The sequence below is a fragment of the Halomonas sp. MMSF_3323 genome, assembly GCF_030733595.1.
Taxonomy (GTDB): Bacteria; Pseudomonadota; Gammaproteobacteria; order Pseudomonadales; family Halomonadaceae; genus Halomonas; species Halomonas litopenaei.
In genome coordinates this window covers 1-56,841 of the sequence record NZ_JASHIT010000026.1, presented here as the reverse complement: position 1 = coordinate 56,841, position 56,841 = coordinate 1, and the positions used below count along the sequence as shown (strand labels likewise).

The following is a 56,841-nucleotide window of genomic DNA, read 5'->3' as shown; positions in this document are numbered from 1 at the left end:
CCGGCGCTGTCGCTGACCCTGCTCTACGGCGCCCAGGGCGACGTCGCCGACTGGGTCGAACAGGGCACCGCCCATCTCGGCATCCTGTTGAGCCAGGCCCACGCCGCCGGCCCGCTGGAGGGTCGGCGTATCGCCCACCTGCGCCAGCGCTGGGTGGCGGGTAGCGACCACCCCCTGGCCAGCGTCCACTCGGTGACCCGTAGCGAACTGGCCCATCATCGTCAGCTGATGATCGCCTCGCGCCAGCCAGATCGTCAGGCCGAACAACCGTTGAGCCCCCAGCACTGGCGACTCAACAGCTTCTACTCCATGGCCGAGTTGACCGCCCGCGGGCTTGGCTGGTCGCTGGTACCGGAGCACATCGCGCACTATCCACCCTTCCGGCGCCAACTGGTCGAGCTGACCGGACCGGGCCTCGGCGAGCCCCCCACCATCGAGGTGGAGACGGTGGCCCGCCGCGACGCCGCCCGTGGCCCCATCGCCAGCTGGCTCGCCCGTACCCTTGGCGAAAGCTTCCGCGCGCTGGAGCACAATTCGTCCCGATGAGCCGTTTGCCGTGATCACCCCCTGGTAGAGTGGCGGCCTGGGAGTCGGCGAGTGGCCGCTTACATGCCGGGCATCAGCCCCGGGCGATGGTCAAGGTTGACGACCAGGTGCCACAGCGGCTGGTGGTGCTCATGGTACTTGCGCTCGAAGTGGGTGAGCGGATCATCGCCGGGGTCGAAGGGCCCCAGCGGTGTGGTGACGCCGGTGGCCCGTGACACGGCGATGGCGAACTCCTCGATGTACAGACGCCAGTTGGAGCGCACCTCGAGACGTCCGCCCAGGCCGACGATGGCGGGAAATACCGGGTGCCCATGCCAGCGCAGCTTGAGCTGCACCGACTTGGGATAGGGGTTGGGGTACAGCAGGTAGTGGCGCTCGGGTCGCCAGCCTTCGGCCAGCGCAAGCCGCCAGAAGTCGACCAGGTCGGCGCGCACCAGCAGGGCGTTGTCCGGCAGCCGGCCGTGGTCCCGCGACAGTCGATCGGCGCTGCGATCGACGCCGATCACGCAGTGCTCGGGAAACCGCTCGGCCAGCTTGCGGGTCGACAGCCCGACCCCACAGCAGGCGTCGAGAATAAGCCCTCGCTCACCCTGAGCCCTGCGCCAGGTCTCGGCCTCGGCGAAGGCTTCACGGGTGTGCTCGGCCAGCGGCTTGCGCCAGACATGGGACAGACCGCGACTGACCCGACGCGGCAGGTCCTCGTGGGGACCGGTCTGGTTCGAGGTGACGATGCGGGGGGCGTCGGACATGGGCGATCTCGGGCAGTGGAAACGGCGAGGCGAAGACCTGGTCTTGCCCTGGCGTGCAGTGTATCAAGTGCCTCACGCGTAAGCAGGGGCTTACACCGCAGGACTCGTCCCGCCTTCACCATCCACGTTGTCGAGCGAGACCAGGCGCGAGCCCCGGCGCCAAGCCTTTCTCCCCCTTGGCTTCACCGAAACGCGCATGACTGAGGCAAGACCAAGTGCTAACATCGCTGGCCTGAATCCCTCTCCCATGGCAATATCGAACGGCGTTTTGCTTGGGGCGCACGCGGCATCGCGCGAGGCACGACTCCTCGCCGCCAGAATGGTGAGGTTCAGGCTCCTCTCGACCGACGCTTGCAGGCGATCGTCACGCTATCGCTGCAAGGCAACACGAGAGTCGAGCCGTCTTTACCTCGTTCACGGACAGCCAGGCTGTCCGGGTCTGTCGCAGCGCCCTTCAATGTCGTTTCTCCGCTCCGAGAGCGAGCCTTTCACCCGCTTCAATACGAGGACTCCGGCTTGTCACACTTACCGGTGATCGTGGGCATGGGCGGCGTCAACCCGGCCGGCCGTACCTCGGGCCACCAGGCCTTCCGTCGCACCGTGCTCGACGCCCTTCCCGAGGCCGAGCAGACCTCCACCCTGCTCGGCCTGGCGGCGATGATGCGCCTGGCGCACTGCGACGCCGACCAGCGCTGGCACAACGCCCAGGGGCAGGTGCTCGATGCCGCCCAGCTGGCGCTGGAGACCCGCGACCAGGTGCTCAGTCACACCCTGATTCGTCGCATCGAGGATCCCCGCTTCAATGACGAGGGGCTGCCCGCCAATCGCCGCGCCAACCTGGCGCTGGAATCGCCGTTGACCTTTCGCCTGCGCCGCAGGCAGCTACCGGACAACCTGCCGCCCACCTGGCAGGTGCGTGAGGTCGATCGCCATCATCTGGAAGTCACGGTACCCGCCGGCCAGATGGACGTGATGCTGCCGGAGACCCGCCAGGCCCAGGTCCGTGCCGCAGGCCAGTTGCCCAGCGGCTTCGACCCGAGTCAGCTCTACCGTAGCGTGCACCACCCGCGCGGGCTGTCCATGGCGGTATTCGCCGCCAGCGACTGCCTCGGTGACAGTGGACTCGACTGGGACTCGCTGCGCGACCGCCTGGACCCGGACGCCATCGCCGTCTATGCCGGCAACTCCATCGGTCAGCTCGACGACGAGGGCTGGGGAGGCCTGCTCAAGAGCTTCGTCTCGGGCAAGCGCGCCACCTCCAAGCAGATGCCGCTGGGCTACGGCCAGATGCCCGCTGACTTCCTCAATGCCTATGTGCTGGGTAGCGTCGGTGCCACCGGCGCCGCTCTGGGCGCCTGCGCCAGCTTCCTCTACAACCTGCGCCTGGGCATCGACGACATCAGAAGCGGCCGCCGCCGCATCGTCATGGTCGGCACCTCGGACGCCCCGATCACCCCCGAGATCATCGAGGGCTTTCGCACCATGGGGGCGCTGGCCGACGACGACAGCCTCAAGGCGCTGGATGCCCTGGAGCTTCTGACCGACGCCGACTACCAGCGCGCCAGCCGCCCCTTCGCCCGCAACTGCGGCTTTACCATGGGGGAGTCCAGCCAGTTCGTGATGCTGATGGACGACAGCCTGGCGCTGGAGGTGGGTGCCGATATCCTGGCCGCCGCACCGGAGGTGTTCGTCAACGCCGACGGCTGGAAGCGTTCGATCTCGGCCCCCGGCATCGGCAACTACGTGACCCTGGGCAAGGCCTGCTCGCTGATTCGCGACATGCTCGGCGAGACCAGCCTGCGAGAACGCAGCTATATCCACGCCCACGGTACCTCGACGCCGAAGAACCGCACCACCGAGTCCCATGTGTTCGACGCCGTGGCCAAGGCCCACGGCATCACCGACTGGCCGGTGGTGGCGATCAAGGCCTACCTTGGCCACTCCCAGGGCAGCGCCGCCGGCGACCAGCTCACCAACGCCCTGGGCAGCTTCGCCTACGGCCTGCTGCCGGGCATCTGTACCCTCGACCGGGTCGCCGACGACGTCCACGCCGAGCGCCTGCGACTGTTCAAGGACACCCAGGCGTTCAAGGCCGACGCCAGCCTGATCAACGCCAAGGGCTTTGGCGGCAACAACGCCACCGGGGTGCTGATCTCCCCCGAGGCCACCGAACGGCTGCTGGCCAAGCGCCACGGCGCCGATGCCATGGCCGCCTGGCGCGAGCGTCGCGAGGCGACCCGGGCCCAGGCCGCCGTCTACCACCAACAGGCCGATGCGGGACACTTCGCCGTGCGCTATCGTTTCGGTGAAGGCGTGCTGGAAGGCCCTGAGCTTGAGGTCGGTGCCGACAGCATCCACATCCCCGGCTACCAGCAGCCGGTGTCGCTGAGCGTGGACAATCCCTTCGGCCGGCTCGACGAAGCCGGCGACGAGCTGGACACGCCGTTCGCTGACGAGAGACAGGAGAAGAGGTGATGACCACCGCCATCTATCCTGGCACCTTCGATCCCATCACCAATGGCCACTATGACCTGATCGAGCGCGCCTCGCGGCTGTTCGGCAAGGTGGTGGTGGCCATCGCCTCGAGCCCTGGCAAGGGCCCGACGCTGGACCTGGACACCCGCCTGGCGCTGACCCGCGAGGTGGTTGCCTCCCTTGGCAACGTCGAGGTGGTGGGCTTTTCCGGCCTGATGACGGAGTTCATGAAAGAGCAGAACGCCCGGGTGCTGCTGAGAGGCCTGCGCGCCGTCTCCGACTTCGAGTACGAGCTGCAATTGGCCAACATGAACCGCGCCCAGATGCCGGACCTGGAGACCGTGTTCCTGACCCCGGAGGTGGAGAACTCCTACATTTCCTCCACCCTGGTGCGGGAGATCTCTCGGCTGGGCGGCGACATATCGAAGCATGTGCACCCCAAGGTCGCACAAACCCTGCGTAGCCATTACAATACTTGACCATCACACTGGGAATTGACCTCGGCGCGCTGCGATCAGGCCGTGGTCTTCCCGTTGATCCCGAACTCCAGGGTGGCTATCGGCCATGCCGAGCCCCCGTGCAGCCTGCCCGGCCCCCTCGCGACGGCGAGATTCCGGCGGCACGCTGCCTTGGCCCTGTGGCCACGACTCTGCGCGAGGACCCCCAATGTCACTGATGATCACCGACGAGTGCATCAACTGCGACGTCTGCGAACCGGAATGCCCCAATGGCGCCATTTCTCCCGGCGAGGAGATCTACGTCATCGACCCCAACCTGTGCACCGAATGCGTGGGCCACTATGACGAGCCCCAGTGCCAGCAGGTGTGTCCGGTGGACTGCATTCCGCTGGACCCGGAGCGGGTCGAGAGCCATGATCAGCTGATGGAGAAGTACCACATCATCACCGCTGCCTGAGTCCGGCAACGAGCCAAGTCTGCAGGACGACGCAAGCCACGACCCGCACACCACCTCTCGCAAGCCACGACCCGAAAATCTCAACGAGCCGCCCAGGGGCGGCTCGTGTCGTTTCAAGGCCAGGGGCGGCACCCCGGCTAGAGCTTGATCACCGCCCGCCCACTCAAGGCGTCGGGCAGATCGGGGACGCTGATGCCCGCCACGCTCAAGGTCTTTATCGAAAGCGAGCGCTCAAGACACACCGTGAGGGTGTCGTCCTCGATCGCCACCCTGGCACCTTCGATGCAGCCAGGGGTATCGTCGGCGAGCCAGCCCATGGCCTCGATGCTGTCCAGCACTCGCTGGGTGGCCTCGGCCAGCATATCCTCGTCGGCGAGCCAGGGGGCACTCGCCACCACCGCGGCAGACCTGGCCGCCTCGCTGGTCACCTGGGTCAACTGGTGCTGCTGCACCATGGCCACCGAATAGCTGACCAGGGCGTACAGCAACAGCAGGAAGATCGGCAGCACGATGGCAAACTCGATGGCCACTGCTCCGCCCTGGCGGCACGCTCGCGTGCCCTTGCCTCTATGCATGGTCTAGGTTCCTCCTCGACAGCCGGCCTGGGTTGCCTCGCAGGCAGTCAACGACTCGACGCCTCCGGCGTCCACCGCCAGCACCCGCACCTCCAGGGTGTTGATACCGATGCCCAACCCCTCGAGCAGCGGCTCGAGCAGTATCGTATTGACGTCCGTAAGGGTCCCGGACAACAGCGCCGAGAGCCCCAGGTCTGATAGCAGGCCGCTGAGCACGCCGGTCAGTTGAGCCCCCCCCTGGTCATCGAACTCCGCCCCCTTCTGCGCTGGCCAGCGGATGAGCTGCGTGGCATCACCAGTCCCGCCGGAGCGCACGGTCTGCGACACCGAGCCGATGCCGAGCAATCCAGTACCCTCCACCGACTGGGTGACCTCGAGCAATTCGCGCCTGGCGGCGAGCGTCAGCGCGAGGCTATCGTCCGCTGGGGCCAGTGAACCGATCGCCGCCTTGCCACTGGCCCCGGTCACTCGCGTGCTCGCCTTCACACCGATCAGCCCAAGAACATTCAGCTCGACATCCAGCGCCACCCCGAGCTGGGCATTGCGTGCCACGCTGCGATAGCAACTGGAAGGTGCACAATCGCTCGCGAGGCTTGCTACTGCGGGCCCCGGAGGGCCCACGGCGATGCTCGGCGGCGAGATGACGTCGAGTTCAAGCGAGATATCGGCAAGGCCTAGCCCCAGGCCGACAACAAGCGGCGAGAGGTCGGCCAAGCCGAGACTGACGCCATCCTGCTGCTTGCTGGTCGTCAGCAGCAACGCCCCTTCGAGCAGATCCCGTACCGGAACGCGTGCCTCGAGCAAGGATGTCATCGACACTTCGCCGCTGGTATCGATCGCCAGCAGCTCGCCCAGGGTGAAGCTCTCGCCCGGCGCGTCGCCAAGCACCGGGTTGCCACCCGCCAGATCCAACACCGATGCCAGTCGACTGCCCAGCGTGTGCAGATCCAGTGGTTCGTTCAAGGTCTGGGCCAAGTTCTGAGCCAGGCCCTCATCGAGGTCGACGTCCAGCGCTTCCACGTCCAGCACCTCGCCCAGGCTGACGTCCAGGCCCACGCCGTCATCTGCACCCAGCACGGTGAGATCGAGACTCCCCCCGATCAGCTTGCCGAGCAGCGCATCGAGCAGCGTCGACTCGCTGGTATCGAGCGCAAGCAGGCGGGTGCCGGCGCTCAGGGTCACCACTGCGGTTCGCCGCGCCACACCGCTGGCCTGGAGCATGACCAGATCTTCCACCTCGTTCCCGAGCAGCTCTCCCAGGTTGGCCAGCAGGCTGCTGGGCACCTGGCGGTTCAGGACCACCCTGACGGCGTTGGCCAGTCCCGCCTCGTCATCAAAAACACCTTCATCGTCCAGCGCCCCCTGGGTCACCGCCAGAGTGGCCTCGCCCTGTTCGCTATCGGCGCCCACGACGACTCCGTTGGCCGCGACGGCGGCGATGGCGGCCTGGCGCAGCTCTCCCGAGCGGCACGCCTCGCCCTGAAACAGCGCGTCGCAGCTTGCCGCCGTCGAGACCGCCGCCAGGTCGGCAGCCTGCTGAAGTCGGCGCTGCTCGAGATACAGGCGACCGGCGTCCAGTGCCAGCGTCACCACCACCACCAGCCCCACCAGCAAGAAGGCGGTCATCACGCCGATGGCGCCACGCTGGGAGGCCGGGCCACACCTGCGCTCCTTCGCTCGCCCAATCGCCTGAGAACTATCGCCCACCGGCCAGCCGGTTCTGGCCTTTCCGGTTACGTGATTCGGCCAGGGCTCAACCCGCGGCGACGGCGCCATGACACGTCTAGTCCTCGCCAAAGCCCGTCTCGATATAGCGCTCAGGAATCGGGTGGCCGAAGCTGTCCACATAGCGCTGGTAGATCTGACCTTGCACCTTGCCCGAAAGCGCCTGGGGCGAGGGTGACGCCAGGCGCCCGTCGCGCTGGACGGCCAGCAGCGTGCGGGTACGCTCGCCGAAGGGATCCCGGGTGGCCGGCAGGCGCACGACCTGCGACGAGGCAACGGCCTGGGAGCTGGTCTGCGCGGTTGCTGTCTGCTGCGCGCTGGCGCTGTCGGGCCAGAACACCAGCGCCAGGCTGACCAGCAGGCAGATAAGGGCGACGGTGACCAGCGTTCGCGGCTCGAGCAAGGTCTTTTTCGACAACAGGTTCGACAGCATGGACAGGCGCTCCTTGCACGGATGGATGGATCGACGAGGCTTCATGACTCTTCACTCTCGGCCTGCGCCCCCGGACGTGATACCGACGGCGATGCCGAGCCCGATGCAGAGAGCTCTGTGGCTGCAGCGCTATCGCGCACGCCCACCAGCCGTGCATCCACGCCGAAGTGCAGGGCGGCGTCGGCGGCACGCTGCCGCTGTCCGCTGCGGCTCAGCGCCAGCACCAGATTGGCGGCGGCCTGCTCGTGCCCCGGGTCCAGCTCGAGCGCGGTGCGGAACTCCTCGGCGGCGGCCCGATTGTCCCCCGCCAGCATCAGCAGATAGCCCAGGTCGTTGCGAATGCGTGGATCAATCGGCCGTGTCTGGCGGGCTTCGCGCATCAGCGCCAGCGCCTGCTCACGCCGTCCCTCGCTGAAGGCATTGCGGGCCAACCCGCGATAGCCGTCCGCAGCCAGGCAGGTGCCCAGCAGGGCCTCGTAGGCCCGGTCGCTGGTGACAGTGTCGCCGACGGCGCGTAGCGCCTCGCCCTCAAGCCGCCAGGCCAGCGGTAGACCATAGTCGCCGGCCTCTAGATGGGCCGCGGCCGAGCGCGGCTTGTCGTCGTCCAGCATGCGCTGGATCAGCGACAGCTCGACGCCGATCTCGGCGTCGTAGCGTCGGCCGCAGGGGCCGACGCTCTGCTCCGGGGCGGCCCGCGAGATGTCCGGCGACAGCGCGCCCAGCGCCGCCATCGACGTCGGGCCATCCGGTGTACTCGAGCATCCGGTCATCAGCACCACACCGGTGACCAGCCACAGGGGACGCATCTTCGGTAATGGCGAGCGCTTCTTCAGCGTTGTTGTCGTGCGCATGGGCGCCTCCAGCGATCCGTTGTCATGGTCCACCGAGCGACCCCATCAGGCCGCCCAGGTTGACCAGCGCAGGCCCTGCCATGACGATCAGCAGGGCGGGAAACAGGCACAGCATCATGACCAGCGACATGGTGCCGGAGAGCTGGCTGACCTTCTGTTGCAGCCGGGTACGTCGCTGCGCCCCGAGGCGATCGACCAGGGTCGCCAGACTGTCCCTGGCTCGCCCGCCGGTACGGGCGATCTGGGCGAACAGCAGAAAGAACTGCTCGACCCCTTCGCTGGCCTGCACCGCGGCCGCCTCTTCCAGCACCCGTTCCCGGTCCTGGCCGCTGTCGATACGATTGGCCACGACACGAAGCTCCAGCACCATGTCCGGGGTGGTCGCACCAAGCTGCTGGATCAGCCGGTTGAGCAGACTCTCCAGGGTCATGCCGGTGTCCCACAGCATCCGCGTAACCTGCAGCACCAGTTCGATATCCTCATCGAGTCGCCGAATACGTCGCCGCCGCTTGCGCTCCATGGCGAGCCAGCCGAGCCCGAGCGCGAAGCCTCCCCAGGCGGCGCCCATGGCGACCACCGCCAACGGTGGCCTGCCACCGGCCAGCGCCAGAAGCCCCCCCAGCATCACCGCACCGACAGCGAGCACGCCCCAGGCCAGCAACACCGCAAGCTGCGCCTTGGCACCGACATGCCCACACTGGCGCAGGCGCAGCGACAGTCGCGCCGCCATGCCCTGCTGACGGGACCGACTACGCCACAGCCCGCGCCCCTCGCGCAGCAGCCGGGATTCGTCGTGGCGTCGCTCGCCCTCGGCGCCCAGCGGCCGGCGGGCGCTGATCAACAGCAGTGACGCCGCCAGCGCCAACGCCATCACCGCCCCGCTCCACCATAGGTTCCACATCCGCGCCTCCTGTTCGTTATCGTCATGTCGCGACGCGCCCGGGTTTACACCGACTTGAGCATTCGCCACAGCAGCCAGCCGCCGCCGAGCTGCAGCGCCACCGCCAGCATCAACGCCTGGCGTCCGCCGGCGCTTTCGAGCATCGGTGCCAGAAATTCCGGCTGGGTGAAGTGGATAAACAGCGTCAACGCCAGCGGCGACAGTCCCAGCACCCAGGCGCTGACGCGGGTCTCGCCGGTCATGGCGGCGAGTTCTCGGCTGCTTTGCTCGCGTTGATGCAGGGCCGAGGCGAAGGCGTCGAGCATCTCGGAAAGGCTGCCGCCGTGACGCTGATTGATGCGTATCGCGGTGGCCAGCAGCCGCAGTTCGTCGAGCCTGAGTATCTGGCCCTCCCGGGCCAGGCCCTCGTCCAGCTCCTGGCCCAGCTGGCGACGCAGCTTTACTCGGGAAAGGGCATCCGACAACGGCGGTCGAGAGCGTTTGATGGCCTGTTCGAAGGCGGTTTCCAGGCCCTGACCGGCGCCGAGCCCTCGCGTGATATGCCCAAGAAAGGGCCCAAGCTGGCGCCTCGCCCGGCGTCGCAGCCTTGCCGCCCTGAAGCGAATCAGGGCGTTGGCTGCCAGTACCATGACCAGCACCATGGCGGGTCCCCACACCGCCCCCAGCCTCGACAGCAGCAGCATCGCCAGCACCAGCAGGCAGCCTCCCGACAGCGCCACGACGGCCGGCGAGGCCGGCAGCCCCGCCGCGGTGAGTCGCTCCACCAGCCACTCCATCAACGAATCCTGGGACATCAGCCGCCGCCGGGCGGTGCGTGTGCCACCTGCGGCGCGTTCTGTAAGCGCACTGGCGCTCTTCAGCAACAGCCAGGCGGCGCCCCCCAGGCACAGGGCTACCAGCGAAAACATCCCCCAGACCGTCATGGCGAAGGCTCCTGCAGGGAGCTCAGCAGCCGGCGCCAGCCGATCGGTGAGTCATCGTCGCCCGGTGGCTGCAGCGAGGGCACCGCGCCACCGCCGGCTCGGTACAAGGGCTCCAGCTGGACTTCGCCGCGCTGGAGACCACCGACTCGCAGTACCTCGGCCACCCGACGCTTGCCGTCGCTGCCCCGCTCCACATGGACGATCAGATCGAGGGCGGTGGTGATGATCTGGCGTACCAGGGCGTCGGTGCCCTGAAAGCGTGACATCCGTACCATCATTTCCAGGCGCACCACGGCGTCGCCGGCTGAGTTGGCGTGCACCGTGCTCATGGAGCCCTGGTGGCCGGTATTCATGGCCTGCAGCATGTCGAGCACCTCGTCGCCCCGGCTCTCCCCCAGCAGCACCCGGTCAGGACGCATGCGCAGGGCGTTCTTGACCAGGGCGCTGGCGCCGACTTCGCCCTCGCCTTCGATGTTTGGCGCCCGGGTCTCGAGGCGTACCACGTGATGGCTGGCGAGCTGCAGCTCGGCGCTGTCCTCGATGGTCACCACCCGCTGGCTGGCCGGTATCGCCCCACTCAAGACGTTGAGCAGGGTGGTCTTGCCGGCACCGGTGCCGCCGCTAATCAGCACATTGCAGCGCTCTTCCACCGCCCGGCGCAGAAAGGTCATGAGGTTGGGCGGCACACTGCCCATGGCCACCAGGTCATCGGCACCAAGCGCCTCGCGGCGAAACTTGCGAATCGACACGCTGGGGCCATTGAGCGACAGCGGTGCGATGATGGCGTTGACCCGGGAGCCGTCGGCCAGTCGCGCGTCGACCATGGGGCTCGACTCGTCCAGCCGTTTACCCAGGGGGGCCAGCATGCGTCGCACCACCCTCAGCACATGGTCGTCGTCGAGGAAGTTGACCGCGCAGGGTTCGAGCCGACCACCGCGCTCGATAAACACCTGGGAATGGCCGTTGATCAGGATGTCCGAGATACCGTCATCGGCGAGCAGCGGTTCCAGCGGCCCAAAGCCGTTGAGCTCGCGGCAGACACCTTCGACCAGCCGCTCGAGACACTCGTCGGAACGGGCGTAGCCCCTGAGTCTGAGGGTCTCCTCGATCAGCTCCCGCACCCGCTGGCGTAGCTGCAGCGGATCATCCAGCAGTCCCCGTGAATCATCCTCGAGGCGCTCGATGACCAGCTGGTGCAACTCGCTGACCAGCCCAGGCCCCACCACCGGGGCGGACTGGGGCTCAGTTTCCTGGACTCGCTTTTGACGAAAGTGCATGCATCCTCCTGATCGCCGAACACCAGCCGTCGAACGCCAACCTTCAGGGACTGAAGCCGACCTCGGAGACACGCTGGATCTCCTGGGCATCACGGGGATCGAACATCAGCTCGAGAAAATTGGGGTCATAGTCCTCGAAAGCCTCCCCAGGCATCGGCCCCAGATCGACGCCGGCAGCCAGTGGCCGCACCAGGTGGGGGGTCACGATCATCACCAGCTCCTTCTCGTCGCGATCCAGTCGGGTGGAGCGAAAGAAGCTGCCGATCACCGGGATATCGCCAAGCCCCGGAATCTTGTCCACGCTCTGGATGATGTTGCGACTGACCAGGCCACTGATGATGAAGCTCTCGCCGTTGCCGAGCTGCACGGTGGTGTCGGTCCTGCGCACGTTGAGTGCCGGCACCGCCACTCCCGCGGTCTGCACGCCCCGGGAGAAGTCGAGTTCGGACACCTCGGGCGCCACCTTGAGCATGATCCGACGCTCATCGAGCACCGTCGGCGTCAGCTGCAGGCGAATACCGAACTCCTTGAAGTCGACGCTGATCTCGTCATCGCCGCTTTGCACCGGGAAGGGAAACTCGCCACCGGCCAGGAAGCTGGCGGTCTGGCCCGACAGGCTGACCAGGCTGGGTTCGGCCAGGGTGTAGGCGAAGCCGTTGGCGCTCAGCGCACTGATCGCCGACAGCACCCCGCTGGTGTTGACCTGGATGATCGAGAAGCCACCGTCTCCGGCGTTGGGTGCCACCGCACCGCCAGAAAGGAAGTCGAGGGTCTCGTCGCTGCGCCCCAGCGCGAAGCGGGTGGAGCCGGCCTGGTTGCGACCGATGAAGAAGCCGGCCGAAGCCATGCGACTGCGGTTGACCTCGACGACGCGGATATCCGTCTGCACCTGAACAGGGCCTAGCTGCTGGCTGGCATCGATGGGAGGGGTAGCGAAGCGTGACACCGCCTGATCGTGGCGTTCCAACGACCTCGTAACGCCACGGATCTCGGCGCTGGAAGAATGGGGGGCCAGCGAGTACTCGCCTTCGAGCCCCTCGCCGCCGGCGGGACGTACCTGAATGAACGTCTCGCGGGGCTGACTGGCCCCCGCCGTCCACACCTTGAGGGTGGTGCTGCCCGGCCCCACCGCGGTGACCAGCAGCGAACGCGGGTCCAGAACCTGGGCCTCGACCACGTCGCCCCGCCCCACCGCCGTGCGGGTGATACGGCCGGGCTGGCCCAGCCACTCCTGATCGCCGACCGCCAGGGTCAGCGGCGGCTGTTGCGCCAGCGCCAGGCCGTTGCCTGTCGTGACGCCGGCCAGCATAAGTGCCAGACCGACTACAAGGCCAAGCACCAGGCTACGCCCAAGGCCGAACATCAGGCACGGTGCCGAAGGGGCCGCGTTCGCCAGACGGCTAACCGGTGTTCCGGCGCACGTACCCCCGCGCCCCGATCTGCGTGGGACGATCTCATTGTCTCGCGTCATGGTCCTTCCTGTTCCCTGCGCGGGCGCGGTATCTCGCCTTTCCCTCGGCGACTACCGGCCTCTCGTTATGGTTGTCTGCCTGCTTCTTCCACCGCCGTCACGGCAGGGTGACCACGCTGCGACTGGCGCCGACGTGCTGCACCACCCGATAGCCGGTCTGTGGCGGCGCGGGAGCACTTTTCGCTGCCGGTCGCTCGACACCGGTCAACTCCTCGAAGCTGACGGTCTGGCCCGGCTCACTGAGGCTCTGGCCCAGGGATACCGGCAGGAAGCTGGCGCCGCCTGCCATCATGCGCAGATCATCGATCCCCTCGCCAAAGCCGGCGGCCTCCTCGCTGCCCACCACCGCCAGGCGCAGCCGCCCGGTGGTCTCGGCCAGCAGCAGCCGGGCGGTCTCGGTCTCGGGCATCGCCAGCACCGCGGTGCGCTCTCCACCCTTTTCGTCGTCACCGTCCACGCCCACCAGTCGCTCGCCGACCCCCAGCACCGACACGTCGGCAAACAGTCGTCGCGCCAGGCGGTGTCGCTCGCCACCTTCCCCCTGAGCCTCGGCAAAATAGAGCACGTCGACGCGATCCCCCGGGGCGACGAAACCACCGCCACCGATCACCGCATCGATGCCGACCCCCACCGCGCGAAAGCCCGGAGGCACCACCTCGGCCAGAGCGCTGCCACCGACAAAGCCGCTTTCACGCAGCACGTCGCCTTCCGCCAGAGGACGTGCCAGGCGCGTGTCGGGCAACTGATCGAGAGCAGAGAAGGTGCTTGCAGGCGGCTCGGGGAAGTAGGCCAGGCGCAACGCGTCTTCGAGATCGGCAGGACGCTCCCCCGCTGCCAGGTCCCTGGCCGCCACCAGAACCGGATGGCCCAGAGGTTCGGGGGTGGGCTCGGGGCCTGACACCGAATCGACGCTCGTCGTCATCGCGGTACGACTTAGCGACCAGCCGATAAAGGCCATGACACAGGCAAGTACTACCAACCCGACGGCTGCCCAGCGCAACACCATTGGCGACATTCAAGCAACTCCCTTAGCATTCTAATATAAATCAATCGCAAATAAGGCAAAGCGAATATTAGGGGCCTTCGGTTGTCGGCGGGTTAATCGTATTGCTGATATTTTCGACAAAAGTGTTTAGCGCTTCAGGTATTCCCCCACTACTAAATGCGGCCACCAAGGCTACGGCTATAAGCGCAATAATGACGGCATACTCGATCGCGCTTGCTCCGCGCTGTCCACGGTAGCGGGGGTGATTCAGGGAGGAAGACTTGTGCACAGGGGCCGCCTCGCCCCGGGAAAAGCGCTGGAATACTTTCATTTTGACACTCCTGCGTAAAATCGTTTTTTTCTTTGTATATCGTCAGCTTTTCGCGAGTGATTCCGTTTTCTTCTTATACCTCCTGCCTTTTATTAATCCTTTTTTATTAATATCGACCTCTCTTTATTAGTAGTCATCCTGACTATTTTTGTCATCCTCTAGAATGAAACCAAACGTATCTATTGATTAACAGGAGATACAGATTGTTTCATCACACGAGATGACACTTGAATGATATATCGGACATTTCAACTCCAGACATGGCCCTGCCCTGAGCAACCACTTCCCGCAACGCGACCGCCATGCCTGGCGACGGCATTACCTTGAGGCCGTCGCCTTGGGGTCATGGCCTTGACCCCCTTCCCCCATCACCGGACACTTGCCCACCTCGCCGCCGTCCCGTTGCGCCCTTGCCTTCAGCCGAACAGGCCTTTCATCGTGTCGACCTCCACCAGCACCTTCTCGTCCACCCTCGAACGCCTGCCGCGCATCGCCGGCCTGGCCTGGCCGATCATCCTGTCCAATATCACGGTGCCGCTGCTGGGCCTCGTCGACACCGCCGTGGTCGGCCACCTGCCCGACTCACGCTACCTGGCCGGAGTGACGCTGGGCGCGACCCTGTTCGGCTTCCTCTACTGGGGGTTTGGCTTTCTGCGCATGGGGACCACCGGCCTGACCTCCCAGGCGCTGGGACGCGAGCGCGACGATCAGGTGCGCCACCTGCTGGGGCAGTCGCTGCTATTGGCAGGAGGGATCGGACTTGCGCTGATCCTGCTGGGTGACCCGCTGATCGCGCTGGGGCTATGGCTACTGGATGGAAGCCCCGAGGCTACCGGGCTCGCCGAGAGCTACGCCGCCATTCGTCTGCTGTCGGCGCCAGCGGTGCTGGCCAATTACGCCATCCTCGGCTGGTTCCTCGGCCAGCAGAACAGTCGGGTGACGCTGTTGCTGCTGCTGACCAACAACGGCGTCAATATCGTGCTCGATGTGCTGTTCGTGGTGGGACTCGACATGACCAGCGACGGCGTGGCCTGGGCAACGGTAATCGCCGACTACACCACCGCCGCCCTGGGGCTGTGGCTGTGCCGTCGACGCCTGGGCCGACTGGGCGGACATTTCGAGCGGGCGCGACTGTTGACCATTGGCGCCTACCGGGAGCTGTTCTCGGTCAACGCCAACCTGTTCGTGCGCACCCTTGGCCTGCTGTTCGCCCAGGCCTTCTTTACCGCCCAGGGGGCGTCCCAGGGCGACACCGTGCTGGCCGCCAACGCGGTGCTGCTGCAGTTCATCATGCTGACCTCCTACGGCCTGGACGGCTTCGCCAACGCCGCCGAGGCCCTTACCGGTCACGCCATCGGTCGCCGTCGTTTCGATGACTTCGCTCTCTCGGTGCGCGCGGCGGCGCTGTGCTCGCTGGCCACCGCGGCCCTGGCAAGCCTCGCCTTCGCGCTGGGCGGCAACGCCCTGATCGCGCTGCTTACCGGCCTGCCGGAGGTGCGCGCCACGGCGGCCCAGTTTCTGCCCTGGATGGTCGCCATGCCGCTGATCGCGGTGTGGAGCTACCTGCTCGATGGGGTCTTCATCGGCGCCACCGCGATTGCCGAAATGCGCAACTCCATCTTCATCGGTCTGGCGGTCTATCTGCCGCTGTGGTGGCTGACCCAGGGGCTCGGCAACCACGGCCTGTGGCTGGCCTTTACGACCTTTACCGCAGTGCGCTCGGCGGTACTTGTGACCTACTATCTTCGCTATCGCAGCACGCGCTGGCGTGACACCGCCTGAGGAGTGACGGCCGAAGATCACCGATGGTGAATGTGCCGAGACGTTATCTGCCTTACAGGTGGTTTTGACTCACGGGCGCCTGCTGCGGCACCGTTGACTCCCAGTGGCCCGGGAAGGCCCTCTTTCACAACCAGAAGAAGCGATACACGCCATGCTGAGAGCATTGTCACGACCCGCCGTGAAACTGGTGGAACGCTATCTGCCAGATCCCTACATCTTCGTCCTGTTGCTGACGATCATCGCCGCCGCAGCAGCCATCGCCATCGAACGCCAGTCGCCCATGGCCGTGCTCACCTACTGGGGTGACGGCTTCTGGAACCTGCTGAGCTTCTCCATGCAGATGCTGCTGGTGCTGGTCACCGGCTTCATGCTGGCAAGCTCACCGCCGGTCAAGCGACTGCTGCAGAGCCTGGCAGGCCTCGCCAACAACGCCGGCGCCGCCATCCTGCTGGTGACCCTGGTGTCGCTGGCGGCCAGCTGGATCAACTGGGGCTTCGGTCTGGTGGTCGGCGCACTGTTCGCCAAGGAGCTGGCCCGGGTCATTCGGGTGGACTACCGCCTGCTGGTGGCCAGCGCCTACTCCGGCTTCGTGGTCTGGCACGGTGGTCTTGCCGGCTCGGTGCCGCTGACCATCGCCACCGATGGCCACTTCTCGGTGGAGCAGATCGGCGTGATCGGCACCAGCGAGACGATCTTCTCCTACTTCAACCTGTTGATCGTGCTGGCCCTGTTCATCGCGGTGCCGCTGGTCAACCGGCTGATGCTGCCCGGCGAAAAGGAAAGCGTCTACGTCGATCCGGCGCTGCTGGGAGATGACGAGGACCGTCGGGTACGCATCACTCGCCCGGCCGAGCGCCTCGAGAACAGCATGACCCTGGCGCTGCTGGTGGGCGTACCGGGTCTGATCTATCTGATCAGCTACTTCGTCGGCGGCGGCGGTCTGAACCTGAACGTGGTCAACTTCATGTTCCTGTTCCTGGCCATCATCCTCCACCGCACCCCCCAGAGCCTGCTCAACAGCCTGCACGAGGGCATCAAGGGTGGCGCCGGCATCGTCATCCAGTTCCCCTTCTACGCCGGCATCATGGCCATCATGATCCAGTCGGGACTGGCCGAGACCATGTCCGAGGCGATGATCTCCTTTGCCACCGAGACCAGCCTGCCGTTCTGGACCTTCCTCAGCGCCGGCATCGTCAATATGTTCGTGCCCTCCGGCGGCGGCCAGTGGGCGGTTCAGGCCCCGGTGGTCATTCCTGCCGCCCAGGCGCTTGGCGTAGATATTCCCCGTGCGGCCATGGCCGTGGCCTGGGGTGACGCCTGGACCAACCTGCTGCAGCCCTTCTGGGCGCTGCCGGTACTTGGCATCGCCGGGCTAAAGGCCAAGGACATCATGGGCTTCTGCCTGATCCAGCTGTTCGTCACCGGCATCATCATCTCGGTCTGCCTGACCTGGCTGTAGAGGCCTCCCGGAGCGTCAGCCGGGCGCTTGGCGGCCTGTACAGCCGAGGCGACAACTGACTTTCAACGAGCGCCTTGTCCCCTTGCCGGGGGGCAAGGCGTTATGCTGTGGTGGAGCGCCAGACAGACGCCAACAGCCCCCCGCGCACCGTATTCCGAGGAAACTTCGATGGCAGAGCAGAGCCTACCGGGTCAGCACGAATTGAGCATGACCGTACTGATGACCCCCGACATGGCCAATTTCAGTGGCAAGGTACACGGTGGCGCCATCCTCAAGAAGCTCGACGAGGTCGCCTACGCCTGCGCCAGCCGCTATTCGGGCCATTATGTGGTGACCCTGTCGGTGGACCAGGTGCGCTTCAAGCAACCGATCCACGTGGGCGAGCTGGTGACTTTTCTGGCCAGCGTCAACCATGTGGGCCGCTCTTCCATGGAGATCGGCATCAAGGTGGTGGCGGAGGACATCCGCCAGAAGGTCATTCGCCACACCAATAGCTGCTACCTGACCATGGTGGCGGTGGACCCCGACGGCCGCCCGGCCTCGGTGCCTCCGCTGACCCTGGACACGCCGATCCGCAAGCTGCGCTACGAAAAAGCCGCGTTGCGCAAGAAGTTGCGCAAGCAGGCCGAAGAGGAAGAGATGCGAACGAACCAGGAACTGGGCGAGCGCTGAAGGTGTGTCATCGCCCGACAGCTCGATAGGTCTTCACACAACTAGTCCACACAACCAGTCCACACAACAAGGCCGCCCCGAAGGGCGGCCTTGTCGATTGCCGGGCGGGCAGCGTGACGCTCAGCCGCAGGCCAGCTCACGGATGACATCGGCATCATCCAGGCGCACGTTGAGGCGATCCAGCCGCAGGTCCATGGTGGCAACCCCGCCGGGACGCAGCACCCGCACCGTCTTGGCCCCGCTCTCGGCCTTGAGCCGTTCATCGAAGCTGGCGTCGTAGCTCTGGCCGACCAGGCCCTGCACCGCCTCGGCGTCGCAGGCCTCGGCCATGGGAGCGCGCTCCGGCGGCAGCGGTGCCGGTTCGCCGGATCCGCCGGACGACGACGAGCAGCCGGCCAGAGCCGCGACCAGCAGCAGGGGAAGAAGTGGTTTCATCGATGGCCTCCAGTGCCAGAAATCCTTGTGCAAGCGCCCGCCAGCCTCGTATCGCTGCAGCGCGCCTCAAAACCTATCACGGCGCTGCGCCTGACGGACAGGCCGTGGTCAACTCGTTGCCAACTGACAGACCTGGCGGTCGGGACGACGAACATGGAACCTGTTGGAGACAGCAATGGCGGGAAAGTTCCGACGGAGAAACAGATAGCGCGAGTCAGCAGAGGCACGGCGACAAAGAGCACCCATGGGGAGAACAGCGACGACGAGGCGGCTCACCGCCGTGGTTCTTCTCGCTGCCCCTACGTTTCCTGGCTCGGTCTAGCGGGAACGTTTCCGGCTAGACCGAGCCTTTCTGGCTAGCTGGAGCTTTTCTGGATCGCCTCTCCACCCTTCTCGATATCCTCGCCCACCCCACGAACGGTGTTGCAGCCGTTCAACAGCGCCAGGGTGAATACTGATACCAGAATCAACGACAGCATCCTTTTCATGGTTCCTATCTCCTTGCAGCCAGGCAGGTAAGCGAAATACATCATCCTCTGACAATCTAGCACGATCACCGCCCATCGCTAGCCTCCCAGCCAACGCTCGGACGAGGTAATCCGCCACACGGCACAACGCCAGACGCCGTCCGGCTACTGCGAAGCCCCTCACGACAGCGCCAGCTTGAGAATGATCACGCCAATCACCGCCACCGTCAGCCACTTGACCACCATGGCGCCACGGGAACTCATGTTGACCTTCACCGCCAACCAGGCCCCGGTCATGCTGCCGGCAGCCAGCACCAGGCCGTAGCTCCAGCGCACCTGGTCGTGCCACAGGAAGATGGCCAGCGCCGGCAGGGTGTAGACCAGGATGATCAGTACCTTGAAGGCGTTGACCTGGCCAAGATCGATCTTGAGCATGCGATAGAGCACGATCATGAACAGGATGCCGACACCCACCTGCAGAAAGCCGCCATAGAGCCCGATGACAAACATCGCCAGATAGACCCCAGGGGTCAGTCGCTCGACGGTCAGCGGGCGGGTGTCGAGCTTCGGCTGGGGCAACAGCATGATGATCGCCGCAGCCACCATCACCACCATCAAAATGGTTTCGAACAGGGCGTCGCTGACCCTGAGCGCCAGCCACACCCCCAGCATCGAGCCCAGTACCGCGGGCACCGACAGGCGCAGGCTGAGACGGATATGACGGGCGCCGGCGCGGAAAAAGTTGGCCACCGCCGACACGCTTTGCAGGGTGATCGACACCCGGTTGGTACCGTTGGCCACCTGCGGCGGCAGGCCCAGAAACATCAACAGCGGCAGGGTCAGCATCGAGCCCCCGGCCGCCAGCACATTGATAAAACCTGCCACGATACCCGCAAGCAGCAGGGCCACTCCCTCGACTGGCGTCATCTGTCGTCCTCTGTTCGAATCATCTACCTTGTCACCCTGCCCACCCGCTCTGATGTACCCTAGGCGCTGGACACCATCCTGGAGGCCTTGCATGAGCGACTTCGTCGTCGATCCGCGCCTCGTCGCGGACAGCTACCCCATCACCGAACTGCCACTGTGTCAGCTGCGGCTGATGGACGACGCCCGCTATCCCTGGCTGGTGCTGATCCCGCGCCGCGCCGAGGTGAGCGAGGTGTACGATCTGTCCGAACAGGACCAGCAGCAGCTATGGCGAGAGGCCACCCGCATCGGCAAGGCGTTGAAGGCCTATGCCAGCGGCGACAAGCTCAATATCGCCAGCCTCGGCAATATGGTCGCGCAACTGCACATCCACGTCATCGTTCGCCACCAGGGCGACCCCGCCTGGCCTGGCCCGGTGTGGGGTCAGGGCCAGGCGACGCCCTACGACAAGGACAGCCTTGCCGCCACCAAGGACCGTATCCTGGCGCTGGCAGGCGGGCTGTCCTTCAAGGGTTGAACGAGACGGTGTGATGCTCGGGGCAGTGCCCCGGGCATGGCCCCGGGCCGCCAGATAGCGGACTACAGCCCAGGTCCCATCGCGAAAGCCAGGTCGAAGCGGCCTGGCTCAGGCTCCCAGTCCCCCTGGTCGCCCTCCGGGGGACATCAGTGGCAGGCTGGGGTCGCTGGCGCCGACCTGAGACATCAGCAGGATCCCGAGCCCGGCGATCAACAGCCCCCCAGTCAGCGCCACCAGCGCGCCCAGCCGCGCTATCACTCGACCACGAGCGGCGGAGGTCCGTGCGGCACGAGCGGCGACCCAGTCCCGCGCCAACACGCTGGCAAGCCCCAGCGTCGATACCGTCAAGGCGGTACCCAGCGACATCGCCAGTACCGCGGCCACCCCCATCCAGGGCTGGCCGAGCAGGCTGGTCACCCCCATCAGCAGCACCGCCCCGGAGCAGGGTCTTGCGCCGATCGCCAGCACCGCAAGCCAGGCCTCCCGACGCGGCCCGTGGGGCGAGACATGATGATGGCCGGAGCAGCAATCGTGGTGTTCGTGGTGACCGTGGTGGTGTTCGTGGTGACCGTGGTGTTGGTCGTGGCGGTGCGCTTCATGAGGGCCATGGTGGCCATCATGAGAAGGCGTCAGGTCCGCCGAGGAGGATCGCGCGATCTTGAGCAGTCGTCCAAGCGCCCGTGCACTCAGCCACAGGCCCAGCAGCGCGACCAGCGCAAAGCTCAGTCGCTCGACCCAGACCACGCTGCCCAGGGCCTCCCGGGTCAGCCAGCCAAGTCCCTGCACCAGCGCCAGGATCAGCACGATGGCCACCGCGCCCTGCAGCAGGGCGGCCGCCACCGACAGCGCCAGGGCCCGCCGCCAGGCTCCGCCCTGGGAGACCAGGTAGGCGCTGATCACGGCCTTGCCGTGGCCTGGCCCGGCGGCATGGAAAACGCCGTAGAACAGGCTCAGGCCGATCAAGGTCAGCCAGGCGTCGGAGGAAGGCGTCCGGTCGAGCAGCGTTACCGCCTGGGTCAAGCGGCGGTGCAGGTCGGCCTGCATGGCGATAACCCAGTGTCCGAGGGCGTCCAGCGCACCGCTGGCCTCGAGCGCCAGGATGAGCACCGCCACCACGCCCAGTGCAAGAACCAACTGCAGCCAGGGTCGTTGCCTGCTCAGCATGACACCCGCCCCGTCTCGGCAAAGAAGCGACCGAGCCCCTGGGGGGCGCTATCGTCGACATCGAGCTGGGCCGCCGCCATGACCTTCTCGGGATCGGGGTCGGCGACGATGATCGACGCCTGACAGGCATCCGGCACGCTCAACGCCTGGGCCAGAGGCCCCTCGTCGTCGGCTTCGTGCACCACCTCGACGAAGTAGGAGGGATCGAAGACGCGATATTCCAGGGTACTGCCGGCAAGGTCCTGAGGCTCGGCCAGCGGCAGCCGAAAGTGCAGCACCACGCGCTCGTCACGGGCCATCACCGTGGCTTCGCTGACCGCTGCGAAGGCCAGCGCCTGGCCGTCGACCTCGGCCTCGGTAAAGAAGTCCCGGGGCGCAAGATTGACCAGCATGTCGCCCCCCAGCCGATCCAGGGCGGCGTCCTGGCCGTCCTCGGCGGCGCGAGCCTCCTCGAGCAGCACCAGGCTGTAGAAGGGATCCAGGCGCCATACCTGGCGCAGGGCGGTGACCCGCCCCTGGTCGTCGGTCTCGAGCGTCACCGACAGATCCACCCAGCTATGGGGGTGCGCCATCGCCGGTGTGGCGGGCGCCAGCCACAGGCCGGCGCCCAGCGCGAGAGACAGAAGAAATGCCGCCACGGCGCGGCGATGCAAGTCCAAAGCGGCCTGAAATCCGGCCACAGCACGCGAGAGATAGATCAACGGGCGAGTCTTCCTTGTAGTTCGACAAACAGGGGTTCCACCACCGCAGGCGGCAAGCGCCGCCCGCCACGGTAGCCTTGCAGCGAGACGCTGGCACCGGAGGCGCCGGCAGGCTCGACCCGCGCCTCGAGGCGATAGCCCGGCGGACGTGCCAGGGAGGCGTCGATGCGCCCCAGTTCGCCGTCGGCCTGGGTGACGACGTAGCCCTGCTCCATCAGCATCGCCAGGGTTTCGTTCAGGGCCGGCCCGGGCGCTACCGCGACCAGCATCTGGCGCGGCGGCTCGGCTACCGACGATGAGCCGGCGCACCCCGACAGCCAGACGGCCATCAGCACCACCGCCAGCAGTCTCTTTCCGGGGGCCTTTCGCTCCACTGATGTCCACCTTCGCGTCATTGCACACCCCCGCTGCTGGATGCCACCGACGCCAGTTGCTGACGCACCGATGCACAGAAGTCGGCGTCACTGGCGGTGCGCGACTCACGTAGCTGGCCGGTCCAGTCAAACAGGCGAATATCCCGCGTCAGACGGACGTCCTGGCCATCCAGCGCCACCGAGACCCGCTCGACCCGGGTCGCATCGTCGTTGGTACCCCAGCCCCAGGAGCCAAAGCCGACCCCTACGCCGGCGCCGACGTGGCCACCGCTGCCACCCAGCACGAAGCCGCCCAGGCGTGGGCGCACGGCGTCGGCGTTATGGTAGGTGGTGCGCTCGGTCTTCTCGGCGCTGACCACCCCGAGTGCGGTATCGGTATCACGCACCAGGAAGTCGCGGCCTTCCAGCACCGTGACCACATCGGCCAGGGATACCGAGCCGGCTACCACCGGCCATTGACACCCGGACGAGGGAGCGGGTTCCGCCACCGGCATCTGCTGAGGCGTGCTCTGACAGGCGCTTAGCCAGGGCAACAGGCCCAGCACCGCCACTGATGAGCATTTCGCCCAAATGTTGCGGCCTCTATCGGGCAAATTTTTGTACATTTGCATCAGGACCTCCCAGCCAGGGGCGTGAAATACTGTCAAGAGTCTACGCTGTCCCGAGCCACGGGCAAACGCTCGCCCAGCCGAACCTCGGGCCCAGCGGCGATCGGCCTGTCGCCCCTCAGGCGTACGCCCACCTTTTCACCAGAGGACCGACCATGAACCTGTTGATCTGCCCCGACAGCTACAAGGATGCCCTGGCCGCCAGCGACGCCGCCCGCGCCATTGCCGAGGGGGCCCGCCGCGCCGACCCGGACATCACCATCGACGAGTGCCCCATGGCCGATGGTGGCGAGGGCAGCCTCGACGCCCTGCTCGGCGCCACCGGGGCTGAAAAACGCAGCGCCAGGGTACAGGACGCCCTGGGGCGCCCCGCCGAGGCCGCCTGGGGTTGGCACCCAGAGTCCCGCACCGGCTATATCGAGCTGGCCGAGGCCAGCGGCCTGCAGGCGCTGAGCCCGTCAGAGCGCACCGCGCTGGACAGCACCACCCACGGCGTCGGCGAGCTGATCCTGGCCGCCCTGGACGCTGGCGCCGAACGCCTGTTGATTACCCTGGGCGGCAGCGCCACCAACGACGGGGGCGCCGGCATGCTGGTGGCCCTGGGTGCCCGCCTGCTCGACGCCGACGACCAGCCGATTCCCCCCACCGGGGCGGGACTCGAGGGACTGGCACGGGTGGACCTGTCGGGGCTGGACTCGCGCCTGGCCGATGTCAGGGTGGAGGCGGCGGTGGACGTGGACAATCCGCTGCTGGGCGAGCGCGGCGCCAGCGCGGTCTTCGGTCCCCAGAAGGGTGCCAGCGAAGCCGATGTAGCGCGCCTGGACGCCGCCCTGGCGCACTGGGCCGACAAGGCTGCCGAGTGCCTCGGCGAGGACCTGCGCGACGCCCCCGGCACGGGCGCGGCCGGGGGCATGGGCTTTGCCGTCGCTGCCTTCCTTGGCGGCGAGCTTCGCCCCGGCATCGAGATGATCATGGAACAGGCCGGCATGGACGAACGCCTGGCACGAGCGGACCTGGTGATCACCGGAGAGGGCCAGCTCGATGGCCAGAGCCTGTCGGGCAAGACCCCGATCGGCATTTCGCGGGCGGCCCGCGCCAAGGGGGTGCCGGTGATCGTGCTGGCCGGTCGTATGGCGCCAGGCTGGCAGGCGGCGCTGGACGAGGGCGTCAGCGCCGCCTTCGCCCTGGCCGACGGCCCGATGGCACTGGACGAGGCGCTGGAACGCTGCGCCGAGCTGCTCGCCGATCGAAGCGAGAACCTGATTCGCACGCTCCAGGCCATCGGCCGTTGAAGGGAAAGCGACATGCCAAGGTGACAGGGCTGCCCTTGAAAGCGGCCTTCGTCGTCCCTATGTCATCCCTACGTCATAGGCAGGCGTCATCAATGGACGCTATCGTGGCGATGGAAGAGATTCACTCTCCAACGCCCTCCCTTAGGGATAGACTGGAACACAGCGATCAAGGAGGTATTGCATGAGCGACACTAACGCCATCGGCCTGCATTCTGGCAGCGCCAGCGATCTGGCCGAAAAGCTCAACGAGCTCCTGGCCAACTACCAGATCTTCTACATGAACGTTCGTGGCTATCACTGGAACGTGAGGGGCTCGAACTTCTTCGAACTCCACGAAAAATTCGAGGAATTCTACACCGACCTGCTGGCCAAGGTGGACGAGGTCGCCGAGCGCATCCTGACCCTCGGACACAAGCCGGTTCACGCCTACAGCGACTATATCTCGCTGTCGCGCATCACCGAGGCCAAGGACGTGCATGACGGCGAAGCCTGCGTACGCGGCGTGCTGGAAGGCTACCAGCGGCTGATCGAACTGCAGCGCGAGATCCTGTCCGTTGCCTCCGACGCCGACGATGAAGGCACCGCCTCCCAGGTCGGAGACTACATCCGCGAGCAGGAAAAGACCGTGTGGATGCTGGGCGCCTACCTGGGCTGACCCCCTGGCGACCCACGCAGTGCAAAGGAAGACGCCCCGCTCGGCTTGAGCGGGGCGTCGTCGTTTACGGCGGTCACTTCAGGCGTCGTCGACGGCCTGACCATCGTTGCCCAGCGTCGCCGGCGACTGAGCCGCCCTTTTGAGCTCCTCCGGCAGCGGCTTTTTCATCCGCGCGCCGAGGCGTTCGAGCTCGAGCGCCTGAGCGACCAGGCTGCCCTGGCCCTGGGACAGCCGGTTCATCGCCTGGTGATGACTGGCGCTGGCGCGCTCCAGGTGCTTGCCGACGTCGTCGAGGCTGTCGACGAACCCCGAGAACTTGGCCAGCAGGCGCTCTGCCCGTGACACGATGACCCGGGCGTTCTCGTTCTGGCGCTCCATGCTCCAGAGCCCCGCCACGGTACGCAGACTGGCCAGCAGGGTGGTCGGGGTGACCACCACCACCTGGCGGTCGAAGGCTTCCTGAAACAGCGAGGGATCACGCTCGAAGGCCGCGGCGAAGGCCGGCTCCACCGGTACGAACAGGAACACGAAGTCCGGCGAATGCAGCCCCGGCAGGGCCGGGTAGTCCTTGGCGGCGAGTCCGCGGATATGGCTGCGCAGCGAGGCCAGGTGGGCGCTCATGGCGCTTTCGCGCTCGGTTTCGTCGTCGGCGTTGACCACCCGGGTCCAGGCGGTCAGGGAGACCTTGGCGTCGACGATCAGGTGGCGATCCTCGGGCAGGTAGATGATGGCGTCGGGACGCTGGCGTCCCTGCTCGCCGTTCATCGACACCTCGCGGCGGTACTCGATGTCGCGCCGCAGGCCGCTGCGTTCCAGCACGGTCTCAAGCATCAACTCGCCCCAGCCGCCCTGGGCCTTCTGGTCGCCCTTGAGCGCCCGGGCAAGCCCCGCCGCCTCCTCGCCGAGGCGGGCGTTGAGACCCGCCAGCTGCTCGATCTGGGCCTTGAGCGATACCGCCTCGCGGCTGTGCTGTCCGGTCAGGTCCTCGACCCGCTGGCGGAACTGGTCCACCTGCTCGCGAAACGGCTTGAGCAGCGACTCGAGTCCCTCGCGGCTCTGGGTCTGGTAGGCCTGCTGGCGCTCGTCGAAGACCTGGCCCGCGAGCCGATGAAATTCCTGCTTGAGCTGCTCCCGGGAGGATTCCACCAGCGCCATCTGCTCGCGATGACGCGCCGCCATCTGCTCGCGCTCGGTCTCCAGGCGGGCGTTATGCTCACGCACATCGGCGAGCTGCTGACGCGCGGCGCCGAGCTCGCCCCGCTGGGTCTCGAGCTGCTCTCGGCTGGCGTCGAGCTGGGCATCGCTGATGGCCAGCTCCTGCTCGAGCTGGCGTGCGGCCTCGCGCCGCTGCTCGAGCTGAGCCTTGGTCGTCTCGAGCTCTGCTGCCAGGGCCTGTTCACGCCGCTGCCCCTGTCGATACCCTCGCCAGGCCAGCGCCAGCAACGTCATCGCCAGCAGCGAGACGCCGGCAAGAGCCGGCGCCAGGGGCTGGTCGAACAGTGACTCGAGGGCCGGACTCATCTCAGCCTCATATCAGCGGGTGCCCTCGGCCAGGTCGCCGATCAGCGCCTTGAGCAGGCCGTAGAATTCCTCCACCGAAGCGATCTCGACGCGCTCGTCCGGCGAGTGGGCGCCGCGAATCAGGGGGCCGAAGGAAATCATCTGAAGCTCGGGGTACTTGCCGCCGAGAATCCCGCACTCGAGCCCGGCGTGGATGACCTTGATCTCCGGGTCCACCGCCAGGCGCTGACGATGCAGCTCACAGAAGCGCTTGAGCAGGTCGCTGTCGGGCTGAGGCGTCCAGCCGGGGTAACCGTTCTCGACCCGGGTACGGGCACCGATCAGCTCGAACAGCGCGGTGAAGCGCTCGGCCAGATCCATGGTGGCGCTGTCGCGCAGTGAACGCACCAGGGCGCACAGGTGAAAGCGGCCGTTCTCGAGGCTGACCACGCCCAGGTTGTTGGAGGTCTCGACTACGCCTGGCACCTCGACGCTCATGCGCTCGACACCGCAGGGCGCGGCGTGCAACGCCGCCACCAGCAGGCGGCTGGCGTGGCGGGTCAGCGCTTCCTCTCGCGGAGTGGCGCAGGGCTCCAGGGTCAGCCGCAGGCCCTCGTCGACGCCGGACAGCTCTCGGCGCATGTCGGCCTCGAGGCGCTCGATGCGCGAGCGCAGCGCGTCGATCTCGTCCCGAGGCACCATCACCACCGCCTCGGCCTCGCGGGGGATGGCGTTTCTCAGGGTGCCGCCACGGTAGTCGACCAGGCGCACCTCACAGCTGTCGAGGGCGCGCAGCACCCGCACCAGCAGGCGATTGGCGTTGCCCAGCCCCTTGTCGATATCGATTCCGGAGTGGCCACCACGCAGTCCCTTGAGGCTCAGCGTCAGGGCTTCTTCATCCTCGCCCACCGACTCCACCGGCAACTGGGCCTCGACCACCACGTCGGCGCCACCGGCACAACCGATGTAGACCTGGCCACGGTCCTCGGAGTCAAGGTTGAGCAACAGGCTGCCCTCCAGCCAGCATTCGGCCAGATTCAGCGCACCGCCCATGGAGGTCTCTTCCTCCAGGGTGAAGATCGCCTCCAGCGGACCATGGACGAGCTCATCATCGCCGAGGATCGCCAGCGCCGCCGCCACCCCCAGGCCATTGTCGGCGCCCAGGGTGGTCTGGTCGGCCTTGAGCCAGCCATCCTCGACCCGCGTGACGATGGGATCCCGGGTGAAGTCGTGGGGCTTGTCGGCGTTGGCCTGGGCCACCATGTCCAGATGGCCCTGGAGGATCACACCCGGTGCCCCTTCGCGCCCGGGGCTCGCCGGCTTGGACAGACGCAGGTTGCCGTAGGCGTCACGGTCGTGGGCGATGCCGTGCTCGTCTGCCCAGGCTTCAAGGATCTCGACCAGAGCCGCCTCGTGGCCCGAGGGGCGCGGCGTGTTGCACAGGGTACGGAAGTGACGCCATACGGCGGTCGGAGCGAGGCTATCGAGATGTTCGTTCATGATGTCTATGTCTGCCTTTGCGAATGTTGGCACTCTACCCTCGCCCCGAGGCCTTGGAAAGGGCCTTCAGCAGTGCCAGGGCTCGGCCCACGGCGTCCCGCAACCATTGCTTGACCTGTGCCTTGCCGCGCAGCGATAGCCCCTGCGCCAGGGAACTTTCCGAACGCCCCTGAAACGCCCACGCTGCGAGCCAGGCCAGACTGTCGTGGTCATCGTCAGCCTTGGACCTCGCCTTGGACATGGACGACGACATGGGCGGCGACAGTGACAGCGACGCCAGCCGGCGAACCAAGGCCTGGATGGCCGGACGCGCCAGCGCCGGCTCGCGCTGGCCCCTGGCCAGGTCCTGGAGCTCACGACGATCTTCGGCGTCGAGCGAAAAGCAGTCTTCGGCGCCGAAAGAAAAGCGATCTTCGGCGTCGAGAGAAAAGCGGTCATCGGCGTCGAATGCATAGCGATCGCCGACGCTCGCCAGCAGCGCCAGTACCAAGGGTGGCGACAGGCGTGTCAGTTCGAAGGCCAGCAGCCCCGGCAACTGCCGCTCAAAGCGCCGCGACAGCCGCTCGATCAGGTCCCGGTTGTGCTCCCCCAGGGCCAGCGCCACCATCGCCGCATGCTCGCCGGTGGCGGCCTCCCGGGTCAGTCCCAGGCGCACCGGACGAAAGCCCTGCGCCTGCCAGAAAGCCAGCAGCTCCGGATCGGCGCCGAAGCTCGCCCCCAGCAGTGCCTTGCCGGCCTGTTCGGCCTGGCGTGCCGCCTCCTGGATCAGCCTCGCCCCGCACCCCAGGCGGCGCCAGTCGGGGTGTACGGCAATCCGAGTGATTCGGGCGCTGGGTGCCTTCAGCGCCGCGGCTTCACCGGCGTGGGCCGCCAGCGACTGGGCCATCAGGTGACCACGCGGGCGTCGCTGTCCCAGCAGCACCCGCTCGGCCAGATCGGCATCGAAGCCGCCCTCATCGACGTACACGCACACCGCCAGCGGCGCACGTGGTGTACCAAGGATCGAGATGCGGGTCGCCGGTGCGTCAAGCAGCGCCCGCAGGTCCGCCGGGGTGGTGCGGTAGTGAGCCTGGACCAGCAGGCCGAAGATGGCTCTCAGGGAGGCTTCGTCCCGGGCCAGGACATCGCGATCGAGCGTGGTACAGGGCAGCTCGGCCAACTTTTGACCAGGACAAGGCGCACTCACCCTCGCCCCCTTCGGCACTGTGGGAAGTTCTGCATCCAGGCACAGCAGCGCGTCGATGGCCCGCTCAAGGGGGTCTCCATCGGCCCAGCGTATCGGCGTCCTGAGCGCGATGTCCTGCCACTGGGGCGTCTGCGCCTCCAGATGACGACGAAAGCGCAACGCAAAGCCTCGCCCCGAGCCCTCGTAGCCGTGCACCGTGGTGGCGAAGGCAAGCCGCGGAAATGCCGCCAGCCACTCGCCCAGCAGCGCCGCCGGAATCGCCGCCGCCTCGTCCACCAGCAGCAGCGAGCCGGGGCCGCCGGCTTCCCCCCGGGCGACGGCGTCCGTCAGAGCGTCAGGGGCGATAAAACGCACCCGCCCCCCGGGCGCCTCGAAGCCCCTTTCGTCGCCCTGTCCCTCGGGCAGCAGCGCCGCCAGGCGCTCGAATACCGGCGCCACCGAGGACGCCCGTGGCGCGGTCACCAGGATATCCAGCGGCGCCTGGCGCTGCTGCTCGGCCTTGACCAGCAAGCGGGCGCAGGCGATGCCCAGCGCCGCCGACTTGCCGCGACCACGGTCGGCGGTGATCACCAACGGGCGGCGACGCCTGAGCCGCGTCAGCCGACGTACCACCTCGGCCTGGTCGGGGCTCAGGCAATCCGGGTCGGGGCTGTCTAGACACGGGCTGTCTGGACAAGGGCTGTCTGAACATGAGCCATCGGCAAAAGGGCTTTCCTGGCCATCATCGAGCGTTGCCGTCAGGCCCTCCCCCTGCCGCCAGCGCAGCATGCCGGGAAAGCCCGCCAGCAGCCGATGGCAGCGCTCTAGATAACGGCTCGTGAGCTGTTCCGGCCGCCAAGGGTGGGCCGCCAGTCGGCGGTAGTCGTCGTCGGGTCGGCGGCCACCGTCGTCGGCGGTCAACAGCACCAGCAGGCCTCCCGCCACCAGGGTGCCGGCCACCGCCCCCAGGGCGTCAGGATCGAGGCCAGTGCCTGGCGAGGCGGCGTCGAACACCACCAGGTCGTGCTCGCCGCCGAGCCGGGTACGCGCCTTGGCGGCGGGAAGGCGCTCAAGCGACGGCGGGGGGGTGGCGGCTCTGTCATGGGCCCCGGTGCCGGCCCTGGCATGGGCCCCGGTGGCGGCTCTGTCATGGGCCCCGGTGCCGGCACTGTCAGCAGACTTGTCGATCGACGTTTCCCCGACCCACAGCGGCGCCGACCATCCGCCTAGGGCCAGGCACTCGTGGGCAACGCCCCGCGCCCGGTCAGGAGCCTCGCTCACCCACAGCAAGCCGCGAAAGCGCCGCCCTCGCAGTTGCTGTCGAAAGGCAGCGAGCCGCGCGAGGTCCTGTCGGGTCAAAAAGTGGGACATTAAGGCTCCCTGATAAATCAACTTTGGTCTAAAGGCTGCGCCGATTAAACGATCGAGCCGACTACGGCAGCGCAGCATAGATGTCGCTCTAACTTATTCATTTTGCTGAATTGTCGAAACTTTTTCTCACGCTATCGACTGTGCAGTCGCCAAAAAAGTGTGCCGTTTCATCGACATGGGTCGCATCGATCATCTCTTGAAGACCGTGCTAGCTTGATGAAGCCGAGGCGCCATCGTGGGCCAACCCCACGCTGGAACGCCACTACCCCCAGGCACCGAACCCAAGACAATGGCCCAGGGTGCCAGACGCAATTTCGGTGAGGCAGCGATCGCCTCCTTTGCACAGAACACAACAACCCACGGGGAGCACCTGCATGAAGCAAATGACCAAGTTTACCCTGACCAGCATGGCTGCCGGCATCGCCCTGGCCGCCCTGTCGAGTGGCGCCATGGCCCAGGAAAAGTGGACCATGACCACCACCTGGCCGGAAAACCTCGACCTGATCCAGATCGACAAGCACTGGGCCGAGCTGGTCAACCAGCTGGCCGGGGACGAGATCCAGATCGAGTTCTACGCCGGCGGCACCCTGATGCCCGGCACCGAGGTCTTCGACGCCACCGAGACCGGCAGCATCCAGGCCGCCGGCGACTGGCCGGGCTACTGGGCCGGCCGCAGCCCGGCGTTCTCGCCGCTGGCAGCCACCCCCAGCCTGTTCAACGGCATGGACTACCTCAACTGGATCACCCAGTGGGGCGGCTTCGAGCTCTACCAGGAGATCTACGGCCAGTACAACCTGGTCTACCTGCCCTACGGTATCACCAACAACGAGTCCGGCTTCCGCGGCGGCACTCCGATCGCTTCTCTCGCCGACATCGAAGGCAAGCGTCTGCGTCTGTCCGGGCGTGACCAGGGCCGGGTGCTCGAGCAGCTTGGTGGTTCCCAGGTCACCCTGGCCGGCGGCGAGATCTACCAGGCCATCGAGCGTGGTGTGGTCGACGGCGCCGAGTTCTCGACCCCCGGTGTCGACTACAAGGCCGGCTTCTCCGAGGTTGCCGACTACTGGATGACGCCGGGCTGGCACCAGTCTGCCAGCGTGTTCGGCGTGATGATCAACAAGGACGCCTGGGACGCTCTGTCCGAGGAGACCCAGGAGAAGCTGAAGATCGCCTCCGAGGCCACCATGGCCTGGTCGCTGGCCTGGTCCGAGAAGCAGTCCACCGAGGGTACCGCCAAGTTCCTCGAGGACGGCACCACCATCAACCAGCTGTCCGAGGAAGACCTGGCCCAGATCCAGGAGGTCACCAACCAGGTGATCGTGCAGGGTTCCTGCGAGGACCCGATGCTCGGCAAGGTCTACCAGTCGATGATCAGCTACATGCAGGACTACGCCCAGTGGCGTGACGTCTCGGTGCCCTACAACATGAGCCGCGTCACCGACAACCTGCCGTCGCTTGACGAGATCGAAGCCTGCCTCGAGTAACAACCAGGCACGTTTCTGTCACTACCGGCCGGCGGCTCTCTGCGCGAGGCCGCCGGTCATCGTTGGACTTCGACGAGAACCCCACCATGAACGCCATTGCCAAGGCCATCGACTGCTTGAACGAGTGGTTCGGCCGTTTGATCGCTCCGCTGATCGCGATCATCACCCTCGTGGTGGTCTACGACATCGCGATGCGCTTCTTTATCGGACGCCCAAGCGATTGGGCCTTCGACGTCACCACCATGCTGTTCGGTACCCATTTCATGCTGATGGCCGCCTACGGGCTGCGCCACCACGCCCATGTGGAGGTGGACATCGTCAAGCAGCTGCTGTCCCGGCGCGGTCGCGCACTGATCGACCTGCTCGGCTACCTGCTGTTCTTCACCCCCTTCATCATCATGTTCATTACCTATAGCTGGCGCTTCTTCGAGCGCTCCTGGAGCCGCGCCGAGTCCACCTACGGCATCGTCTCGATCCCGGTCTATCCGGTGAAGGCCGTGCTGGTCATCGCCAGCGTGCTGATCCTCTTGCAGGCCATCGCCATCGTCATTCGCGCCATCAATGAGCTGACAGGCCAGGGCGTGGAGGAAGCCAAATGAGCGCTGAACTTCTGACCATCTTCATGTTTGCAGGCCTGATGCTGGGGCTGTTCATGGGCCACCCGCTGGCCTTCGTGCTGGGCGGTGTCGCGGTACTCGGCGCCTGGTTCGGCCCCGGTCCCCAGGTGCTCGGCATCATCATCAACAACATCTATGGGCGCGCCATGGACAATTATGTCCTGGTGGCGATCCCGCTGTTTATTCTGATGGCGCGCTTTCTCAACGACTCGGGCGTCACCGAGAAGATGTTCGAGAGCATGCGCCTGTTGCTCGGACGCGTGCGCGGCGGCCTGGCGCTGACCGTGGTCATCGTCTCGGTGCTGCTGGCGGCCACCACCGGCATCGTCGGCGCCTCCATCGCGGTGATGGGCCTGATCGCCCTGGCACCGATGCTCAAGTACGGCTACAACAAGGGCCTGTCCGCCGGCGTCATCATGGCCAGCGGCTGTCTCGGCATCCTGATTCCGCCAAGCATCATGCTGATCCTGATGGCCAGCTACTCGCCGGTGTCGGTGGGCGCGCTGTTCGCCGGCGCCCTGGTGCCGGGTCTGCTGCTGGGCTCGATGTACGCGCTCTACGTGCTGGTGATCTGCCTGATCAAGCCCGACTTCGGCCCTCCTGTAGGCGCCGAGGAGCGTGCCGAGACCAGCACCGGGGAGCTGGTGATCCGTTTGTGCAAGTACGTACTGCCGCCGATGAGCCTGATCCTCGGGGTGCTGGGAGCCCTGTTCACCGGTATCGCCACCGCCACCGAGGCCTCGGCCATCGGCGTGACCCTGGCCTTCCTGCTGTTCCTGATCTTCGGTGATCGCAAGCTGTCGACCTGCTACAACACCTTCATCGAGGCCGGCAAGACCACCACCATGGTGATGTTCGTGCTGGTGGGGGCGACCGCCTTCACCGGGGTGTTCTCCATCGGCGGCGGCATGGACGTGATCAGCGAACTGGTGCTGGCGATGCCCGGTGGCACCACCGGCGCACTGATCCTGATGTTCCTGCTGGTATTCGTGCTGGGCATGTTCCTCGACTGGACCGGCATCGTGCTGTTGAGCTTCCCGATCATGCTGCCGATCATCGAGACCATGGGCGTCGACATGCTGTGGTTCGTGGTGATGGTGGCGGTGGTATTGCAGACCTCCTTCCTGACCCCGCCCTTCGGCTATGCGCTGTTTTACCTGAAGGGCGTGGCGCCACCGGAGGTCGAGACCCTCGACCTGTACAAGGCGGTGATCCCGTTCTGCGCGCTGATATTGATTGCCTGCGTGCTGATGTCCTACTTCCCCGCCCTGGTCACAGGCCTGCCCTCGATGCTGCTGGGCTACTGACCCTCAGGGTAGCCTCCAGCACAACCACACAGCCCCCGCTTCGCGGGGGCTACTCGTTTAGAACGACGATTTTGACAGTGCGTTTCCGGCATATTCTTCGACTTTTCACCCCCTCGCGCTCCTGATTGGGTAAAGCCTCGACGCCGTTCCTGCATCGTATTAAGAGTTCTTAGACACTCTGTGCAAGGGCAGCATCATGGCCAACGTGACCCGCTTCACCCTCTCCGCCTCCGATGCCTATCCGCTCGGCGCCAGCCACTTCGAGGCCACACAGCCGCTACGTGGGGTGGTGATCATTCACTCCGCTTCGGCGGTGTCACAACGCCTTTATCAGGCCTTCGCACTATTCCTGGCCGAGCAAGGCTTCCACGTGCTGAGCTACGACTACCGCGGCATCGGGCGGTCGCGACCGGAGCATCTCGAGAAACTGGGGGTGCGCATGCAGGACTGGGCCGAGCTAGACGCCGACAGCGTGACCCAGTGGGCTCGCCAGCACTGGCCGGACTTGCCGCTGCTTGCCATCGGTCACAGCTTCGGTGGCCATGCCATCGGCCTGGGCGACGCCAGTCGACACTTGAGCGGCGCGGTGCTGATCGCCTGCAATGCCAGCTGTCTGCGCTTCATCTCATCACCCTGGCTGCGGCTGCGCGCCTGGATGCTATTCAAGCTGGTGTTTCCCATGCTGTCCCGGATCAATGGCTATGTGCCCTGCCGACGGCTTGGTATCAGTGAGGACGTGCCGGAGGGGGTGGCCCGCCAGTGCAGCCGCTGGACCAGCCTGCCGCGCTACTTCTTCGACGACCCGGAACTCAACGCCGAAGTGCGATTCGCCCGCGTGACGTTACCTCTGCTGGTGGTGGGGCTCGACGACGACCCCTACGCCAGCAGCGACAGCATCGATCTGCTGGCCGGTTACTTCACCGGCGCTTCGATCAAGCGCCTGCAGCTGTCTCCCAGGGTCATGGGCAGTGGTGTACTAGGGCACCTGGAAGGATTTCGCCGCCGCCACCGTGACACCCTGTGGCCGCTGATCTCCTCCTGGCTGGTGGAACAGGCCCCGTCGACGAAGATGGATAGCGCGTCAGTCGAGCCCTGGACCACCATCGCCGACGAGGCTGGCCCCCATGGGGCCAGCGTTCAGGGAGCCGGCGGCTAGGCAGCGGCGGCAGGATCAGCCAGCGCGAATTCGCATCAGGGTGCAATACGCCACCGGCAGGATCACCAGGGTCAACAGGGTGGCGACGCCCAGACCGAACACGATGACCACCGCCATGGAGGCGAAGAAGGCATCGGTGAACAGCGGCAGCATCCCCAGCATGGTGGTCACGGCGGCCATGGTCACCGGCCGCACACGACTGACCGCGGCCTGGATCACGGCGTCGTGGGCATTGTCCTGCTGGCCACGCTGCACGTTGATCTCTTCCATCAGCACGATGGCGTTCTTCAGCACCATGCCGATCAGGCTCAAGGTGCCGAGCAGCGCCATGAAGGTGAAGGGCGCCCCGAGCAACGCCAGGCCACCGATGATACCGATCAGCATCAGCGGCACGATCGACCAGATCGCCAGCGCCTGGCGCAGCCGGCCAAACAGCAGCACGGTGATGATGAACATGCCGAGCAGGCCCATGGGCAGCGATGACAGCAGCGCCTTCTGAGCGTCGCTGGCAGTTTCGTACTCACCGCCCCATTCGATGGCATAGCCCGGCGGCAGCTCGATGGCCTCGACCTGGGGACGCAGCCGCGCCAGCACGCTGGCAGCGGTCTCACCGGACAGCGGCATCGGCTCGGCGTACACCGCCAGCATGCGACGCCGGTCACGACGCTTGATCAGCGGATCACGCAGCTCGGTGTGCAGCTCGCCGAGCACGTTGCCGGCGCTGAGATAACGTCCCTGCTCTTCACTCCAGACGTTGACCGCGCTGAGGTTGTCGATGTCGTGGCGCTGGTCCTCCCGGGAGCGCATCACGATCGGAATCAGCTCGCTGCCTTCGCGGTAGACGCCGACCTGCTCGCCGTCATTGTTGAGCCTGAGCGCCTGGTGCAAGGCGTCCCGGGTGACTCCGACGCGACGTGCCTGTTGCTCGAGGAACTCGGGCACGATGACGCTCTCGCGATTGCTCCAGGACAGCCGGATGCTGTCGGTCATCGGCTCGTCCTGGAAGATGCCACGCACCTCGGCGCCCAGGCGGTGCAGGGTCTCGGGATCGTCACCGTAGATGCGCGCCTCGATGCTGGCCTTGGCCGAGGGGCCGACCTGCAACGCCTGGACCTTGTACTGGACCCGGGGGAAGTCCTCGCGCAGGGTCTCGATCACCTCTTTCATGCGGGCTTCCCGGGACGCGCGGTCCTCGGTCTCGACGATCAGCTGACCAAAACTCGCATAGCGGTCCTCGGGGGCATAGGTCAGGGTGAAGCGCTGTGCGCCGCCACCGATCACGCTGGTCACCCGGGTCACGTCCTGCATCTCCAGCACCTGCGTCTCGAGGCGCGCGATGGTGCGCTCGGTCTCCAGCACGTCGGTGCCCTCCGGCAACCACACATCGGCAAAGAACAGCGGTGTGGTGGCGTCGGGAAAGAAGGCGTTCTTGACCTGCCCCGACAGCGACAAGGCACCAGCCAGCAGCGCCACCGCCAGCACCAATGTCAGGTAGCGGAACCGAATCCCCACCACCAACAGGCGGCGAAACACCCGGAACAGTAGGCCACGATAGGGATCGCTATCCCCCTCCTCGCCCGCTTCGATGCGTTCCTTGAAGAACAGATCGAAGAAGAAGGGGGTCAGGGTCAGGGCGGTGATCCAGCTCAGGAACAGCGAATAGCACAATACCCAGAACAGTGACCCGACGAACTCGCCGGTAGCGTCCGGCGACAGCCCGATGGGAGCAAAGGCGGTGATCGCGATGACCGTGGCACCCAGCAGCGGCAGGCGATTCTGACCGACCACCTCCAGCGCCGCCTGGCGCTTGGTCTTGCCCCGGGCAAGGCCGATCATCATGCCCTCGGTGACCACGATGGCGTTGTCCACCAGCATGCCGAGGGCAATGATCAAGGCGCCCAGCGAGATCTTCTGCAGCTGGATGCCGTGAATCGACATCATGATGAAGGTGCCGAGGATGGTCAGCAGCAGGATCAGGCCCATCAGCAGCCCGCTACGCACCCCCATGAACAGCAACAGCACCAGTATGACGATGCCGACCGCCTCGGCCAGGTTGATCAGAAAGCCGTTGACCGCGTCCTCCACCACCTCGGGCTGGTGGTAGACGGTGGCCAGTTCCATGCCCAGCGGCATGCGCTGTTCGAGCTCAGAAAGCCGCTTCTCGACCCGTTCGCCGACCTCCACCACGTTGACGCCGGAACCAAACGAGATGCCGATGGACAGCGCGGACTGCCCCCCTGCGTGGTAGAGCAACTGGGGCGTATCGGTGGTCTGGCGAGTGACCTCGGCGATATCGCCAAGGCGGATCAGGCCGTCACCGGGACGGCCCACCACCAGCCGCTCGAGCGACTCGACGCTGTCGAACTCGCCGGTGGGCTGCACCGACAGCGACAGGCCATCGAGCTTGATATGGCCCGCGTCGCCCACCACGTTCTGGGCGTTGAGCAGGTCACTCAACTGCTGTGGCGAGATCCCCAGCGCGCGCATCCGGTCACGGTCCAGCGACACCACCACCTGGTCCTGCACGGTGCCGGCGATGGCGACCTTCTTGACCCCGTCGACTAGGCGCAGCTCCCGCTGCAGCAGGTCGGCGTGGTCTTCCAGGTCCTGCTGGCTGTAGTCCTCGCCGGTCAGGGTCAACAGCAGGCCGAAGACGTCACCGAAGTCATCGTTGACGATGGAGGTCCCGGCGCCGGGGGGCAGCTCGGCCTGGACGTCGCTGATCTTGCGCCGCAGCAGGTCCCAGTACTGGGCAAGTTCGTGCTCGCGCACCGTGTTCTCGAGCTCCACGGTGATCTGCGACAGGCCGTCGGCGTTGACCGAGCTGACCCGCTTCAGGTCGGGCATCTGCTGGATCGCCTTCTCCAGGCGCAGGGTGACCTCCTCTTCTACCTGTTCTGGCGTGGCGCCGGGGTACTGGGTCGAAATGATGGCGTTGCGGATGGTGAACTCGGGAAACTCCAGCTGCCCGAGCCCGAAGAAAGACACCACCCCGCCAACGGCCAGCAGCAGGGTGATCATCCAGCTGATGACCTTCTGGCGCAGAAAGTAGTCGACCATCGATCAGAGCCCCTCTTCCTTGATCCAAGGTCGTACCCTGCGTCCTTCCTGCATGCGTTCGGCACCGGCGGCGACCAGCCGGTCGCCGGCCTCGAGCTCGCCCTCGATCAGCATCCCCTGGGTGGTGATGCGCCCCGGCACGACCGGCACCGCCTCGACACGTCCAGGGCCGTCGGCGCGGGACTCGTCGTCGGGCACGAAGCGCCACACCACCGCCTGGTCAGGCTGCGATTCCCGCGTGGCCACCGCCGCCACCGGCACCCGCCAGGGATCCTGGCTATCACCGGTCAGGGCGCTCATGTCCAGCAGCACCGTGGCGCTCATGCCCGACAGCACCGTGATGTCGTCGGGTTCAGGCAAGGTCAGGGTGACCTCATAGCTCAGCGACCCCTGGCTGACGCTGCTGTCGTGCTCCTTGTAGCGGGCCGGGTAGCGCTGCTGCTGGTTCTCGGCGAAGGTCACCCAGACCACCGCATCCTCGCCGTCCTGCACCGCCTGGGCGCGCTCGTCATTGATCCGACGGACCTGCTGCTCCGGCAGCTGGAAGGTCACGTCGATGGACCCCGGCTGCTGCAGCTCGGCGATGGTCTGCTGGGCACCGACCACCTGATAGTTGTCCACCGGAACCGACGCGATCACGCCGCTGAAGGGCGCGCTGAGCTCGGTGTAGCTGAGTTGGTCCTGGGCCTGCTTGAGCTGGGCCTGGGCCGACAAAAACTCGGCACGCGCCTCGTCGAAGCGGGACCGACTGATGGCACCACGCTCCAGCGAGATACGCATACGCTCGTAGGTCGCCTCGGCCAGGTTGTAGCTCGAACGGGCGTTGGCCAGCTGGCTCTTGGCGTCACGATCGTCGAGGCGGGCGACAAGGTCGCCTTCTTCGACGTCATCCCCCGGCTGCACGGCCAGCTCGCGCAGTTCCCCACCGACCCGGAACGACAGCTCCGAACGCTCCGAGGCCTGCACCTGGCCGGGATAACGCATCAACATGCCCTGGCGCCCGGCGTCCAGCGACACCAGCTTCACCGGGTGTACCTGCTGCTGGGACAAGGGCGGCTGGTCGGATTCACAGCCGGCGACAAGCGCCACGACGGCAAGCAGACTGAACCTGGCCAGCAGGCGCTCAAGGCGCGACGTCGGAGGAAACGTAGAGAAGGTCATGGGGGCTCCTGAGGCGTCAGGGACGCGGGTTGTCGTGGCGAACGGCAATGGCGTCCCAGGCCATCGCAAAGGCCTGGTCGATATTGGTGTGGGTGGGCTCGAACGGGTGGCTCCCCTGGCTCTGCACCAGGTGGTAGATCGGGCGGAACATGAAGCTTTCCAGCAGCGCAAGCCCAACCGGCTTGAGCACGCCATCCCGATGCCCCTGGGCGATGGCATCGAGCAAGGGCGCCAGGCGCAGATCGTTGCGCTCGCGGACCCGATCATTCATCCATACCGAATGGCTGAAGGCGTCGTGGAAGCGAAACAGGCGCGGCTGGTCGAGGGCCAGATGAAACAGCGCATGCCACATCTCGCGCAGCGCCTGGCGCAGCTCAAGTGCCGCATCGAAGGCCTCCAGGGCGGTATCGATCAGCTGGTCACAGACGTGCACAAAGGTCGCCTCCAGCAGGGCGTCCTTGTCGGCAAAGTGGATATAGAGGGTGGCGGGCGACACCCTGGCGCGACGCGCGATACGGGCCACCGAGGCCACGCCGAAGCCGTGCTCGGTGACCTCGACCAGGGTCGCCTCGAGCAGTGCCACCCGCTTGGTGTCGTCGCGTGGGCGCATGACATTTACCCTCTTTTGAGATGCCTCTTAAAATAAATGAATAGTTATTCACTTTCAAAGCCCGCCGAGCCAAGGTCTCACTTCCGTTTGGTGCGCGCCTCCATGCCTCCCCTTGATGGCCAACTGCAGCCGCCGGCACGGACTGGTATGATCTGGCCTCCCGTCCGTCAGCGGTGCCCGCAGCAGGAGTCCGTCCGTGTCCAGCAGTACTCATTCCGTGGCCAAGGTTCGTTCCCGGCGGCTTTCGCGCTGGGGCTGGTTGACGCTGGCTGTCGCCGCGGTGGTGGCACTGCCGGTGCTGGTGATCCTGGCCCATATTCTGGTGCCCGCCGGCGATATCTGGCGTCACCTGGCCGACACTGTGCTGACGCGTTATCTGCTCAACACCCTGTTCCTGGTACTCAGCGTCGGCCTTGGCACCCTGGCCATCGGTACCGGCTGCGCCTGGCTGGTAGTAATGTGCCGTTTTCCCGGCAAGCGCCTGTTCGAATGGGCCATGCTGCTGCCGTTGGCGGTACCCACCTACGTCATCGCCTACGCCTACACCGACTTTCTGCAGTACGCAGGGCCGGTGCAGGAGGCCCTGCGCGAAGCCTTCGGCTGGTCCCGCGGGGACTACTGGTTTCCCGACATCCGCTCGTTACCGGGTGCCGCCACCCTGATCACCCTGGTGCTCTACCCCTACGTGTACATGCTGGCCAGGGCGGCCTTCCTCGAGCAGTCGGTGTGCATGCTCGACGTGGGACGCACCCTGGGCCGCGGCCCCTGGCAGATGTTTACCCAGGTGGCGGTACCGCTGGCGCGACCGGCGCTGGTGGGGGGCGTGTCGCTGGCCTTGATGGAAACCCTCAACGAGTTCGGCGCGGTGCAGTACTTCGGCGTGGATACCTTCACCACCGGCATCTATCGCACCTGGTTCGGACTTGGCGAACAGGTCGCCGCCGCCCAGTTGGCGGCGTGCCTGCTGGCCTTCGTGATCCTGTTCGTGCTGCTGGAGCGCTGGTCCCGGGGCAAGCGCCGCTTCCACCACACCTCTCACCGCTACCAGCAACTACCGGAGTACCGTCTAAGCGGTGCACGCGCCTGGGCGGCCACCCTGGCCTGCGCGCTGCCGGTGACGGTGGGCTTCCTGTTGCCCTGCCTGCTGCTGGGGTACATGGCGTTGAAGGCCGGAGACAGCGTGCTGGGCAGCGCCTTTTTCGAGTACGCCGGCAACAGCCTGCTGCTGGCAGCCGTCGCCGCCCTGATCGCGGTGGGGCTGGCGGTGGTGCTGAGCTATGGCGCCCGACTCGAACAGGGCCCGCTGACCCGCACGGCCACTCGGGTGGCCTCGCTGGGCTACGCGATTCCGGGGTCGGTGGTGGCGGTAGGCATCCTGATTCCCTTCGCCTGGGTCGACGTCCAGCTCAACCAGCTGTACAAGGCCGCCACCGGGGAGGTGATCGGCCTGATCCTCAGCGGTACCGCCTTTATCCTGATCTATGCCTATGTGGTGCGTTTTCTCGCGGTGTCGTTCAACGCCGTGGAAGCGAGCCTGGGCAAGGTCACCCCGTCGATGGACGCGGCCGCCCGCACCCTCGGCGAGACCGCCACCGGCACCCTGCGCAAGGTGCATACGCCGATCATGCGCGGCAGCCTGCTGGCCGCCGGGATCCTGGTCTTCGTCGACGTGATGAAGGAGCTGCCGGCCACCATCATCCTGCGCCCGTTCAACTTCGACACCCTGGCGGTACGAGCCCACAACCTGGCCGCTGACGAACGCCTGGCCGAGGCCTCGACAGCGTCCCTGGCCATCGTTGCCGTGGGGATCATTCCGGTGGTGCTGCTGAGCCTGGCGATGCGCCGCTCACGCCCGGGCCAGGCCAGCGACTGACGCTGGCCCCTGCTGGATACGACTGGATACGACTGGATACGAATAGTCCCCACCCCTGGTGCGCCGGGGCCAGGGGGTCTAGACGGCTTCGGCGCCGGACGCCTCGGCGGGGAACACGAATACCTGGGCCGGGTCGAGACTGACCTGCACGGCCTGGCCTTCCCTCGGCAGAAAGACCCCGGGTACCCGGGCGTGCATGTGGGCCTCCTGGCCATCGATACCGTGCACGCAGAGGTGCAGCAGACTGCAACGCCCCAGCAGTCGTGCCATCAGCACGTGGCTGTGGTGGGCGTGCTGGCCGTCGCTCTCGATCTCCACCACCCTGAGCGCCTCCGGACGCATCAGCACCTGGGCGCGGGCGCCGTCAGGCAGGTCGGTGGCGACGGGCCCCACCGCGGTATGCACATAGCCACGCTGGGCGACGCCTTCCAGGCGATTGACGTCCCCGAAGAAGGTCACCACGAAGGGGTCGGCCGGCGCGCAGTAGAGCTCTTCCGGCGTGCCTACCTGCACCACCCGACCATCGCGCATCAGCACGATGCGATCGGCCATGAACATCGCCTCTTCGGGGTCATGGGTCACCAGCAGGGTGCCGGCACCCACCTGCTTGAGCACGTGCAGGGTGTCATCGCGGATACGGTCCCTGAGACGCGCGTCGAGGCTCGAGAAAGGCTCGTCCAGCAGCATCAATTGCGGCGAGGGCGCCAGGGCCCTGGCCAGGGCCACCCGCTGCTGCTGGCCACCGGACAGGGTGTGCGGGAAGGCCTCGGAGTAGCCGTCCATGCCCAGCTGAGCCAGCAGCTCCAGGGCACGTTCACGGCGCGCCCGCGCCGGCATCCCCTTGAGCCCGAAGGTCACGTTGTCGAGCACGCTCAAGTGGGGAAACAGTGCCGATTCCTGGAAGGCCAGCCCCACGCTGCGCTTCTCCGGCGGCACGTGGGGGCGCCCCGGTGCGGCCAGGGTCTGGCCGTCGAACTTGAGCTCCCCCTGCTGCAACGCCTCGAGTCCGGCGACGATGCGCAGCAGCGTCGTCTTGCCACAGCCCGACGGCCCGAGCAGGCACACCACCTCGCCCGGCGCGATGTCGAAGGAGGCGTCGCTGACGGCAAGCTTGCTGTCGTATCGATGCTGGATATTGCGCACAGCCAGCAGAGGATCGGCGACAACGCCTTCCTCGAAGGTCTGCTCGGAAACGGTGGCGGAGCTGGCAAGGTGTGAGGTCATGGAGGGGATCGCGTGTCGAAGGTCGGATGGACGACGGCGAAAGCCGATGGATTGGCCATGGTAACGCGAATCCTTTCGACACGCCTTCTCCTTTGCCTGTGCGATATCTCCCGCGCTAGTGGGTCAGCCTCGCCGCCCTGCCGGCTCCCGAAGCAGCGGGTGCCAGGGGGCGCAGCGCCAGGCTGGAGCGCCCGATGGTCAGAGCTATCCGCCCCCGACGCAGCCCCCATCAGTACATCGATCGTGCCCCCTCCACTATGCCGAGAGAAGCAACCTGCATCAGCCCAAGGAGGCACAGTGATTGACGCCGTGCCCGGGAGGTCGTTCAATACGGACACCGAATGACACGTATTATCATTCCATCCGCCACTCGAGGTCTCCGATGTCCAACGTCTCTCGTCTTGCCATCGCCATCGCCCTGGCCGGCGCTTCCGGTCTCGCCTACGCCGACGGCAGCGTCAATGTGTACTCGGCACGTCACTACGACTCCGACCAGGCCATGTACGACGCCTTCACCGAACAGACCGGCATCGAGGTCAACGTGCTGCAGGGCGATTCCGACCAGCTCATCCAGCGCATCAAGCGCGAGGGCGAGGCCAGCCCCGCCGACATCATGATGACCGTGGACGCCGGCCGCCTGTGGCGCGCCGAGGAGGAAGGCATCTTCGCGCCGGTGGACTCCGAGGTGCTCAACGAGAGCCTGCCCGAGAGCATGCGCCACCCCGAAGGCGACTGGTTCGGCTTCAGCCAGCGCGTGCGGGCGATCTTCTACAACCCCGAGACCATCGAGCCCGAGCAGGTCGACAGCTACGAGAAGCTGGCCGACCCCAGCCTCAAGGGCAAGATCTGCATCCGTTCCTCCAACAACATCTACAACCAGTCACTGCTGGCCTCGATGGTCGAGCACCACGGTGAGGAAGGTGCCGAAGAGTGGGCCCAGGGCGTGGTCGACAACATGGCTCGCGACCCCGAGGGTGGCGACCGCGACCAGATCAAGGGCGTAGCCAGCGGCGAGTGCGACGTGGCGGTGGCCAACCACTACTACTACGTGCGTCTGCTGACCTCCGACGACGCCGACGAGCGCGAGGCCGCCGAAAGCGTGCAGATCCTGTTCCCCAACCAGGATGACCGTGGTGCCCACGTCAACGTCGGTGGTGCCGGCCTGGTCAAGGGTGCACCTAACCACGACAACGCCGTCGCCTTCCTCGAGTTCCTGGCCTCCGACGAAGCTCAGGAACTGTTCGCCGTGGGCAACCACGAATTCCCGGTGGTCGAGGGCGTCGCCGTGGACGAGGTACTCGGCTCCTGGGGCGAGTTCAAGAAGGACGAAGTCAACGTCAGCGTGCTGGGCGAGAACAACCCGGAAGCGGTCAAGATCTTCGATCGCGTCGGCTGGCGTTAAGCCCGTCCACGCCAGGCCCTCGCCGCTGATGAGGGCCTGCGCAAGCAGCACAAACGCCAAGGCCACAACGACAGGGCCCGTGCCGATCGGCACGGGCCCTGTCGTTGGTGCAGCCAATGGACCCGTCATGGGCCCAACAGCGGCAGTCAGCCGTCGGTGGACTCCAGACGCAGGTCATCCGGGTGCTGCCACACATCCAGGCTGCCCATACGGCGGCCGCGGTCGTTGAGGAAGGTTTCCAGCGTCACGGTGGTGTCGCTGCCGGCCCTGGAGAAGACCAGACGATCGGACGTCTCGCGGGTGGAGGTCCAGTCACTGCCCAGGCACTGGCCAAGGGCCTCACCACCGGCCACCAGGGCACCACGCGGGTCGTCACTGTCCATCCGTCCGAAACAGGAGTAGTGATCCGGGCGCTGCGCCGAGGTGATCAGACAGGAGTCGTGGAAGGCCTGGACATCGGTTTCCCAGCTGCGGGTCAGCCGAGTGTCGTCGAAGCGTCCCTTGATGTCGGTGAAATCATTGTCGGCACTGGCCACGGCCTGATTGAGGGCGTCGCAGTCGAACATCTCGGCCGCCGTCTGCGGTTGTGAGGTCGACGCACAGCCAGCCAGTGTCAGCATGGCCACAGCGGCCCATCCCATCTTTCCCCGTGTCATATCCTTGTCTCCGGCAGTGAGGCCGTGGCAACCACGACCAGATAAGCAATCCATGACCGACACCATAGCACCCGCAGTGCCATCTCGGCAGTCTGAAGACCTACTTCGCGTGACGCGAGTGACTAGGCGCTGTCCGAAAAGTCGACGAGCGAAGGTTAGACAAGGCAAAAATCGGTGAGAAAGCGCAGTTTACGGGGTGTAAATGAGCATTTTGATCCGATTTTTAACGCCGTATTACCGAGCGCAGGCACTTTTCAGACAAGCCCTAGACGGTGGTGGCGACATCCAGTTCCTTCAGCGCCTCATCCAGCATTTCGGCGAATACGGCGATGGCCAGAGGCAGCGGCCGATCCTTGGCCACACACATTTCCAACTGTGCCGCAGCGATACCACGATCCCGCAAAGGCACAAAGACAAGCTCCCCCTCGGCCAGTTCACGAGTCACATCCAGCGGATTGAGAAACGCCACGCCCACGCCCTCTCTGGCGAGCGACTTCATGCTCAGGATGCGGCCACACGCGGCAACGGCGGAGAGTCGCACGTCCTGAGTGGACAGCGCGCGTTCCAGAGTAGAGCCACGAAACATTGCCTGGTCCGGCAAGATCACCGGGACGTTCTCGAAATCCTTGAGACGAAGCTCGCTCGCCTTGGCCAGAGAGTGCCACGGCGCCATGACCGCCCCGAAACGCAATTCGAGCCGTCGCAGGGTACGCAGGCGGGGATTGGACGGCGGATTGATGCAAAGTCCGATGTCAGCCTCTCCCGACAGGATAGCGTCGATGATGGGGTCGGTAAGATCGGTGGACAGGTCGAAACGCACACGAGGATAGCGCTCCATGAAGCGCCGAATGGTCACCGGCAGCAGGCGGTCGGTCACTGACTCCACCGACGCGACCCGCACCTCACTGGTACCGGTGCCACGGATATCGTCCAGCACCCCCAGCAGCTGACGTTCGTCCCGCTGCCACTGTCGCACCTGATAGACCAGCAGCTCGCCCGCCGAGGACAGGCGCAGGCCGCGGGGAAGCCGCTCAAACAGCGGTACGCCAAGCTCGTCCTCCAGCTTGAGGATCTGGCGATTGACCGCCGATGCTGCCACATGGAGCTGGTCTGCGGCCCTGCGGATCGACCCTTGTCGGGCAACCTCATCGAAATAGCGTAGCGCGGTGGTCATCAAGGGCACGCGGTGTCTCCTGATTCGTCAGCCATGGCTGGCTCACCAATCGTTGCCATTTCGGCAACACATCTCACGAAAAACGATGATAGACGCGCACACTGACTCAGCGCTAGCTTTCCTCTGAAACCCGCAGAAGAAACGCGGTTCGGCAAACACCTGGACGCACACTCTTGAACGACAACAACAATGAGGCCACCCATGTCTTCTCCTCTTCGCACCGATTCCGTCGATCCGGTGGACGAACGGCTGCCACTGAAGGCTGCCATCCTCTACGGCTTGCAGCACGTACTGGTGATGGCAGCCGCACCGATCACGGCGGTCTTCCTGGTCGGCCAGGCGCTGGGCTTCGGGCCTGACGTCACGGTACCGCTGATGAGCGCCACCTTCCTCGCCTGTGGCCTCGGCACCCTGCTGCAATCCATCGGGGTACTGGGCTTCGGCGCGAGACTCCCGTTCGTGCAGGTACCTGGCGGTGCCCCCATCGTCATTTTTCTGGCGATCGCCCAGGCCACCGATATCCAGACCGCCACCGGTGCGGTGATTCTGACCGCCTTGTTCTACTTCCTGGCACTGCCCTTCTTCACCCGAGTTCTCCGCTTCTTTCCGCCCATCGTCATCGGCACCATGCTGCTGGTGGCCATCAACCTGGTCAAGATCTTCGGTGGCCTCATCGCCGGGCGCCCTGACAGCCCCGACTTCGCCGCCCCTTCGACCATTCTTCTGGCGCTGGCCACCATCGCCTGCATCGTCGTGAGTGCCAGAGTGTTTACCGGCGCCCTGCGTCGCATCTCGGTGATGATCGGGCTGGTCATGGGTGCGCTAATCGCGGCAGCCTTCGGTCACCTCAGCGTGGCGGGCATCCTCGATGGCCCCTTGATCGCCCTGCCCCAACTCTTTCCTTTCGGCATGCCCAAGTTCGACCTGCTGGCGTCGCTGCCGCTGATCATCTTCAGCGTGGTGTCGATGACCGAGGCCACCGGCCAGACCATGGCCACCGCCGAAATCGTCGGCAAGCGAGGCGATGCCAAGGCCCTGGTTCCCAGAAACATTCGCGCCGACGCCCTGGGCTCGCTGTTTGGCGGCTGCCTCGGCACCTCGCTGATCATCACCAGCGGCGAGAATATCGGCATCATCCGGGCCACTGGCGTGCGCTCGCGCTATGTCACCATCGCCGCCGGCTGTCTGCTGATCCTGCTGGCCATGCTGGCACCTCTGGGCCGACTGGCCGCCACCCTGCCGACACCAGTGGTGGCCGGCACCGCCGTCATCGTCTTCGCCATCATCGGGGTCATGGGCATCAATATCCTGCGCCGCGTCGACTTCAATGAGCACGGCAACCTCTTCACGCTGGCCTCGGCGCTGGCCATGGGTCTGCTGCCGATCGTTGTACCGGGCTTCTACTCAGCCTTCCCGACCCACCTGCAGATCATCCTGGGTAATGGACTGGCCATGGGCACCCTCACCGCGGTGATCGTCAACCTGGCCTTCTACCACCTGGGCAGCGGCAACAGCGCCCGAGAGACCCAGCCCTCCCACACCGAAGCTCCGGAGACAGATTCATGAGGGTCGATCAGCAACTGCGCCAGCGACTCTCGGCCAGCGAGCTGCTGCTGTGCCCTGGCGAACTGCTCGCGAATGGAAGCATTCAGCGTGACATGGGAGTCGTGACGAGCGCCGGGCGCTTCATCGATATCGGACCCAAGGAAGCCCTGGTCGCCCGTCATCCGACGCTGCCCCCGATCGACCTGCCGGGACACCTGATGATGCCGGGGTTCGTCGACAGCCACCATCATCTGACCCAGTCACTGGGCAAGTCGCTGGTGTTCGGGGAGCCCTCCGAAATCTTTCGACGCATCTGGGTGCCGCTGGAATCCAGCCTGGACGAGCGACTGCTTCACTTGTCGTCCAAACTGGCGGCGCTCGAGGCCTTGCGCGGAGGCTTTACCACTGCGGTGGACGCGGGCACCCGCAGTGCGGGGGAAATCGGCGCACTCGCCAAGGCGGCCGAAGAGAGCGGGCTTCGCTGCGTGCTCGGCATGATCTGCAATGATCGGGGCGGTAGCGGTTCGCCCCAGCAACGCAACGCCATCCTCGACCGTGCCGTGGCCCACCTGGCGGACTACCGCGACCACGCGTTGATCCATCCATCCCTGGCAATTTCCATTCCCGAAGCGGCCAGCGACGATATGCTCAATGACGTCGCCACGCTATGCCGCGACAAGGGAGCGATCTTCCAGAGCCACGTCAACGAGCACCTCCAGGCGGTCGAACGTTCTCTGGTAACGCGCTCACAGCGGCCGCTGGAGCATCTGCATGCGGTGGGCGCACTCGGCCCACAGACTCTGATCGCCCACGCCACCCTGGTCACGCCAGACGAACTCAATCTGCTGCGAGATACCGATACCGCGGTGGCCTTCAATCCGGTCGCCAGCAGCTGGAAAGGCAACGCGGTGGCGCCCGCCCTGCAGATGGCGGCGCTTGGCATCCGTTTCGGGCTCGGTACAGACGGGACCCGCAGTGACGGCTTTCGCCTGATGGATGCAGCCGAGACCAGCCAGCGAATGGCCTTCGGTCTGGCTACCGGCGACAGCTCCTGCGGCGGTGGCTGGCGCTGGCTGGAGCACGCTACCCAGGGCAGCGCCGAGTGCTGCGGGCTTGGCAGTATCACCGGCGATATCACTGTGGATAAAGCCGCCGACTTCCTGCTGGTGGATCTCGAGGTGCCTGAGATGACGCCTTCCTGGGACCGGCCCTGGGAACTTGTGCGCTACGGCAATCGGGATCAGATCGAAGCCGTGTTCACCGCTGGCCGACTGAGACTCTGGCAAGGCTGGCCAGTGGACTGGGACGCACGGGCACTGCTTGCCGAGGTCCGAGAGGTGGCTCCCGCCGCCATCAACAAGGCACCAATCCAGCGGGTCCATCCAACCTCCGAGGTGCATCGCGAGCGCCATGGAAAAGCTGGTGAAGCGACGCCCTTAAGGCAGCGAGGCAATGGGGAGCCCCGATGCTGACGACCACTACCTATGCGATCGCCGCCGTGGCCACCCTGCTGGCGTCCTTCGTCCAGGGAGCCATCGGTATCGGTTTCGCGCTGATTGTGGCCCCGGTGCTGGGAATTCTGGCACCGACTCTGCTGCCGGTGGCATTGCTGGTCCTGATGCTTCCGCTGAATCTGCTGGTGGCGCTGCGCGAGCGCGAGGCCATCGATTGGCGCGGCAGCGCCTGGATCAGCGCTGGACGATTGCCAGGCACCCTGGCCGGGCTCGCGGTGTTGATGGTGCTGAGCACCCAAGGGCTCAACCAGTTGATCGGAGCGTCCACCGTGCTCGCGGTGCTGGTCGCCCTCTTTGCTCCGGTGTTTCGACCGGGCACCGGCGCCTGCCTCACGGTGGGTGCCATCACCGGTGTCACCGAAACCGCCACCGGGGTCGGTGGCCCTCCCCTGGCCCTGCTCTACCAGCATCGACCGGGTCCCGAGCTGCGTTCCACCATTGCCTGCTGCTTCGTGGTCGGCGAAGTGCTGTCACTGTTGATTCTCGCCATGGCAGGTGCCGTGCAACAGACACAGCTGTGGTGGGCGCTCGCTCTTCTTCCCCCTCTGCTGATCGGTACCGTCTTGAGCCGAATCATGCACCAGCGTCTGGATGCGAAACGCCTGCGTCAGGGGGTCCTGTTGTTTGCGCTACTCTCCGGGCTGTTCCTGATGGTGCCGCGATAGCCAGCGTCTGTCTTTTGCGCGAGCGATCAGGAAGGCTAAGCTGACAGGGCCACTTCTCGCTCAAGGATAGGGAATGTCCGCCATCTTGCTCTGGACGCTGGTCGCCGTCATCGCCACCGCCATCATCTGGAAGGGCAGCGGTCTGCTCGAACGCTCGAGCCAGCGCCTGTCGGCCTACTACCGGCTGCCGGAAATCGTTCAGGGCGCCATCGTGGTGGCGGTAGGCTCGAGCTTCCCGGAGCTGTCCACCACCGTCATCTCGACCCTGGTCCATGGCGAGTTCGAGCTCGGTGTGGCGGCCATCGTCGGCTCGGCGCTGTTCAATATTCTGGTGATTCCCGGGCTCAGCGGGCTGGCCTCGAAGTCACCGCTTCAGGCCAATCGCGACCTGGTCTACAAGGAAGCCCAGTTCTACATGATCGCGGTGGCGGTGCTGACCCTGACCTTCGCCTTCGCCGCCATCTACCACCCGGTGGAGACCTCGCCCCAGGGCGGCAGCATCCAGGGCGAGATGACCCGCTGGCTGGCCTTGATGCCGGTAGCCCTGTACGGGCTCTACCTATTTGTGCAGTACCAGGACACTCTGGATCATGAATCCGACGAGGACGTCAGCGACATCCGCCCGGGACGAGAGTGGGGGCGACTGGCGCTGTCGCTGGTGGTCATCGTGGTCGGCGTCGAGGGACTGGTGCGCGCGGCGATCAACTTCGGCGAGATCTTCGGCACCCCGAGCTTCCTGTGGGGTATCACCGTGGTTGCGGCCGGCACCTCGATTCCCGATGCCTTCGTCTCCATCCGCGCGGCACGCCAGGGACGCGGCGTCACCAGCATCGCCAATGTGCTCGGCAGCAACACCTTCGACCTGCTGGTGTGCATCCCGGCAGGCGTGCTGATCGCCGGTACCGCGGTGATCGACTTCTCGCTGGCTGCGCCGATGATGGCCGCGCTGACCTTCGCCACGGTGCTGCTGTTTCTGATGATGCGCACCCACATGATCCTGTCGCGGCGCGAGTCGATCTGTCTGCTGGTGGTCTACGCGGCCTTCGTGGTGTGGGTCTCGCTCGAGTCCTTCGGCACCATCGACCTGGTGCCGCACCTGCCGCCATCGGGCGCTGTCAGCGCCCACGCCACGACTGGATAGCGATGACACTAGGCGCCCAGACGATCGGCCAGATCGATCAACGAGGTGCAGTGGAGATCGTTGTCGGGCGAACCTTCCACCGCCTTGGGGGCGTCTTCGCCGAACTCATGGGGACGCTCGATGTAGGCGGTCTTGAGGCCGCAGCGGCGGGCGGCGTCGAGGTCGTCCTGGTGGGCGGCCACCAGCATCACCTCCTCGGGGGCCACCTCGAAGACCTCGGCCACTCCCAGGTAGGTGTCGGGATGGGGTTTGTAGGCGCGGAAGACCTCGGCGGACAGGATCAGGTCCCAGGGCAGGCCGGCGTGCTTGGCCATATCGGCGAGCAGCCCCAGGTTGCCATTGGACAGGGTGCACAGGGTATAGCCGCGCTTGAGCCGTGACAGCCCCTCGACGCTGTCGGGCCAGGGCGCCAGACGATGCCAGGCGCGGTTGAGATGGGCCCTGCCCGCCTCGTCCAGTGCCAGCCGGTGGCGATCGAGCAGCTCATCGAGAATCATCCGATGCAAGTCGTCGACACGCGTCCAGCCAAGCTCGCCGGACATCACCCTGTCCATGGCCGGCCGATAGCCCGCGCGCCAGGCTCTGGCGAAGTCCGCGGGCGTCATCGATGCCGATGCAGCAGGCGACTTGAGCAAACCCAACGCCTCGACCTCCCGGGCGATACTGCCGTGCCAGTCGACCACGGTGCCGAAGATATCGAAGGCGAGTATCTGCGGGCGTACCGGTGCTGTCGTCATGTTCGCTCTCCTTGTTTCGCGGCCGGTGGATCTTGTCCGAAGTCGTAGCGGTACCCTACGGCGGGTACCAAGGCTTGGCCTAGCGCTTGGGGTCTGCCGCCCCGGGCGCCAACCTCGCCCTGAGCGACTCGGCAAGAAAGTCGAAAAACAAGCGTATACGCACGACCTGACGCATGTCCTGGTGGGCCAACAGCCACAGGTCCACCGCCAATGCCTCCAACTCATCTCCCACCTGTTTCAAGCCGACATCAGCATCGCCCAGATAACGAGGAAGCACCACCGCCCCCAAGCCACGCCTGGCGGCCTGCTGCCGCCCCAGCAGGCTATCGCAACGGAAGCGGACCATCGCTTGCTCGACCTTGTCTTCCATCCAAGCCGCCAGCGCCGCATCGTCGGGGCGCTGTCCCTGATCGATCCAGGCGGTAATATCTCCCGGCTCGGAGATCTCGCCATCGCGAGCCACGTAGATCGCCTGGCGGATCGAACCGACTCGCCGACCGACCAACGTCTCGGGTGGCTGGTTGGAGGGCCGAATCGCCACCTCGGCGTCGCGAGCGGCCAGATCATAGAGGGCATTGGAGACCGAGACATCAAGCACGATGGCGGGATGGCGTTGCTGGAACGCCTCGAATACCGGCATCAACAGCCCCTGCAGCAAGGAGTCTGTCAGGGTGACGCGAATGACGCCCTCCAGCCGTTGATCCCGCCCCTGGATGCGGCGCGTCACCCCTTCTACCTCCTGGTGCACGCGCGCTGCCGCCTGCGCCATCTCTTCCCCTGCCAAGGTGGGCTGGTAACCACCGGGTGAGCGCTCGAACAACAGCACCCCCAGGCGCCGCTCGATGTTTCGCAGGCGCCGAAACACGGTGGCGTGGCTGACGCCAAGCTGGCGTGCCGCCCCTGAGAGAGAGCCCGAGCGCGAAATCTCGAGCACCGTCCTCAAGTCGTCCCAACTGTTCATTTTTGCAAAGCCTGCCGACAAGAATAGGGAATTTCGTTGCACAAGTGTAAGGCATAGCCTGAACCACACCCACCGCAACGGAGTCGACCATGAATGTCCTGATCGTTCACTGTCACCCTGAACCCCACTCCTTGAACGGCGCCTTGACCGCCATCACCGCCGACACTCTGACCTCCCAGGGCCATAGGGTGGTCATCAGCGACCTGTACGCTGAAGGCTTCGATGCCATTGAACACCCTCGCCACTATCGCAATCGCCAGGATTCGCAGGTGTTTAGGGCACTGACGGAACAACGCCATGCCTTCGAAGGAGGACAGCTTCCCGAGGATGTGGCAAGAGAAATCCAACGGCTGGAACAGGCAGAGCTGGTGATTTTTCAGTTTCCACTGTGGTGGCATGGACCACCGGCCATGCTCAAGGGCTGGTTCGATCGCGTGATGGTGTACGGAGGGATGTACTCCGGAAGTCGCCGCTATGATCACGGGCGACTCAAGGGCAAACGCACCATCTGCGCGGTGACGACAGGATCGCCGGCGGAAGCCTTCGAGCCCGCCGGCAGAGCGGGAGACATTGTTCGGCTGATGTACCCCTTCCACTGTTCCCTGTATTACCTGGGCCTCGAAGTGCTGCCACCACAGCTCGCCTTCGGCATCCAGGGCGGCGGCCTCGCCTATCAGGAGGAGACCGCATTCTGCCGGCACCTCGAAAGCACCAAGGCCGACTGGCGGGCCAGGCTCAAGGGCCTGGAAGGGGAGTCGACGATCCCCTTCTCAGGGTGGGATGACTGGGACGAGCAAGGTCGGCTGGGCCTGCGTCATTCTCTGCGATGGCGATAGAAGCTCCGACTCGGCGCTCCAGCATCCGCGGCAACGCCTCAGTGCGCTTCATCCCAGTTGTCACCGCACTCGGCCTCGACGATCAGCGGCACGTCGAGGCTGGCGGCGTTCTGCATGCGCGTCTTGACCTCTTCCATGAAGGTCTCGGCCTGGTCCTCTCTGACCTCGAATACCAGTTCGTCATGGACCTGCATCACCATCCAGGCGTCGAAGCCGTCGCTGCCGGCCTGGTCTGCGAGCCAGGCGTCCATATCGATCATCGCGCGCTTGATGATGTCCGCCGCGGTGCCCTGCATCGGTGCGTTGATGGCGGTACGCTCGGCGCCCTGGCGCCGGGCACGGTTCTGGGAGTGGATCTCCGGCAGGTAGAGCCGGCGTCCGAACACGGTCTCGACGTAGCCGTCTTCGGCGGCCTGGGCGCGGATGCGCTCCATATAGCGGGCGACTCCGGGATAACGATCGAAGTAGCGGTCGATATAGGTCTTGGCCTGGCTCTGCTCGATATGCAGCTGGCGGCCCAGGCCCCAGGCGCTCATGCCGTAGATCAGGCCGAAGTTGATCGCCTTGGCGCTGCGCCGCTGCTCGCCGTTGACCTTGTCCAGGGCCACCCCGAACACCTCGGCGGCGGTGGCGGCGTGGATGTCCTTGTCCTCGGCGAAGGCTGACAACAGGCCCTTGTCGCCGGACAGGTGGGCCATGATGCGCAGCTCGATCTGGGAGTAGTCCGCCGCCACGATGCGATAGCCCGGGCGTGCCACGAAGGCCTGGCGGATGCGCCGTCCCTCGTCGGTACGAATCGGAATATTCTGCAGGTTGGGGTCGGAAGACGACAGCCGCCCGGTGGCGGTCACCGCCTGGTGGTAGCTGGTGTGGACCCGGCCGGTGGCCTTGTTGACCAGCTTCGGCAGCTTGTCTAGGTAGGTCGAGCGCAGCTTGGACAGGCCGCGATGCTCGATGATCACCTTGGGCAGCGGGTAGTCCAGCGCCAGCTCCTCGAGCACCGCCTCGGCGGTGGAGGGCGCGCCCTTGGGGGTCTTCTTGATCACCGGGATGCCCTGCTCCTCGAACAGGATCTGGCCAAGCTGCTTGGGCGAGCCCAGGTTGAATTCGCGCCCGGCAAGCTCATAGGCGCGGGCCTCGAGCTCGCGAATACGCTCGCCCAGCTCCCGGCTCTGGGTATGCAGAAGCTCCGCGTCCAGCGCCACACCGTTACGCTCCATGCGCGACAGCACGCGCACCAGCGGGCGTTCGAGCTCGTCGAGGACCTCGGCCAGACGGCCGGTGTCGTCCACTCGCGGGCGCAGCGTCTGGTGCAGCCGCAGGGTGATGTCGACGTCCTCGCAGGCGTAGGGCGCCGCCTGTTCCAGGGCGATCTGGTTGAAGGTCAGCTGCTTGGCGCCCTTGCCGGCGATATCCTCGAACTTGACGGTGCCCTCGCCCAGGTACTTGAGCGCCAGCGAGTCCATGTCGTGGCGGGTGGCGGTGGAGTCGAGCACATAGGACTCGAGCATGGTGTCTACCAGAGGCCCCTTGACCGGGATGTCGTAGCGCGCCAGCACCGAGATATCGTACTTGAGATTCTGGCCGATCTTGGCGATCGCCTCGTCGGCCAGCACCGGCGCCAGCGCCTCGAGCACCGCCTTGCGATCGAGCTGGGCCGGGGCGTCGAGATAGTCGTGGCCCAGCGGAATGTAGGCCGCCTCACCGGGCGTCAGGCACAGGCCGACACCGACGATGTCGGCCTCCATGTAGTTGAGGCTGGTAGTTTCCAGATCGAAGCAGAAAGCCTCGGCAGCGGCCAGTCGCTCAAGCCAGGCGTCCAGCTCGGCCTGTTCGAGGATCACCGTATCCTGACGCTCGCTGGAGGGCGTCGCCTGGGCCTTGTTCTTGTTATCGCCTTCGCCTCCGTTGTCCCCCTCGGGGGTGGCGGAACCACCGGCGACGTCATCGACGCCTTCGTCCTGGCCGGCCAGCAGCTCCGACAGCCAGTTCTTGAACTCCAGGCGTTGATACAGCGTCTTCAGCGCCTCGCGATCCGGCGCGGCGATGGCCAGATCATCGAGGCCGAGCTCCAGCTCGCAGTCGGTCTTGATGGTCGCCAGTTCGTAGGACAGGTAGGCCTTGTCGCGGTGCTCCTCGAGCTTCTTCGGCAGCGTCTTGGCGCCACGAAACGACAGCGTCTTGACCTTGTCGAGATCGCCGTAGATGACGTCGAGCCCGCCTTCCATGCCCTGCAGCAGGCCGATGGCGGTCTTCTCGCCCACTCCGGGGACTCCGGGGATGTTGTCGACCTTGTCACCCATCAGCGCCAGGTAGTCGATGATCAGCTCCGGCGGCAGGCCGAACTTGTCGTTGACCCCGTCCACGTCGAGGGTCTCGCCCTTCATGGTGTTGACCAGGGTGATATGGCCATTGACCAGCTGGGCCATGTCCTTGTCACCGGTGGAAATCACCGCGTCGCGACCGGCGTCGGTGGCCATCTTCGCCAGGGTGCCGATGACGTCGTCGGCCTCGACCCCCTCGATGCACAACAGTGGCAGGCCGAGCGCACGCACGCACTCGTGCAGTGGCTTCACCTGGGCGCGCAGGTCGTCGGGCATCGGTGGCCGCTGGGCCTTGTACTGGTCGTAGAGCTCGTCGCGGAAGGTCTTGCCCGGGGCGTCGAAGATCACCGCCATGGGACTGTCCGGGTAGTCCTTGATCAGCCGCTTGAGCATGTTGATCACGCCCTTGATGGCGCCGGTGGGCTGACCCTCGGAGGTGGTCAGCGGCGGCAGAGCGTGGAAGGCACGGTACAGATAGGAGGAACCGTCGACGAGAACGATGGGGCTTGAGGCCATGGATCGGCGTCCCTGTAAGGATAAATGACTACGATGCCACCCATGATACGCATCCCTTTCGTCTTTTGCCGGACGCTTTTGCGACCCTCGACGCGGTCACGGCCATCGCCCTGTCCCTGCGTCAGCCCCTGGCCC

At 65.8% G+C, this 56,841-nt stretch carries 51 protein-coding genes (1 of these 51 only partly in view); 21 read left to right on the top strand and 30 right to left on the bottom strand.

Going from position 1 to position 56,841, the window contains the following annotated elements:
* Positions 1-546, top strand: partial view of a LysR family transcriptional regulator gene (locus RBB39_RS14105; protein ID WP_239452502.1) — the 3' portion only. Its footprint begins 375 nt before the window's first position; 546 of the gene's 921 nt are visible here — the last part of the coding sequence; its start codon lies beyond the left edge, outside the window; it ends in the stop codon at positions 544-546.
* Between the two features lie 59 nt (positions 547-605).
* On the opposite strand, the gene RBB39_RS14100 is transcribed toward RBB39_RS14105, so the two are convergent.
* Positions 606-1,295: a tRNA (guanosine(46)-N(7))-methyltransferase TrmB gene (locus tag RBB39_RS14100; RefSeq protein ID WP_045991412.1), complete on the bottom strand. Its 690-nt coding sequence runs from the start codon at positions 1,293-1,295 to the stop codon at positions 606-608.
* Between the two features lie 543 nt (positions 1,296-1,838).
* Here RBB39_RS14100 and RBB39_RS14095 point away from each other — a divergent pair.
* The 3 genes from RBB39_RS14095 (at position 1,839) to RBB39_RS14085 (ending at position 4,685) form a co-directional block, all read left to right on the top strand.
* Positions 1,839-3,770: a beta-ketoacyl synthase gene (locus RBB39_RS14095; protein ID WP_213230080.1), complete on the top strand. Its 1,932-nt coding sequence runs from the start codon at positions 1,839-1,841 to the stop codon at positions 3,768-3,770.
* A complete protein-coding gene (coaD, locus tag RBB39_RS14090; RefSeq protein ID WP_045991410.1) occupies positions 3,770-4,249 on the top strand; it encodes a pantetheine-phosphate adenylyltransferase in 480 nt (159 codons plus the stop codon). Before RBB39_RS14095 ends, coaD begins: the two co-directional genes overlap by 1 nt.
* 187 nt (positions 4,250-4,436) lie before the next feature.
* Positions 4,437-4,685: a YfhL family 4Fe-4S dicluster ferredoxin gene (locus tag RBB39_RS14085; protein ID WP_045991409.1), complete on the top strand. Its 249-nt coding sequence runs from the start codon at positions 4,437-4,439 to the stop codon at positions 4,683-4,685.
* Between the two features lie 137 nt (positions 4,686-4,822).
* Here the strand turns inward: RBB39_RS14085 and RBB39_RS14080 are convergent, their stop codons facing one another.
* The 10 genes from RBB39_RS14080 to RBB39_RS14035 form a co-directional block, all read right to left on the bottom strand.
* Entirely contained in the window at positions 4,823-5,260 is a 438-nt protein-coding gene (locus RBB39_RS14080) for a TadE/TadG family type IV pilus assembly protein (protein WP_124804980.1), read from the bottom strand.
* 3 nt (positions 5,261-5,263) lie between these two features.
* The gene (locus RBB39_RS14075) at positions 5,264-6,889 is read right to left on the bottom strand and encodes a pilus assembly protein TadG-related protein (protein WP_287163362.1); all 1,626 of its coding nucleotides are present in this window, start codon (positions 6,887-6,889) and stop codon (positions 5,264-5,266) included.
* A 154-nt stretch (positions 6,890-7,043) separates the two neighbouring features.
* Positions 7,044-7,463 carry a DUF3613 domain-containing protein gene (locus RBB39_RS14070; protein ID WP_108448539.1) on the bottom strand — a complete coding sequence of 140 codons (420 nt, stop codon included), beginning with the start codon at positions 7,461-7,463 and terminating at the stop codon, positions 7,044-7,046.
* Positions 7,460-8,269 carry a hypothetical protein gene (locus RBB39_RS14065; RefSeq protein WP_162816407.1) on the bottom strand — a complete coding sequence of 270 codons (810 nt, stop codon included), beginning with the start codon at positions 8,267-8,269 and terminating at the stop codon, positions 7,460-7,462. The genes RBB39_RS14070 and RBB39_RS14065 overlap by 4 nt, the downstream gene beginning before the upstream one ends.
* Before the next feature lie 22 nt (positions 8,270-8,291).
* Positions 8,292-9,170 carry a type II secretion system F family protein gene (locus tag RBB39_RS14060; protein ID WP_045991405.1) on the bottom strand — a complete coding sequence of 293 codons (879 nt, stop codon included), beginning with the start codon at positions 9,168-9,170 and terminating at the stop codon, positions 8,292-8,294.
* A 44-nt stretch (positions 9,171-9,214) separates the two neighbouring features.
* Positions 9,215-10,093: a type II secretion system F family protein gene (locus RBB39_RS14055; protein ID WP_287163365.1), complete on the bottom strand. Its 879-nt coding sequence runs from the start codon at positions 10,091-10,093 to the stop codon at positions 9,215-9,217.
* Positions 10,090-11,370, bottom strand: a complete 1,281-nt coding sequence (locus RBB39_RS14050; RefSeq protein WP_052704231.1) for a CpaF family protein — start codon at positions 11,368-11,370, stop codon at positions 10,090-10,092. Before RBB39_RS14050 ends, RBB39_RS14055 begins: the two co-directional genes overlap by 4 nt.
* Before the next feature lie 43 nt (positions 11,371-11,413).
* Positions 11,414-12,709, bottom strand: coding sequence for a type II and III secretion system protein family protein (locus RBB39_RS14045; RefSeq protein WP_162197823.1), 1,296 nt, complete (start codon positions 12,707-12,709; stop codon positions 11,414-11,416).
* A 229-nt stretch (positions 12,710-12,938) separates the two neighbouring features.
* On the bottom strand, positions 12,939-13,856 hold the full coding sequence (gene cpaB, locus RBB39_RS14040; protein ID WP_052704229.1) for a Flp pilus assembly protein CpaB: 918 nt from the start codon (positions 13,854-13,856) through the stop codon (positions 12,939-12,941).
* A 58-nt stretch (positions 13,857-13,914) separates the two neighbouring features.
* Positions 13,915-14,157 carry a Flp family type IVb pilin gene (locus RBB39_RS14035; RefSeq protein ID WP_045991403.1) on the bottom strand — a complete coding sequence of 81 codons (243 nt, stop codon included), beginning with the start codon at positions 14,155-14,157 and terminating at the stop codon, positions 13,915-13,917.
* A 438-nt stretch (positions 14,158-14,595) separates the two neighbouring features.
* Between RBB39_RS14035 and RBB39_RS14030 the strand changes: the two genes are divergently transcribed.
* From RBB39_RS14030 to RBB39_RS14020, 3 genes are all read left to right on the top strand, one after another.
* Positions 14,596-15,939: an MATE family efflux transporter gene (locus tag RBB39_RS14030; protein ID WP_231498423.1), complete on the top strand. Its 1,344-nt coding sequence runs from the start codon at positions 14,596-14,598 to the stop codon at positions 15,937-15,939.
* A 151-nt stretch (positions 15,940-16,090) separates the two neighbouring features.
* A complete protein-coding gene (locus RBB39_RS14025) occupies positions 16,091-17,398 on the top strand; it encodes a short-chain fatty acid transporter (RefSeq protein WP_045991402.1) in 1,308 nt (435 codons plus the stop codon).
* A 168-nt stretch (positions 17,399-17,566) separates the two neighbouring features.
* Complete coding sequence (locus RBB39_RS14020; RefSeq protein WP_045991401.1) at positions 17,567-18,070, top strand: acyl-CoA thioesterase; 504 nt, start codon at positions 17,567-17,569, stop codon at positions 18,068-18,070.
* Positions 18,071-18,190: 120 nt separating this feature from the next.
* Here the strand turns inward: RBB39_RS14020 and RBB39_RS14015 are convergent, their stop codons facing one another.
* From RBB39_RS14015 to RBB39_RS14005, 3 genes are all read right to left on the bottom strand, one after another.
* The gene (locus tag RBB39_RS14015; protein ID WP_045991400.1) at positions 18,191-18,505 is read right to left on the bottom strand and encodes an I78 family peptidase inhibitor; all 315 of its coding nucleotides are present in this window, start codon (positions 18,503-18,505) and stop codon (positions 18,191-18,193) included.
* A 356-nt stretch (positions 18,506-18,861) separates the two neighbouring features.
* Complete coding sequence (locus tag RBB39_RS14010) at positions 18,862-18,993, bottom strand: entericidin A/B family lipoprotein (protein WP_045991399.1); 132 nt, start codon at positions 18,991-18,993, stop codon at positions 18,862-18,864.
* Between the two features lie 159 nt (positions 18,994-19,152).
* Positions 19,153-19,899: a sulfite exporter TauE/SafE family protein gene (locus RBB39_RS14005; RefSeq protein ID WP_045991398.1), complete on the bottom strand. Its 747-nt coding sequence runs from the start codon at positions 19,897-19,899 to the stop codon at positions 19,153-19,155.
* A 91-nt stretch (positions 19,900-19,990) separates the two neighbouring features.
* On the opposite strand from RBB39_RS14005, the gene RBB39_RS14000 reads away from it, so the two are divergent.
* Complete coding sequence (locus tag RBB39_RS14000; protein WP_045991397.1) at positions 19,991-20,416, top strand: HIT domain-containing protein; 426 nt, start codon at positions 19,991-19,993, stop codon at positions 20,414-20,416.
* A gap of 108 nt (positions 20,417-20,524) precedes the next feature.
* Here the strand turns inward: RBB39_RS14000 and RBB39_RS13995 are convergent, their stop codons facing one another.
* From RBB39_RS13995 to RBB39_RS13980, 4 genes are read right to left on the bottom strand one after another with little or no spacing between them, the layout of a single operon-like run.
* The gene (locus tag RBB39_RS13995; protein ID WP_045991396.1) at positions 20,525-21,580 is read right to left on the bottom strand and encodes a nickel/cobalt transporter; all 1,056 of its coding nucleotides are present in this window, start codon (positions 21,578-21,580) and stop codon (positions 20,525-20,527) included.
* The gene (locus RBB39_RS13990) at positions 21,574-22,218 is read right to left on the bottom strand and encodes a DUF1007 family protein (RefSeq protein WP_045991441.1); all 645 of its coding nucleotides are present in this window, start codon (positions 22,216-22,218) and stop codon (positions 21,574-21,576) included. The genes RBB39_RS13995 and RBB39_RS13990 overlap by 7 nt, the downstream gene beginning before the upstream one ends.
* A 59-nt stretch (positions 22,219-22,277) precedes the next feature.
* On the bottom strand, positions 22,278-22,655 hold the full coding sequence (locus RBB39_RS13985) for a hypothetical protein (RefSeq protein WP_052704228.1): 378 nt from the start codon (positions 22,653-22,655) through the stop codon (positions 22,278-22,280).
* Between the two features lie 17 nt (positions 22,656-22,672).
* Positions 22,673-23,206, bottom strand: a complete 534-nt coding sequence (locus tag RBB39_RS13980; protein WP_108195008.1) for a hypothetical protein — start codon at positions 23,204-23,206, stop codon at positions 22,673-22,675.
* Positions 23,207-23,418: 212 nt separating this feature from the next.
* On the opposite strand from RBB39_RS13980, the gene RBB39_RS13975 reads away from it, so the two are divergent.
* Both RBB39_RS13975 and RBB39_RS13970 read left to right on the top strand, forming a co-directional pair.
* Complete coding sequence (locus RBB39_RS13975) at positions 23,419-24,555, top strand: glycerate kinase (RefSeq protein WP_045991393.1); 1,137 nt, start codon at positions 23,419-23,421, stop codon at positions 24,553-24,555.
* 181 nt (positions 24,556-24,736) lie between these two features.
* Positions 24,737-25,210 (top strand): Dps family protein, encoded by a 474-nt coding sequence (locus RBB39_RS13970; RefSeq protein ID WP_045991392.1) that lies wholly within the window; start codon positions 24,737-24,739, stop codon positions 25,208-25,210.
* 78 nt (positions 25,211-25,288) lie between these two features.
* Here RBB39_RS13970 and rmuC read toward each other — a convergent pair whose 3' ends face one another.
* From rmuC to RBB39_RS13955, 3 genes are read right to left on the bottom strand one after another with little or no spacing between them, the layout of a single operon-like run.
* Entirely contained in the window at positions 25,289-26,731 is a 1,443-nt protein-coding gene (rmuC, locus tag RBB39_RS13965) for a DNA recombination protein RmuC (protein ID WP_045991391.1), read from the bottom strand.
* 12 nt (positions 26,732-26,743) lie between these two features.
* Entirely contained in the window at positions 26,744-28,210 is a 1,467-nt protein-coding gene (locus tag RBB39_RS13960) for an aminoacyl-histidine dipeptidase (protein WP_045991390.1), read from the bottom strand.
* Between the two features lie 34 nt (positions 28,211-28,244).
* Positions 28,245-30,746, bottom strand: a complete 2,502-nt coding sequence (locus tag RBB39_RS13955) for a GNAT family N-acetyltransferase (RefSeq protein WP_045991389.1) — start codon at positions 30,744-30,746, stop codon at positions 28,245-28,247.
* Between the two features lie 374 nt (positions 30,747-31,120).
* On the opposite strand from RBB39_RS13955, the gene dctP reads away from it, so the two are divergent.
* From dctP to RBB39_RS13935, 4 genes are all read left to right on the top strand, one after another.
* Positions 31,121-32,227 (top strand): TRAP transporter substrate-binding protein DctP, encoded by a 1,107-nt coding sequence (gene dctP / locus RBB39_RS13950; protein ID WP_045991388.1) that lies wholly within the window; start codon positions 31,121-31,123, stop codon positions 32,225-32,227.
* Between the two features lie 86 nt (positions 32,228-32,313).
* Positions 32,314-32,826, top strand: coding sequence for a TRAP transporter small permease subunit (locus RBB39_RS13945; RefSeq protein ID WP_045991387.1), 513 nt, complete (start codon positions 32,314-32,316; stop codon positions 32,824-32,826).
* Complete coding sequence (locus RBB39_RS13940) at positions 32,823-34,151, top strand: TRAP transporter large permease subunit (RefSeq protein WP_045991386.1); 1,329 nt, start codon at positions 32,823-32,825, stop codon at positions 34,149-34,151. Before RBB39_RS13945 ends, RBB39_RS13940 begins: the two co-directional genes overlap by 4 nt.
* Positions 34,152-34,347: 196 nt before the next feature.
* Complete coding sequence (locus tag RBB39_RS13935; RefSeq protein WP_045991385.1) at positions 34,348-35,307, top strand: alpha/beta fold hydrolase; 960 nt, start codon at positions 34,348-34,350, stop codon at positions 35,305-35,307.
* Between the two features lie 15 nt (positions 35,308-35,322).
* Here RBB39_RS13935 and RBB39_RS13930 read toward each other — a convergent pair whose 3' ends face one another.
* The 3 genes from RBB39_RS13930 to RBB39_RS13920 are packed head-to-tail and all read right to left on the bottom strand — an operon-like array spanning position 35,323 to position 40,138.
* A complete protein-coding gene (locus RBB39_RS13930; RefSeq protein ID WP_045991384.1) occupies positions 35,323-38,367 on the bottom strand; it encodes an efflux RND transporter permease subunit in 3,045 nt (1,014 codons plus the stop codon).
* 3 nt (positions 38,368-38,370) lie between these two features.
* On the bottom strand, positions 38,371-39,528 hold the full coding sequence (locus tag RBB39_RS13925) for an efflux RND transporter periplasmic adaptor subunit (RefSeq protein WP_045991383.1): 1,158 nt from the start codon (positions 39,526-39,528) through the stop codon (positions 38,371-38,373).
* A gap of 16 nt (positions 39,529-39,544) precedes the next feature.
* The gene (locus RBB39_RS13920; RefSeq protein WP_045991382.1) at positions 39,545-40,138 is read right to left on the bottom strand and encodes a TetR/AcrR family transcriptional regulator; all 594 of its coding nucleotides are present in this window, start codon (positions 40,136-40,138) and stop codon (positions 39,545-39,547) included.
* Positions 40,139-40,355: 217 nt separating this feature from the next.
* On the opposite strand from RBB39_RS13920, the gene RBB39_RS13915 reads away from it, so the two are divergent.
* Complete coding sequence (locus RBB39_RS13915) at positions 40,356-42,011, top strand: iron ABC transporter permease (RefSeq protein WP_231498506.1); 1,656 nt, start codon at positions 40,356-40,358, stop codon at positions 42,009-42,011.
* A 78-nt stretch (positions 42,012-42,089) separates the two neighbouring features.
* Here RBB39_RS13915 and RBB39_RS13910 read toward each other — a convergent pair whose 3' ends face one another.
* A complete protein-coding gene (locus RBB39_RS13910; protein ID WP_045991380.1) occupies positions 42,090-43,235 on the bottom strand; it encodes an ABC transporter ATP-binding protein in 1,146 nt (381 codons plus the stop codon).
* 382 nt (positions 43,236-43,617) lie between these two features.
* Between RBB39_RS13910 and RBB39_RS13905 the strand changes: the two genes are divergently transcribed.
* Positions 43,618-44,637 carry a Fe(3+) ABC transporter substrate-binding protein gene (locus tag RBB39_RS13905; protein ID WP_045991379.1) on the top strand — a complete coding sequence of 340 codons (1,020 nt, stop codon included), beginning with the start codon at positions 43,618-43,620 and terminating at the stop codon, positions 44,635-44,637.
* Between the two features lie 146 nt (positions 44,638-44,783).
* Here the strand turns inward: RBB39_RS13905 and RBB39_RS13900 are convergent, their stop codons facing one another.
* On the bottom strand, positions 44,784-45,293 hold the full coding sequence (locus RBB39_RS13900; RefSeq protein ID WP_146164618.1) for a hypothetical protein: 510 nt from the start codon (positions 45,291-45,293) through the stop codon (positions 44,784-44,786).
* 265 nt (positions 45,294-45,558) lie between these two features.
* Positions 45,559-46,467 carry a LysR family transcriptional regulator gene (locus RBB39_RS13895; RefSeq protein ID WP_239452541.1) on the bottom strand — a complete coding sequence of 303 codons (909 nt, stop codon included), beginning with the start codon at positions 46,465-46,467 and terminating at the stop codon, positions 45,559-45,561.
* 201 nt (positions 46,468-46,668) lie between these two features.
* Here RBB39_RS13895 and RBB39_RS13890 point away from each other — a divergent pair, with 201 nt between their 5' ends.
* From RBB39_RS13890 to RBB39_RS13875, 4 genes are all read left to right on the top strand, one after another.
* Complete coding sequence (locus RBB39_RS13890) at positions 46,669-48,033, top strand: uracil-xanthine permease family protein (protein ID WP_306169157.1); 1,365 nt, start codon at positions 46,669-46,671, stop codon at positions 48,031-48,033.
* Positions 48,030-49,484 carry an amidohydrolase family protein gene (locus RBB39_RS13885; protein WP_045992634.1) on the top strand — a complete coding sequence of 485 codons (1,455 nt, stop codon included), beginning with the start codon at positions 48,030-48,032 and terminating at the stop codon, positions 49,482-49,484. Before RBB39_RS13890 ends, RBB39_RS13885 begins: the two co-directional genes overlap by 4 nt.
* Positions 49,478-50,191, top strand: coding sequence for a sulfite exporter TauE/SafE family protein (locus RBB39_RS13880; RefSeq protein ID WP_197037042.1), 714 nt, complete (start codon positions 49,478-49,480; stop codon positions 50,189-50,191). Before RBB39_RS13885 ends, RBB39_RS13880 begins: the two co-directional genes overlap by 7 nt.
* Positions 50,192-50,264: 73 nt before the next feature.
* A complete protein-coding gene (locus tag RBB39_RS13875) occupies positions 50,265-51,332 on the top strand; it encodes a sodium:calcium antiporter (protein WP_045992633.1) in 1,068 nt (355 codons plus the stop codon).
* Positions 51,333-51,340: 8 nt separating this feature from the next.
* On the opposite strand, the gene RBB39_RS13870 is transcribed toward RBB39_RS13875, so the two are convergent.
* Together RBB39_RS13870 and RBB39_RS13865 are read right to left on the bottom strand one after the other, a co-directional pair.
* Positions 51,341-52,069: a haloacid dehalogenase type II gene (locus RBB39_RS13870; protein ID WP_045992632.1), complete on the bottom strand. Its 729-nt coding sequence runs from the start codon at positions 52,067-52,069 to the stop codon at positions 51,341-51,343.
* 79 nt (positions 52,070-52,148) lie between these two features.
* Positions 52,149-53,030: a LysR family transcriptional regulator gene (locus tag RBB39_RS13865; RefSeq protein ID WP_045992631.1), complete on the bottom strand. Its 882-nt coding sequence runs from the start codon at positions 53,028-53,030 to the stop codon at positions 52,149-52,151.
* A gap of 89 nt (positions 53,031-53,119) precedes the next feature.
* Here RBB39_RS13865 and RBB39_RS13860 point away from each other — a divergent pair, with 89 nt between their 5' ends.
* Positions 53,120-53,866, top strand: a complete 747-nt coding sequence (locus RBB39_RS13860) for an NAD(P)H-dependent oxidoreductase (protein ID WP_045992630.1) — start codon at positions 53,120-53,122, stop codon at positions 53,864-53,866.
* Between the two features lie 38 nt (positions 53,867-53,904).
* Here RBB39_RS13860 and polA read toward each other — a convergent pair whose 3' ends face one another.
* Positions 53,905-56,706 carry a DNA polymerase I gene (gene polA / locus RBB39_RS13855; RefSeq protein WP_306169156.1) on the bottom strand — a complete coding sequence of 934 codons (2,802 nt, stop codon included), beginning with the start codon at positions 56,704-56,706 and terminating at the stop codon, positions 53,905-53,907.
* Between the last annotated feature and the right edge of the window lie 135 nt (positions 56,707-56,841).

Excerpts from the sequence above, each read along its gene's own strand:
- RBB39_RS13995 (WP_045991396.1), bottom strand. The coding sequence starts at position 21,580 with ATGCTGAGCAGGCAACGACCCTGGCTGCAGTTGGTTCTTGCACTGGGC.
- RBB39_RS13945 (WP_045991387.1), top strand. The coding sequence starts at position 32,314 with ATGAACGCCATTGCCAAGGCCATCGACTGCTTGAACGAGTGGTTCGGC.
- RBB39_RS13890 (WP_306169157.1), top strand. The coding sequence starts at position 46,669 with ATGTCTTCTCCTCTTCGCACCGATTCCGTCGATCCGGTGGACGAACGG.
- RBB39_RS13935 (WP_045991385.1), top strand. The coding sequence starts at position 34,348 with ATGGCCAACGTGACCCGCTTCACCCTCTCCGCCTCCGATGCCTATCCG.
- RBB39_RS13875 (WP_045992633.1), top strand. The coding sequence starts at position 50,265 with ATGTCCGCCATCTTGCTCTGGACGCTGGTCGCCGTCATCGCCACCGCC.
- RBB39_RS13905 (WP_045991379.1), top strand. The coding sequence starts at position 43,618 with ATGTCCAACGTCTCTCGTCTTGCCATCGCCATCGCCCTGGCCGGCGCT.
- RBB39_RS13940 (WP_045991386.1), top strand. The coding sequence starts at position 32,823 with ATGAGCGCTGAACTTCTGACCATCTTCATGTTTGCAGGCCTGATGCTG.
- RBB39_RS13895 (WP_239452541.1), bottom strand. The coding sequence starts at position 46,467 with ATGACCACCGCGCTACGCTATTTCGATGAGGTTGCCCGACAAGGGTCG.
- RBB39_RS14080 (WP_124804980.1), bottom strand. The coding sequence starts at position 5,260 with ATGCATAGAGGCAAGGGCACGCGAGCGTGCCGCCAGGGCGGAGCAGTG.
- RBB39_RS14035 (WP_045991403.1), bottom strand. The coding sequence starts at position 14,157 with ATGAAAGTATTCCAGCGCTTTTCCCGGGGCGAGGCGGCCCCTGTGCAC.
- polA (WP_306169156.1), bottom strand. The coding sequence starts at position 56,706 with ATGGCCTCAAGCCCCATCGTTCTCGTCGACGGTTCCTCCTATCTGTAC.
- RBB39_RS14100 (WP_045991412.1), bottom strand. The coding sequence starts at position 1,295 with ATGTCCGACGCCCCCCGCATCGTCACCTCGAACCAGACCGGTCCCCAC.
- RBB39_RS14055 (WP_287163365.1), bottom strand. The coding sequence starts at position 10,093 with ATGACGGTCTGGGGGATGTTTTCGCTGGTAGCCCTGTGCCTGGGGGGC.
- RBB39_RS14005 (WP_045991398.1), bottom strand. The coding sequence starts at position 19,899 with ATGACGCCAGTCGAGGGAGTGGCCCTGCTGCTTGCGGGTATCGTGGCA.
- cpaB (WP_052704229.1), bottom strand. The coding sequence starts at position 13,856 with ATGTCGCCAATGGTGTTGCGCTGGGCAGCCGTCGGGTTGGTAGTACTT.
- rmuC (WP_045991391.1), bottom strand. The coding sequence starts at position 26,731 with ATGAGTCCGGCCCTCGAGTCACTGTTCGACCAGCCCCTGGCGCCGGCT.
- RBB39_RS13955 (WP_045991389.1), bottom strand. The coding sequence starts at position 30,746 with ATGTCCCACTTTTTGACCCGACAGGACCTCGCGCGGCTCGCTGCCTTT.
- RBB39_RS14065 (WP_162816407.1), bottom strand. The coding sequence starts at position 8,269 with ATGCGCACGACAACAACGCTGAAGAAGCGCTCGCCATTACCGAAGATG.
- RBB39_RS14070 (WP_108448539.1), bottom strand. The coding sequence starts at position 7,463 with ATGAAGCCTCGTCGATCCATCCATCCGTGCAAGGAGCGCCTGTCCATG.
- RBB39_RS14050 (WP_052704231.1), bottom strand. The coding sequence starts at position 11,370 with ATGCACTTTCGTCAAAAGCGAGTCCAGGAAACTGAGCCCCAGTCCGCC.
- RBB39_RS14060 (WP_045991405.1), bottom strand. The coding sequence starts at position 9,170 with ATGTGGAACCTATGGTGGAGCGGGGCGGTGATGGCGTTGGCGCTGGCG.
- RBB39_RS14095 (WP_213230080.1), top strand. The coding sequence starts at position 1,839 with ATGGGCGGCGTCAACCCGGCCGGCCGTACCTCGGGCCACCAGGCCTTC.
- RBB39_RS13960 (WP_045991390.1), bottom strand. The coding sequence starts at position 28,210 with ATGAACGAACATCTCGATAGCCTCGCTCCGACCGCCGTATGGCGTCAC.
- RBB39_RS14015 (WP_045991400.1), bottom strand. The coding sequence starts at position 18,505 with ATGAAACCACTTCTTCCCCTGCTGCTGGTCGCGGCTCTGGCCGGCTGC.
- RBB39_RS13870 (WP_045992632.1), bottom strand. The coding sequence starts at position 52,069 with ATGACGACAGCACCGGTACGCCCGCAGATACTCGCCTTCGATATCTTC.
- RBB39_RS14010 (WP_045991399.1), bottom strand. The coding sequence starts at position 18,993 with ATGAAAAGGATGCTGTCGTTGATTCTGGTATCAGTATTCACCCTGGCG.
- RBB39_RS13920 (WP_045991382.1), bottom strand. The coding sequence starts at position 40,138 with ATGCGCCCACGCGACGACACCAAGCGGGTGGCACTGCTCGAGGCGACC.
- RBB39_RS13865 (WP_045992631.1), bottom strand. The coding sequence starts at position 53,030 with ATGAACAGTTGGGACGACTTGAGGACGGTGCTCGAGATTTCGCGCTCG.
- RBB39_RS13925 (WP_045991383.1), bottom strand. The coding sequence starts at position 39,528 with ATGACCTTCTCTACGTTTCCTCCGACGTCGCGCCTTGAGCGCCTGCTG.
- RBB39_RS14025 (WP_045991402.1), top strand. The coding sequence starts at position 16,091 with ATGCTGAGAGCATTGTCACGACCCGCCGTGAAACTGGTGGAACGCTAT.
- RBB39_RS13970 (WP_045991392.1), top strand. The coding sequence starts at position 24,737 with ATGAGCGACACTAACGCCATCGGCCTGCATTCTGGCAGCGCCAGCGAT.
- RBB39_RS13880 (WP_197037042.1), top strand. The coding sequence starts at position 49,478 with ATGCTGACGACCACTACCTATGCGATCGCCGCCGTGGCCACCCTGCTG.
- dctP (WP_045991388.1), top strand. The coding sequence starts at position 31,121 with ATGAAGCAAATGACCAAGTTTACCCTGACCAGCATGGCTGCCGGCATC.
- RBB39_RS13975 (WP_045991393.1), top strand. The coding sequence starts at position 23,419 with ATGAACCTGTTGATCTGCCCCGACAGCTACAAGGATGCCCTGGCCGCC.
- coaD (WP_045991410.1), top strand. The coding sequence starts at position 3,770 with ATGACCACCGCCATCTATCCTGGCACCTTCGATCCCATCACCAATGGC.
- RBB39_RS13860 (WP_045992630.1), top strand. The coding sequence starts at position 53,120 with ATGAATGTCCTGATCGTTCACTGTCACCCTGAACCCCACTCCTTGAAC.
- RBB39_RS14000 (WP_045991397.1), top strand. The coding sequence starts at position 19,991 with ATGAGCGACTTCGTCGTCGATCCGCGCCTCGTCGCGGACAGCTACCCC.
- RBB39_RS14085 (WP_045991409.1), top strand. The coding sequence starts at position 4,437 with ATGTCACTGATGATCACCGACGAGTGCATCAACTGCGACGTCTGCGAA.
- RBB39_RS13930 (WP_045991384.1), bottom strand. The coding sequence starts at position 38,367 with ATGGTCGACTACTTTCTGCGCCAGAAGGTCATCAGCTGGATGATCACC.
- RBB39_RS13900 (WP_146164618.1), bottom strand. The coding sequence starts at position 45,293 with ATGACACGGGGAAAGATGGGATGGGCCGCTGTGGCCATGCTGACACTG.
- RBB39_RS13910 (WP_045991380.1), bottom strand. The coding sequence starts at position 43,235 with ATGACCTCACACCTTGCCAGCTCCGCCACCGTTTCCGAGCAGACCTTC.
- RBB39_RS14020 (WP_045991401.1), top strand. The coding sequence starts at position 17,567 with ATGGCAGAGCAGAGCCTACCGGGTCAGCACGAATTGAGCATGACCGTA.
- RBB39_RS13885 (WP_045992634.1), top strand. The coding sequence starts at position 48,030 with ATGAGGGTCGATCAGCAACTGCGCCAGCGACTCTCGGCCAGCGAGCTG.